The sequence below is a fragment of the Serratia sp. OLAL2 genome, assembly GCF_002752475.1.
Classification (GTDB): Bacteria; Pseudomonadota; Gammaproteobacteria; order Enterobacterales; family Enterobacteriaceae; genus Serratia; species Serratia bockelmannii.
On record NZ_MSTL01000016.1, the window covers coordinates 516,053 to 573,723 of the forward strand.

The 57,671-nt window shown below is 59.7% G+C and carries 50 protein-coding genes and 1 tRNA gene (2 of these 51 running past the window's edge); 16 read left to right on the forward strand and 35 right to left on the reverse strand.

Translation table 11 applies throughout. The features are described from left to right. Positions 1 to 273, reverse strand: partial view of an elongation factor P--(R)-beta-lysine ligase gene (gene epmA, locus BVU99_RS11295; RefSeq protein WP_025305012.1) — the 5' portion only. 705 nt of this gene lie to the left of the window's left edge; only the first 273 of its 978 coding nucleotides appear in the window; its start codon is at positions 271 to 273; its stop codon lies off the left edge, out of view. A 385-nt stretch (positions 274 to 658) separates the two neighbouring features. Between epmA and frdA the strand changes: the two genes are divergently transcribed. The 5 genes from frdA (at position 659) to blc (ending at position 4,579) form a co-directional block, all read left to right on the forward strand. Then, positions 659 to 2,455 carry a fumarate reductase (quinol) flavoprotein subunit gene (frdA, locus tag BVU99_RS11300; RefSeq protein ID WP_049209616.1) on the forward strand — a complete coding sequence of 599 codons (1,797 nt, stop codon included), beginning with the start codon at positions 659 to 661 and terminating at the stop codon, positions 2,453 to 2,455. After that, positions 2,448 to 3,182 (forward strand): succinate dehydrogenase/fumarate reductase iron-sulfur subunit, encoded by a 735-nt coding sequence (locus tag BVU99_RS11305; RefSeq protein WP_004929676.1) that lies wholly within the window; start codon positions 2,448 to 2,450, stop codon positions 3,180 to 3,182. Before frdA ends, BVU99_RS11305 begins: the two co-directional genes overlap by 8 nt. A gap of 14 nt (positions 3,183 to 3,196) precedes the next feature. Then, positions 3,197 to 3,589 (forward strand): fumarate reductase subunit FrdC, encoded by a 393-nt coding sequence (gene frdC / locus BVU99_RS11310; RefSeq protein ID WP_025305010.1) that lies wholly within the window; start codon positions 3,197 to 3,199, stop codon positions 3,587 to 3,589. A gap of 12 nt (positions 3,590 to 3,601) precedes the next feature. Beyond that, positions 3,602 to 3,961, forward strand: a complete 360-nt coding sequence (frdD, locus tag BVU99_RS11315; RefSeq protein ID WP_004929672.1) for a fumarate reductase subunit FrdD — start codon at positions 3,602 to 3,604, stop codon at positions 3,959 to 3,961. 84 nt (positions 3,962 to 4,045) lie between these two features. Continuing rightward, positions 4,046 to 4,579 carry an outer membrane lipoprotein Blc gene (gene blc / locus BVU99_RS11320; protein ID WP_099817068.1) on the forward strand — a complete coding sequence of 178 codons (534 nt, stop codon included), beginning with the start codon at positions 4,046 to 4,048 and terminating at the stop codon, positions 4,577 to 4,579. On the opposite strand, the gene sugE is transcribed toward blc, so the two are convergent. From sugE to efp, 4 genes are all read right to left on the reverse strand, one after another. Continuing rightward, a complete protein-coding gene (gene sugE / locus BVU99_RS11325) occupies positions 4,573 to 4,890 on the reverse strand; it encodes a quaternary ammonium compound efflux SMR transporter SugE (protein WP_004929669.1) in 318 nt (105 codons plus the stop codon). The two genes, blc and sugE, sit on opposite strands and share 7 nt — an antisense overlap. Before the next feature lie 192 nt (positions 4,891 to 5,082). Then, positions 5,083 to 5,214, reverse strand: a complete 132-nt coding sequence (locus tag BVU99_RS11330; RefSeq protein WP_004929668.1) for an entericidin A/B family lipoprotein — start codon at positions 5,212 to 5,214, stop codon at positions 5,083 to 5,085. Positions 5,215 to 5,335: 121 nt separating this feature from the next. Further along, positions 5,336 to 5,467 (reverse strand): entericidin A/B family lipoprotein, encoded by a 132-nt coding sequence (locus tag BVU99_RS11335; RefSeq protein WP_004929667.1) that lies wholly within the window; start codon positions 5,465 to 5,467, stop codon positions 5,336 to 5,338. A 70-nt stretch (positions 5,468 to 5,537) separates the two neighbouring features. Then, complete coding sequence (gene efp / locus BVU99_RS11340) at positions 5,538 to 6,104, reverse strand: elongation factor P (protein WP_004929666.1); 567 nt, start codon at positions 6,102 to 6,104, stop codon at positions 5,538 to 5,540. A 42-nt stretch (positions 6,105 to 6,146) separates the two neighbouring features. Here efp and epmB point away from each other — a divergent pair, with 42 nt between their 5' ends. Beyond that, positions 6,147 to 7,175, forward strand: coding sequence for an EF-P beta-lysylation protein EpmB (epmB, locus tag BVU99_RS11345; protein WP_049295092.1), 1,029 nt, complete (start codon positions 6,147 to 6,149; stop codon positions 7,173 to 7,175). Positions 7,176 to 7,262: 87 nt separating this feature from the next. On the opposite strand, the gene BVU99_RS11350 is transcribed toward epmB, so the two are convergent. The 5 genes from BVU99_RS11350 to BVU99_RS11375 all read right to left on the reverse strand — a co-directional run bounded on the left by BVU99_RS11350 (position 7,263) and on the right by BVU99_RS11375 (position 12,423). Then, positions 7,263 to 7,607, reverse strand: coding sequence for a DUF4156 domain-containing protein (locus BVU99_RS11350; RefSeq protein ID WP_025305007.1), 345 nt, complete (start codon positions 7,605 to 7,607; stop codon positions 7,263 to 7,265). Positions 7,608 to 7,910: 303 nt separating this feature from the next. Beyond that, positions 7,911 to 9,536 carry a methyl-accepting chemotaxis protein gene (locus tag BVU99_RS11360; RefSeq protein ID WP_049295091.1) on the reverse strand — a complete coding sequence of 542 codons (1,626 nt, stop codon included), beginning with the start codon at positions 9,534 to 9,536 and terminating at the stop codon, positions 7,911 to 7,913. Between the two features lie 224 nt (positions 9,537 to 9,760). Beyond that, positions 9,761 to 11,407: a chaperonin GroEL gene (groL, locus tag BVU99_RS11365; protein ID WP_004929662.1), complete on the reverse strand. Its 1,647-nt coding sequence runs from the start codon at positions 11,405 to 11,407 to the stop codon at positions 9,761 to 9,763. Between the two features lie 44 nt (positions 11,408 to 11,451). Continuing rightward, positions 11,452 to 11,745 (reverse strand): co-chaperone GroES, encoded by a 294-nt coding sequence (locus BVU99_RS11370; RefSeq protein ID WP_004929661.1) that lies wholly within the window; start codon positions 11,743 to 11,745, stop codon positions 11,452 to 11,454. Between the two features lie 189 nt (positions 11,746 to 11,934). After that, positions 11,935 to 12,423: an FxsA family protein gene (locus BVU99_RS11375; RefSeq protein WP_004929660.1), complete on the reverse strand. Its 489-nt coding sequence runs from the start codon at positions 12,421 to 12,423 to the stop codon at positions 11,935 to 11,937. A gap of 369 nt (positions 12,424 to 12,792) precedes the next feature. Here BVU99_RS11375 and aspA point away from each other — a divergent pair, with 369 nt between their 5' ends. The 6 genes from aspA (at position 12,793) to BVU99_RS11405 (ending at position 18,634) form a co-directional block, all read left to right on the forward strand. Further along, the gene (gene aspA, locus BVU99_RS11380) at positions 12,793 to 14,229 is read left to right on the forward strand and encodes an aspartate ammonia-lyase (RefSeq protein ID WP_004929659.1); all 1,437 of its coding nucleotides are present in this window, start codon (positions 12,793 to 12,795) and stop codon (positions 14,227 to 14,229) included. Between the two features lie 125 nt (positions 14,230 to 14,354). After that, a complete protein-coding gene (locus BVU99_RS11385; protein WP_016929379.1) occupies positions 14,355 to 15,656 on the forward strand; it encodes an anaerobic C4-dicarboxylate transporter in 1,302 nt (433 codons plus the stop codon). Positions 15,657 to 15,765: 109 nt separating this feature from the next. Next, entirely contained in the window at positions 15,766 to 16,089 is a 324-nt protein-coding gene (gene cutA / locus BVU99_RS11390; RefSeq protein ID WP_004929657.1) for a divalent cation tolerance protein CutA, read from the forward strand. Beyond that, a complete protein-coding gene (locus BVU99_RS11395; protein ID WP_099817069.1) occupies positions 16,065 to 17,780 on the forward strand; it encodes a protein-disulfide reductase DsbD in 1,716 nt (571 codons plus the stop codon). The genes cutA and BVU99_RS11395 overlap by 25 nt, the downstream gene beginning before the upstream one ends. A 42-nt stretch (positions 17,781 to 17,822) precedes the next feature. Further along, positions 17,823 to 18,398 (forward strand): transcriptional regulator, encoded by a 576-nt coding sequence (locus tag BVU99_RS11400; RefSeq protein WP_004929655.1) that lies wholly within the window; start codon positions 17,823 to 17,825, stop codon positions 18,396 to 18,398. Between the two features lie 160 nt (positions 18,399 to 18,558). After that, positions 18,559 to 18,634 (forward strand) — tRNA-Phe (locus tag BVU99_RS11405). Positions 18,635 to 19,659: 1,025 nt separating this feature from the next. On the opposite strand, the gene BVU99_RS11410 is transcribed toward BVU99_RS11405, so the two are convergent. The 11 genes from BVU99_RS11410 to BVU99_RS11460 all read right to left on the reverse strand — a co-directional run bounded on the left by BVU99_RS11410 (position 19,660) and on the right by BVU99_RS11460 (position 29,252). Then, the gene (locus BVU99_RS11410) at positions 19,660 to 19,944 is read right to left on the reverse strand and encodes a hypothetical protein (RefSeq protein WP_043143788.1); all 285 of its coding nucleotides are present in this window, start codon (positions 19,942 to 19,944) and stop codon (positions 19,660 to 19,662) included. A 136-nt stretch (positions 19,945 to 20,080) separates the two neighbouring features. Beyond that, a complete protein-coding gene (locus BVU99_RS11415) occupies positions 20,081 to 20,617 on the reverse strand; it encodes a LuxR family transcriptional regulator (protein WP_060448260.1) in 537 nt (178 codons plus the stop codon). A gap of 227 nt (positions 20,618 to 20,844) precedes the next feature. Next, entirely contained in the window at positions 20,845 to 21,753 is a 909-nt protein-coding gene (locus BVU99_RS11420) for a hypothetical protein (protein ID WP_099817071.1), read from the reverse strand. Positions 21,754 to 21,951: 198 nt separating this feature from the next. Then, on the reverse strand, positions 21,952 to 22,761 hold the full coding sequence (locus BVU99_RS11425) for a hypothetical protein (RefSeq protein WP_043143783.1): 810 nt from the start codon (positions 22,759 to 22,761) through the stop codon (positions 21,952 to 21,954). Positions 22,762 to 22,931: 170 nt separating this feature from the next. After that, positions 22,932 to 23,444 (reverse strand): fimbrial protein, encoded by a 513-nt coding sequence (locus tag BVU99_RS11430; RefSeq protein ID WP_168186794.1) that lies wholly within the window; start codon positions 23,442 to 23,444, stop codon positions 22,932 to 22,934. A 10-nt stretch (positions 23,445 to 23,454) separates the two neighbouring features. After that, positions 23,455 to 24,024 (reverse strand): fimbrial protein, encoded by a 570-nt coding sequence (locus BVU99_RS11435; protein ID WP_168189563.1) that lies wholly within the window; start codon positions 24,022 to 24,024, stop codon positions 23,455 to 23,457. Positions 24,025 to 24,034: 10 nt separating this feature from the next. Further along, complete coding sequence (locus BVU99_RS11440; RefSeq protein ID WP_099817074.1) at positions 24,035 to 24,649, reverse strand: fimbrial protein; 615 nt, start codon at positions 24,647 to 24,649, stop codon at positions 24,035 to 24,037. 47 nt (positions 24,650 to 24,696) lie between these two features. Next, positions 24,697 to 25,446 (reverse strand): fimbria/pilus periplasmic chaperone, encoded by a 750-nt coding sequence (locus BVU99_RS11445; protein ID WP_049204145.1) that lies wholly within the window; start codon positions 25,444 to 25,446, stop codon positions 24,697 to 24,699. 30 nt (positions 25,447 to 25,476) lie between these two features. Further along, the gene (locus tag BVU99_RS11450) at positions 25,477 to 28,032 is read right to left on the reverse strand and encodes an outer membrane usher protein (protein ID WP_060448265.1); all 2,556 of its coding nucleotides are present in this window, start codon (positions 28,030 to 28,032) and stop codon (positions 25,477 to 25,479) included. A 29-nt stretch (positions 28,033 to 28,061) separates the two neighbouring features. Next, the gene (locus BVU99_RS11455) at positions 28,062 to 28,607 is read right to left on the reverse strand and encodes a fimbrial protein (protein WP_043143789.1); all 546 of its coding nucleotides are present in this window, start codon (positions 28,605 to 28,607) and stop codon (positions 28,062 to 28,064) included. Positions 28,608 to 28,691: 84 nt separating this feature from the next. Next, positions 28,692 to 29,252 (reverse strand): fimbrial protein, encoded by a 561-nt coding sequence (locus BVU99_RS11460; RefSeq protein ID WP_043143780.1) that lies wholly within the window; start codon positions 29,250 to 29,252, stop codon positions 28,692 to 28,694. Between the two features lie 424 nt (positions 29,253 to 29,676). On the opposite strand from BVU99_RS11460, the gene BVU99_RS11465 reads away from it, so the two are divergent. Beyond that, complete coding sequence (locus tag BVU99_RS11465) at positions 29,677 to 30,435, forward strand: winged helix-turn-helix domain-containing protein (protein ID WP_099817075.1); 759 nt, start codon at positions 29,677 to 29,679, stop codon at positions 30,433 to 30,435. Between the two features lie 66 nt (positions 30,436 to 30,501). Here the strand turns inward: BVU99_RS11465 and BVU99_RS11470 are convergent, their stop codons facing one another. From BVU99_RS11470 to fes, 11 genes are all read right to left on the reverse strand, one after another. Next, positions 30,502 to 30,993: a hypothetical protein gene (locus BVU99_RS11470; RefSeq protein WP_049209697.1), complete on the reverse strand. Its 492-nt coding sequence runs from the start codon at positions 30,991 to 30,993 to the stop codon at positions 30,502 to 30,504. Then, positions 30,974 to 31,708, reverse strand: coding sequence for a winged helix-turn-helix domain-containing protein (locus BVU99_RS11475; RefSeq protein ID WP_244590500.1), 735 nt, complete (start codon positions 31,706 to 31,708; stop codon positions 30,974 to 30,976). The genes BVU99_RS11470 and BVU99_RS11475 overlap by 20 nt, the downstream gene beginning before the upstream one ends. 325 nt (positions 31,709 to 32,033) lie before the next feature. Continuing rightward, positions 32,034 to 32,654 (reverse strand): DUF2238 domain-containing protein, encoded by a 621-nt coding sequence (locus tag BVU99_RS11480; RefSeq protein WP_049204134.1) that lies wholly within the window; start codon positions 32,652 to 32,654, stop codon positions 32,034 to 32,036. Between the two features lie 120 nt (positions 32,655 to 32,774). Then, positions 32,775 to 33,839 carry a YncE family protein gene (locus BVU99_RS11485; RefSeq protein WP_025304971.1) on the reverse strand — a complete coding sequence of 355 codons (1,065 nt, stop codon included), beginning with the start codon at positions 33,837 to 33,839 and terminating at the stop codon, positions 32,775 to 32,777. Positions 33,840 to 33,900: 61 nt separating this feature from the next. After that, positions 33,901 to 34,761, reverse strand: coding sequence for an isochorismatase (locus BVU99_RS11490; RefSeq protein WP_049204133.1), 861 nt, complete (start codon positions 34,759 to 34,761; stop codon positions 33,901 to 33,903). Between the two features lie 3 nt (positions 34,762 to 34,764). Then, on the reverse strand, positions 34,765 to 36,393 hold the full coding sequence (locus BVU99_RS11495; RefSeq protein WP_099817641.1) for a (2,3-dihydroxybenzoyl)adenylate synthase: 1,629 nt from the start codon (positions 36,391 to 36,393) through the stop codon (positions 34,765 to 34,767). A 7-nt stretch (positions 36,394 to 36,400) separates the two neighbouring features. Further along, complete coding sequence (locus BVU99_RS11500) at positions 36,401 to 37,606, reverse strand: isochorismate synthase (RefSeq protein ID WP_099817640.1); 1,206 nt, start codon at positions 37,604 to 37,606, stop codon at positions 36,401 to 36,403. A gap of 212 nt (positions 37,607 to 37,818) precedes the next feature. Beyond that, positions 37,819 to 39,075, reverse strand: coding sequence for an enterobactin transporter EntS (entS, locus tag BVU99_RS11505; protein ID WP_033649954.1), 1,257 nt, complete (start codon positions 39,073 to 39,075; stop codon positions 37,819 to 37,821). Positions 39,076 to 39,251: 176 nt separating this feature from the next. Beyond that, the gene (locus tag BVU99_RS11510; protein ID WP_099817639.1) at positions 39,252 to 43,196 is read right to left on the reverse strand and encodes an enterobactin synthase subunit F; all 3,945 of its coding nucleotides are present in this window, start codon (positions 43,194 to 43,196) and stop codon (positions 39,252 to 39,254) included. 32 nt (positions 43,197 to 43,228) lie between these two features. Then, entirely contained in the window at positions 43,229 to 43,435 is a 207-nt protein-coding gene (locus BVU99_RS11515; protein WP_099817638.1) for an MbtH family protein, read from the reverse strand. Next, positions 43,410 to 44,783: an enterochelin esterase gene (gene fes, locus BVU99_RS11520; RefSeq protein WP_099817637.1), complete on the reverse strand. Its 1,374-nt coding sequence runs from the start codon at positions 44,781 to 44,783 to the stop codon at positions 43,410 to 43,412. Before fes ends, BVU99_RS11515 begins: the two co-directional genes overlap by 26 nt. Positions 44,784 to 45,067: 284 nt before the next feature. Here fes and BVU99_RS11525 point away from each other — a divergent pair, with 284 nt between their 5' ends. After that, entirely contained in the window at positions 45,068 to 47,350 is a 2,283-nt protein-coding gene (locus BVU99_RS11525) for a TonB-dependent siderophore receptor (RefSeq protein WP_099817636.1), read from the forward strand. A 220-nt stretch (positions 47,351 to 47,570) separates the two neighbouring features. On the opposite strand, the gene BVU99_RS11530 is transcribed toward BVU99_RS11525, so the two are convergent. The 3 genes from BVU99_RS11530 to BVU99_RS11540 form a co-directional block, all read right to left on the reverse strand. Next, complete coding sequence (locus tag BVU99_RS11530; protein WP_025304962.1) at positions 47,571 to 48,803, reverse strand: hypothetical protein; 1,233 nt, start codon at positions 48,801 to 48,803, stop codon at positions 47,571 to 47,573. A 47-nt stretch (positions 48,804 to 48,850) separates the two neighbouring features. Beyond that, a complete protein-coding gene (locus BVU99_RS11535; RefSeq protein WP_099817635.1) occupies positions 48,851 to 51,760 on the reverse strand; it encodes a condensation domain-containing protein in 2,910 nt (969 codons plus the stop codon). A gap of 78 nt (positions 51,761 to 51,838) precedes the next feature. Beyond that, positions 51,839 to 53,932: a TonB-dependent receptor gene (locus tag BVU99_RS11540; RefSeq protein WP_025304960.1), complete on the reverse strand. Its 2,094-nt coding sequence runs from the start codon at positions 53,930 to 53,932 to the stop codon at positions 51,839 to 51,841. Positions 53,933 to 54,467: 535 nt separating this feature from the next. Between BVU99_RS11540 and BVU99_RS11545 the strand changes: the two genes are divergently transcribed. Then, positions 54,468 to 56,078: a condensation domain-containing protein gene (locus tag BVU99_RS11545; protein WP_099817634.1), complete on the forward strand. Its 1,611-nt coding sequence runs from the start codon at positions 54,468 to 54,470 to the stop codon at positions 56,076 to 56,078. Between the two features lie 33 nt (positions 56,079 to 56,111). Continuing rightward, positions 56,112 to 57,671, forward strand: the 5' portion of a protein-coding gene (locus tag BVU99_RS11550) for an amino acid adenylation domain-containing protein (RefSeq protein WP_099817633.1). The gene runs 1,536 nt beyond the window's last position; the window shows 1,560 of its 3,096 coding nt (coding positions 1–1,560); its start codon is at positions 56,112 to 56,114; its stop codon lies beyond the right edge, outside the window.

Sequence of the window (57,671 nt, forward strand, 5' to 3'; positions counted from 1 at the left end):
CGGGCCGCTGCCCGCCGCCAACAGGCGCTTCATGTGATATTCCGGGCTGGTCATCATGTATAGCGTCAGGCCCTCTGCCGCCCCCGGCCCGACGAAACGCGTCTCGAACGGGAACAGGTGAACGTCGGTGACCGTCGCCTGGCTCATGGTGGGCGTCTCAACTTCCAGCACGCCACGATCGGCGAAGAAACGCCGGATCTCAGCCAGAATCGCTGCGCGTTTCAACAAATTGGCGATGGGTGCACTAGGCTGCCAGCTTGCCGTTTCGCTCATGGTAATTAACTCCGAAATCAAACAGGGGATGCAGTCTACTCGCATCCTTGCAGCCAAACAAATTCTTCACGATGCACAACCGTCCATAACGCCAATTTCCGATAAATGGGCGGCAAAAGCGCGTTAAAAAGGGTAAAGCAGGCCAAACGCGCAAAAAAACAGGCAAGCCTGTTGGTCGAGCGTTAATCGACAAAACAATCGATCACATCAAATTTCGACTACTTAACTTTAGGTATAGTTAATTCCCCATTATTGGTGGGAGATATCTATCCTTAACCTTTAAGCAACATTAATCGGTTCAATTAGTTAGCACCCGAAGAGTTCGCTAAATTTTAAGCATAGATATTTAACTTGCCGTTCTTAACAAGAACATTGGAGGAATGCAGTGCAAACCTTTAACGCCGATCTTGCCATTATTGGGGCCGGGGGCGCTGGTTTACGTGCAGCAATAGCCGCAGCGGAAGCCAATCCCCAACTGAAAATCGCGCTGATCTCTAAGGTCTATCCGATGCGCAGCCACACGGTCGCCGCCGAGGGGGGCTCCGCCGCCGTCACCCAGGATCACGATACCTTCGACTACCACTTCAACGACACCGTCGCCGGCGGCGACTGGTTGTGCGAGCAGGACGTGGTCGATCACTTCGTGCATCAGTGCCCGCGCGAGATGACCCAGCTTGAGCAATGGGGCTGCCCGTGGAGCCGCAAACCGGACGGGTCGGTCAACGTGCGGCGCTTCGGCGGCATGAAGATCGAACGCACCTGGTTCGCCGCCGACAAGACCGGCTTCCACATGCTGCACACCCTGTTCCAAACCTCGCTGAAATACCCGCAGATCCAACGCTTCGACGAGCACTTCGTGCTGGATATCCTGGTGGATGACGGCCAGGCGCGCGGCCTGGTGGCGCTCAACATGATGGAAGGCACCCGCGTGCAGATCCGCGCCAACGCGGTGGTGATGGCCACCGGCGGCGCCGGGCGCGTTTATCGCTACAACACCAACGGGGGCATCGTTACCGGCGACGGCATGGGCATGGCGTTCCACCACGGCGTACCGCTGCGCGACATGGAGTTCGTGCAGTATCATCCGACCGGCCTGCCCGGTTCCGGCATCCTGATGACCGAGGGCTGTCGCGGCGAAGGTGGCATCCTGGTGAACAAAGACGGCTACCGTTACCTGCAAGACTACGGCATGGGTCCGGAAACCCCGCTGGGCGAGCCGAAGAACAAATACATGGAGCTGGGCCCGCGCGATAAAGTGTCCCAGGCCTTCTGGCATGAATGGCGCGCCGGCCGCACCATCGCCACCCCACGCGGCGACGTGGTCTACCTCGATCTGCGCCACCTGGGCGAGAAAAAGCTGCTGGAGCGGCTGCCGTTCATCTGCGAACTGGCCAAGGCCTACGTCGGCGTCGATCCGGTGAAAGATCCGATCCCGGTGCGCCCTACCGCGCACTACACCATGGGCGGCATTGAAACCGACCAGAACTGTGAAACCCGCATCAAGGGGCTGTTCGCGGTCGGCGAGTGCTCCTCCGTCGGCCTGCACGGCGCCAACCGCCTCGGCTCCAACTCGCTGGCGGAACTGGTGGTGTTCGGCCGCGTCGCCGGTGAACACGCCGCGCGCCGCGCGCTCGAGACCGCGCCGGCCAACGGCAGCGCGCTGGATGCACAAACCCGCGACGTCGAAACCCGCCTGAGCAACCTGATGAAGCAGGAAGGCAACGAAAACTGGGCGAAGATCCGCGACGAAATGGGGCTGTCGATGGAAGAAGGCTGCGGCATCTACCGCACGCCGGAGCTGATGCAAAAAACCATCGATAAGCTGGCCGAGCTGAAAGAGCGTTTCAAGCGCGTCAACATCACCGACAACACCAGCGTCTTCAATACCGATCTGCTGTACACCATCGAGCTGGGCTATGGCCTGGACGTCGCCGAATGCATGGCGCACTCCGCGTTTAACCGCAAAGAGTCGCGCGGCGCCCACCAGCGCCTGGACGAAGGCTGCACCGAGCGTGACGACGTCAACTTCCTCAAGCATACGCTGGCGTTCCATAACCCGCAGGGCGCGCCGCGTCTCGAATACAGCGACGTGAAAATTACCAAGCTGCCGCCGGCCAAACGCGTCTACGGCGCAGAAGCCGAAGCGCAGGAGAAAAAGAATAAGGAGCAGGCAAATGGCTGAGATGCAAACCCTGAAGATCGACGTCATGCGCTATAACCCGGAAAGCGACGCCGAGCCGCATTTCGTCACTTACGCCGTGCCTTACGACGAACAGACCTCGTTGCTCGATGCGCTGGGCTACATCAAGGATAACCTGGCGCCGGACCTCTCCTACCGCTGGTCTTGCCGCATGGCGATCTGCGGCTCCTGCGGCATGATGGTCAACCGCGTGCCGAAGTTGGCGTGCAAAACCTTCCTGCGCGACTACGTCGGCGGCATGAAGGTTGAAGCGCTGGGCAACTTCCCGATCGAGCGCGATCTGGTGGTCGACATGACCCACTTCATCGAAAGCCTGGAGGCGATCAAACCGTACATCATCGGCAACGATCGCAAACCGGAAGATGGCCCGAACGTGCAGACTCCGGCGCAGATGGCCAAATACCACCAGTTCTCCGGCTGCATCAACTGCGGCCTGTGCTACGCGGCGTGCCCGCAGTTCGGCCTCAACCCCGAGTTTATCGGCCCGGCGGCGATCACGCTGGCGCACCGCTATAACCTGGACAACCGCGACCACGGCAAGAAACAGCGCATGCCGCAGCTCAACGGCCAAAACGGCGTCTGGAGCTGCACCTTCGTCGGCTATTGCTCCGAAGTCTGTCCGAAACACGTCGATCCCGCCGCCGCTATCCAGCAAGGCAAGGTGGAGAGCGCCAAGGACTTCATGATCGCCATGCTGAAGCCGCAATAAGGGAGAAAATTGCCATGACAACTCAACGTAAGCCCTATGTGCGCACCATGACGCCCACCTGGTGGCAAAAGCTCGGCTTCTACCGTTTCTACATGCTGCGCGAAGGCACCTCGGTGCTGGCGGTCTGGTTCAGCATCGTGCTGCTCTACGGCGTGTTCGCGCTGAAGGGCGGCGCCGAGAGCTGGGCCGGCTTCGTCGGTTTCTTGCAGAATCCGCTGGTGCTGTTAATCAACGTCGTCGCATTGCTGGCGGCGGCGCTGCACACCAAAACCTGGTTCGATCTGGCGCCGAAGGCCGCCAATATCGTGGTCAACAGCGAGAAAATGGGACCGGGCCCCATCGTGAAAGGGCTGTGGGCCGTCACGATCGTCGTCAGCGTGGTCATCCTGGCCGTGGCCCTGTTCTAATCCGGAGGAAACATGATAAATCAAGCACCTAAACGCTCCGATGAGCCGGTTTTCTGGGGATTGTTCGGCGCCGGCGGCATGTGGGGCGCGATCGTCGCGCCGGCTATCGTGCTGCTGGTCGGCATTCTGCTGCCGCTGGGGCTGTTCCCCGGTGAAGCGCTGGGTTACGAACGCGTGCTGGCGTTCTGCCAGAGCCTGATCGGCCGCCTGTTCCTACTGCTGATGATCATTCTGCCGCTGTGGTGCGGCCTGCACCGCATCCACCATGCGATGCACGATCTGAAGATCCACGTGCCGGCCGGCAAGTGGGTGTTCTACGGTCTGGCGGCAATCCTCAGCGTCGTCACCGTCATCGGCGTCGTCACTCTGTAAACCGCTCGGGTGGCCAACGCCCGTTGGCCGCCCTTTTCTCATCGGCTACACTGTTTACTCGCCCCCGGTAAACAGGAGTCACCGATGCGTTTATGGTCAAAGCTTAGCGTCATGCTTTCCGCCCTGCTCTCCGTCGCCTGCAGCGTCTCCCCGCCTAAAGACATCAAGGTCGTGACCCCCTTTGACAGCCAGCGCTATCTCGGTACCTGGTATGAGATCGCTCGTCTGGATCATCGTTTTGAACGCGGTTTGCAGCAGGTGACCGCCCATTACAGCCCGCGCGCCGACGGCGGACTGAACGTCATCAATCGCGGCTTCAATCCGCAAAAACAGCAATGGCAAGAAAGCGAAGGCAAAGCCTACTTTATCGGTTCACCGCAGGTCGCGGCGCTGAAAGTGTCGTTCTTCGGCCCTTTCTATGGCGGCTACAACGTGATTGCCCTGGATCCGGCGTATCGCTACGCGCTGGTTTGCGGCCCTAACCGCGACTATCTGTGGATCCTGTCGCGCACGCCGACGCTTGACGCCAGCGTACGCGACAGCTTATTGCAGACGGCCAAAGGCTATGGTTTCGCCACCGACAAGCTGATCTGGGTGCAACAGTCCGCCGATCAGTGACTGCTGAACTTCAGCCCGAGTATGCCGACCACGATCAGGCACAGGCTGATGATGCGCGCAATATTGGTCGACTCACCCAACAGCACCATGCCCATGATGGCTGCACCCACCGCGCCGATGCCGGTCCACACCGCATAGGCGGTGCCGGCGGGCAGCGTTTTCATGGCGTTGGCCAACAGCAACATGCTGACCACCATCGCAGCGATGGTGATGATGCTCGGCGTCAGCCGGGTAAAACCGTGGGTGTATTTCAGACCGATAGCCCAAACCACTTCGAGCAAACCGGCGATAAGCAGAATAATCCAGGCCATGAGACGGCCTCCCTACCACTGGGGTCGTCCCCGATAAAATGACGCGTAAACGGGTCGTCCCGTTTAGCGAGGTGACGCATGACGGGTAACCTCACCCGCACTGCGGCAGGATAGCAGCAGCGTTAACGCTCAGGCAAGGGATAGAAATGTGGCGGCTCTCCGCAGCCGGAACGCCGCCAGGTAGAGAACGGATTATTCCGCGCTGCGCTGAATAGCCTTGCCGCCGGCCTGAATGTCTTCACCCACACCGCGGGTGGTATTGCAGGCGGTCAGCGAGCTCAAAATCATCAAAGAGAAGATCGCGATAATACTTTTCTTCAGCATAAGAAAGTCCTTATTTGTCGTTGATGAAAAAGTACGGCTTTCTAAGCGTAGTCAAAATTGACGGAGGGTGTGGGATCGTGACCGGCTTTGTGGCGCAAATACATCGGGTTAAAGACGGGGATCAGCTGGCCGTGCGGGAGATGGCGCCGCCGAGATGCTGAACGTCTTCGCCGAAACCGCGAAACGTATTGCAACTGCTGAGGGAGAAAAGGAACAACAGGGAGAGCACGGCCAACAACGTTTTCTTGAACATGCGGATTTTCTGCCAACGAACGGAGATAGGATAAAACAGAGGAACCGCGTGGGTTCCTCTGTTTTGAAACTTATTTAACGCGAGAGACGTATTCGCCAGAGCGAGTGTCAACCTTGATCACTTCGCCGATCTGGACGAACAACGGCACTTTCACCACGGCGCCGGTGCTCAGGGTTGCCGGCTTGCCGCCAGTCCCTGCGGTATCGCCTTTCAGGCCAGGATCGGTATCGGTGATTTCCGCTTCGATGAAGTTCGGCGGCTGAACGGCGATTGGACGGCCATCCCACAGGGTGATGATGCACTCTGCGTTATCCTGCAGCCATTTGGCCGCGTCGCCGACGGTTTTGCCGTCAACCTGATGCTGTTCGAAAGACTCAGGGTGCATGAAGTGGTAGAACTCACCGTCGCTGTACAGGTAGTTCATGTTGGTGTCCATCACGTCTGCGCCTTCGCAAGAATCGGTAGACTTGAAGGTTTTTTCCACGCGGGTGCCGGTCAGCAGACGACGCATTTTCACGCGCGCGAACGCCTGGCCTTTGCCCGGCTTAACGAACTCACTGGCTTCGACGGCGTAAGGTTCGCCCTCGAACATGATTTTAAGACCCGGACGGAAATCGTTGCTAGAATAAGTCGCCATGATGGCCCTCTGAATATTTGAACTGGTAGCTTAGCCAAAAAAATGGCACACATTATAACCCAAAGTACGGCACATAGAGAAGATTGGTTGCATCAACTCGCCGATGTTATTACCGATCCCGATGAATTACTGCAGCTTTTGTCACTGAATACGCACCCGGAACTGCCGCAGGGGCGCGATGCCCGTCGGCTGTTTGCCCTGCGCGTGCCGCGCGCCTTCGCTGCGCGCATGCGCCCCGGCGATGCCAACGACCCGCTGCTGCGCCAGGTGCTGACCGCCAGAGAGGAGTTCATCAACGCCCCAGGGTTCACCACCGATCCGCTCGATGAGCAGCGCAGCGTGGTGCCGGGCCTGCTGCACAAATACCGCAATCGCGCACTGCTGCTGGTCAAGGGCGGCTGTGCGGTCAACTGCCGTTACTGCTTCCGTCGCCACTTCCCCTATCAGGATAATCAGGGCAATAAGAACAACTGGCGGCAGGCACTGGATTATATCCGCCAACACCCGGAACTGGACGAGATCATTTTTTCCGGCGGCGATCCGCTGATGGCCAAAGACAGCGAGCTGGAATGGCTGGTTGGCGAACTGGAGACCATCCCGCACCTGAAACGCCTGCGCATTCACACCCGTTTGCCGGTGGTGATCCCGGCGCGCATCACGCCGGCGCTGTGCCGCCTGCTGTCGGCCTCGCGCCTGCAGGTGCTGATGGTCACGCACATCAACCACGCCAACGAAATTGACCGCGACCTGCAAAGCGCCATGGCGCAGCTGCGCCTCGCCGGCGTCACGCTGCTCAACCAGAGCGTGCTGCTGCGCGACGTCAACGACGATGCCGACACGCTGGCGGCGCTCAGCAACGCGCTGTTCGACGCCGGTATCCTGCCTTACTACATCCACGTGCTGGACAAGGTGCAGGGCGCAGCGCACTTCATGGTCAGCGACGATGAAGCGCGCGCCATCATGCAGGCGCTGCTGAGCAAGGTGTCCGGTTACCTGGTACCGCGCCTGACGCGTGAAGTGGGCGGCGAACCGAGCAAAACGCCGATCGACCTGCGCCTGATGCCGGAGTGACGCGCGCCACATGGCCCGATGGAACGAAAAGAGGAATGCCGTGGCATTCCTCTTTTTTTATCTCTTTGCGACTGCGGTCTCAGCGCCTTACGGGCACTTGTAAACCTGGCCGACCATTTTGCTGTCCAGCGGTGCGAAGCTGGAGAGCAGATTCTGGCTCGGGCTGTTGGCGCCGTAGATCACGTTGCCGCCCATGGCCGCCGCCTTGTTGCGCAGATCGTTGGCCGCACCGCGCATGGAGCTGCCTTCACCGCCGTTGCCGGACAGCCAGTTGCTCTGGGTGCCGGTCACTTCCCCCAGCAGCTGGCATTCCGCCGCCGGCTTGCTGTCGGTGAACTTGATCTGCTGACCCGCAGCGGTCAGTTCATGAGTGGTGCTGCAACCCGCCAGCAGCATCGCTGCCGAAAGACCCAGTAAGGCTTTAATCCGCATCTTGTTCCCCATTCGATGTTGAGAATTACGCAAAATCTTCTACCCGTCGCCTTTCAAGCTGTAGCGTTGTTGACTGCGCTCGCTCACCCCAGTTACTTACTCAAGTAAGCGCCTGGGGACTCACGAGCTGGCCGCCTAGCTACAACTTGAAATTCATAGGGTATATCAGAAAGCGATGCCATCTCTTAAGCATCCGTTGCCGCGCGAGCGGGCCAACGTCTTGAGCGACAGCTGATGACTTACCAGTTTACCAGCTAAATCGCCCCGGGCGGCAAAAATATCATCAAATACAGTGCGGCGGCGTTATACCCAACCGGCAACGGCCGCCGATGCCTGCGCCTCCACGTCGCCCTGGCGCGGTTCCCCCTCCGCCAGTTTGAATACCGCCACCGCCTGCGCCAGCAGGGCCGCCTGTTCCTCCACGCCGACGGCGGTGGTCGCCACCTCCTCCACCAGCGCGGCGTTCTGCTGGGTCACCTGATCCATCTGGGTCACCGCCACCCCGACCTGCTCGACGCCTTTGCTTTGCTCTTCCGACGCATAGGAGATGTTATCCATCAGCGACGTCACCTGGTTCACCGAGCCGACGATGGCATTCATCGTCTCGCCCGCCTGTTCCACCAGCCGCACGCCGGCGGCGATATCGCCGGTTACGCCGTCGACCAGACCGCTGATCTCCTTGGCCGAAGTCGCGCAGCGCTGCGCCAGATTGCGCACTTCGCCGGCTACCACCGCAAAACCCCGCCCCTGCTCCCCGGCACGTGCGGCCTCGACGGCGGCGTTCAGCGCCAGAATGTTGGTCTGGAAGGCGATGCCGTCGATCACGCTGGTAATATCCCCCACCTGACGCGCGCTGTCGTTGATCGCCCGCATCTTGTCGATCGCGCTGGCCATCAGCGTTTCGCCGTTGCGGGCAATGCCGGCGGTCTGATTGACCATGCCGGCGGCCTGAGTGGCGTTATCGGCGTTTTGCCGCACCGTGGCGGTAATCTGCTCCATGCTGGCGGCGGTTTCCGTCAGCGCGCTGGCTTGTTCTTCGGTGCGGCTGGAGAGATCGGCGTTGCCGACGGCGATCTCGTGCGTACCGTGGTTGATCGACTCCACACCGTCACGCACCTGCTGCACGGTCGCACTCAGCTCCTGCTGCATCGTCCGTAGGCTGGCGAACAGCATGCCGATCTCATTGTTGTTGCGTACCGCGATCTCGCTGCGTAGATCGCCGCGCCCAACCTTTTGCAAGTGTTCGGCGATCTGGCGCAGCGGCAGAATCAAGCGCCGGCGGAAATCACGCTGCACGGCGACCAGCAGCAACAGGATCGCTGCCAGGGTGCCGCTCAGCAGGCGGGCGAAGACTTTTTGGGTCTGCTCCGCCTCTTCCACTGCCAGACGGTGGGCGGCCACCGTGGCCCGCATGTAGTCGGCAAACTGGTTATCCAGCCGCTGGCGCACCTGGCGCTTCTCTGCCGCCATGGCGTGCAGCCGCTCGATCAGCGCCGTCTGTGGCGTGTCGGCCAACAGCGTCAGTTCTTGCTTCAGCACCGCCTGCTGCGCCAGGTAAACCTTTTTCATCGCCTCGCCCAGATCCGGGCGCGATACCGTCAGGCCCGGCGTCTCCCAAAACAGGTTGAACGCGACGTCGGCGCTGCGCAGCTCACCTCGCGCCTCATCGATACCCTGCTGAATATCGGCTCTGCTGGTCTGCGCCCAGCGCTCGAACGCCATGTTGTCGATCAGCGTCTGCGTTTGCAGCAAAGCACGCCAACTGCGGTTCAGCGCCGCTTCCTCGTCGGAGAAGGTGCTCATCCTGTCGATACTGTGGCCGTTTTGCTGCATGAAATAGAAGGCAATGGCGCCAGTTCCCATGGGCATCAAGCCCAGCAGCAACAGCATCATCATCAGCCAGGTGGCTATTTTCATATTTTTCAGCATAAGTCGTCTCCGTTGACAGTCACACCGGCGAGGGGAAATTCCCCGCCTGGTAGGGGCTATATCGGTACGAAACGACAACGGTTTAGGGTAAAAACAAAATAATGCAATTATTCATTCACCAAACTAATAACAAGCTAACAAAACATCCTTTTAATTGATTTTTAAGCTAAAAAAAACCCCGGTCAGTTGACCGGGGTTCTCAGCACACAAGCGTGTGGGGATGATTACATCATGCCGCCCATGCCGCCCATGCCACCCATGCCGCCTGCTGCGCCCAGATCCGGTGCGTCAGCCTTCGGCAGGTCGGTGACCATGCATTCGGTGGTGATCATCAGGCCAGCCACGGAAGCCGCGTACTGCAGAGCAGAACGGGTCACTTTGGTTGGATCCAGGATACCCATCGCGATCATGTCGCCGTATTCTTCAGAGTAAGCGTTGTAGCCGTAGCTGCCTTCGCCCGCTTTCACCTGGTTGGCGATAACGGAAGCTTCTTCACCGGCGTTGACCACGATCTGACGCAGAGGGGCTTCCATTGCGCGCAGCGCAACTTTGATACCCACGTTCTGGTCTTCGTTGTCGCCTTTCAGCGCGGCGATTTTGCCTGCAACGCGGATCAGCGCGACGCCGCCGCCGGCAACCACGCCTTCTTCCACTGCGGCGCGGGTTGCGTGCAGGGCGTCTTCAACGCGGGCTTTCTTCTCTTTCATTTCAACTTCAGTGGCTGCGCCAACCTTGATAACGGCAACGCCGCCGGCCAGTTTCGCTACGCGCTCCTGCAGTTTTTCACGATCGTAGTCAGAGGTCGCTTCTTCGATCTGCTGACGAATTTGAGCAACGCGGCCCTGGATGGTCGCTTCGTCGCCCACGCCATCGATGATGATGGTGGTGTCTTTGTTGATGACAACGCGTTTCGCCTGACCCAGATCTTCCAGGGTGGCTTTTTCCAGTTCCAGACCGATCTCTTCAGAGATAACGGTACCGGCAGTCAGGGTAGCGATGTCCTGCAGCATGGCTTTACGACGGTCGCCGAAGCCAGGCGCCTTAACGGCAGCCACTTTCACGATGCCGCGCATGGTGTTGACCACCAGGGTCGCCAGCGCTTCGCCTTCTACGTCTTCAGCGATGATCAGCAGCGGTTTGCCTGCTTTGGCAACGGCTTCCAGCACCGGCAGCATTTCGCGGATGTTGGAGATCTTCTTGTCGGCCAGCAGGATGAACGGGCTTTCCAGCTCAACAGAACCGGTTTCCGGCTTGTTGATGAAGTATGGAGACAGGTAACCGCGGTCGAACTGCATACCTTCAACCACGTCCAGCTCGTCTTGCAGGCCGGTGCCTTCTTCAACGGTGATAACGCCTTCTTTGCCCACTTTCTCCATCGCTTCCGCGATCAGTTTACCCACGGTTTCGTCGGAGTTGGCGGAGATGGTGCCGACCTGAGCGATAGCTTTGGAATCGGAGCAAGGTACGGACAGTTTTTTCAGTTCTTCAACCGCAGCGACAACCGCTTTGTCGATGCCGCGCTTCAGATCCATCGGGTTCATGCCTGCAGCAACCGCTTTCAGGCCTTCGGTGATGATGGATTGAGCCAGTACGGTTGCAGTGGTGGTGCCGTCGCCCGCCGCGTCGTTCGCTTTGGAGGCCACTTCTTTCACCATCTGTGCGCCCATGTTCTCGAACTTGTCTTCCAGTTCGATTTCACGCGCAACGGAAACGCCGTCTTTGGTGATGGTCGGTGCGCCGAAAGATTTATCCAGCACTACGTTGCGGCCTTTCGGGCCCAGGGTCACTTTTACTGCATCAGCGAGAACATTCACGCCGCGGAGCATTTTCACGCGAGCGTCATTGCCGAATTTTACGTCTTTAGCTGCCATTGGTATTTCCCTTCAACTCGTTCAGTTCAGAAGATAAAGCGCAATTACGCTTCAACAATTGCCAGAATGTCGCTTTCGGACATGATCAACACTTCTTCATTGTCGATCTTCTCTGCTTTCACGCCGTAGCCGTCGTTGAAAATCACGATATCGCCAACTTTCACATCCAGCGGTTGGATGTTGCCGTTTTCCAGCACACGCCCTTTACCCACTGCAACCACTTCACCGCGAGTGGATTTACCCGCAGCAGAGCCAGTCAGGACGATGCCGCCAGCAGATTTTGATTCAACTTCTTTGCGCTTGACGATAACGCGGTCATGCAATGGACGAATACTCATTGAACGCTCTCCTGTAAGAAGGTCTCTATCAGATTTAGGGTTGTACACCGGATGGTTGTTATTACCGGCCTCGTGGCATTTGAGATGGGGGCGTTCCAGCCCCCTTCAAGGGGGCGAACAAAAAAAATTTCGCATTTTCGGTTCGGCGAGTGCCGCAGAGATGAAAAACGCGGCCTGAGCCGCGTTTGCTTAACGATCGTGAGGTTTGCGATCCTCGTCCGGGCGGTGTTCCAGCACCGGGCGTTCGTCGTCCTTGCGCTGGAATTCGCCGTCGAAGGTATTGCCGTTGGCGGCGTCGCCGCCCGTCCAACCGCCGGGGCGATACACCGACAGGTGCGGCATCAGCTTCAGCGTCAGCGATTTTTGCACCGGTGGCAGCAGCAGCAACAGGCCGAGGAAGTCGGTGAAGAAGCCCGGTATCAGCAGCAGGAAGCCCGCCAGCACCAGCGAAACGCTTTTCACCATTTCCGCCGCCGGGCTTTCGCCGGCCGCCAGTTTTTGCTGCATCTGCACGAAGGTTTTCATGCCCTGATTGCGCACCAGCGAAATGCCGACGCAGGAGCTGAACACCACCAGCAGCAGGGTGACAGCCACGCCGAGCACGGCGGCGACTTTGATAAAGATGGATATTTCTATGTAAGCCAGCAGAAATATCAGCAGTAGCGGTAACCAGCGCACCTGGTTCTCCTATCGGTAGGTAAGGCACGGCCGCCACGGGGCGACGGCGCGAAAAAAGAGGCCGTAAACGGCCGACACCATTACAATGAGGGCATCCCCCCACCATTTCAACCGAGAGCCGGTTTTTATTGCTAAAGTTCACAAACGTGAAAGAAGTCACAGAACCGGAAAAGGGCATATCCTTAAACACCATAAGGTGATCTGGATTCAGTCATTTCTTATCAACCAGCATATGATCTGGGCAGCAACGGGCGATTTGGTTAATCGTTTCACGCCCCAAGCCTTCGGCAACATTAATTTAGGCTGTGCCCTTACTAGCCTTGACCTGACAAATTATTAATTCGGCAGCAACACATAGAGAAGGTTCTCATGTCAAACAACATTCGTATCGAAGAAGACCTGTTAGGAACACGTGAAGTCCCCGCAGACGCTTACTACGGAGTTCACACTCTGCGTGCGATTGAAAACTTCTACATCAGCAACAGCAAAATCAGCGATGTCCCCGAGTTCGTTCGCGGCATGGTGATGGTGAAAAAGGCCGCGGCGATGGCCAACAAAGAACTCAAAACCATCCCACGCAAAATCGCCGACGTGATCATCCAGGCCTGCGACGAGGTGCTGGATAAAGGCAAGTGCATGGATCAGTTCCCGGTGGACGTGTTCCAGGGCGGCGCAGGCACCTCGCTGAACATGAACACCAACGAAGTGCTGGCGAACATCGGCCTGGAGCTGATGGGCCATCAAAAAGGCGAATACCAGTACCTGAACCCGAACGATCACCTCAATAAGTGCCAGTCCACCAACGACGCCTACCCGACCGGGTTCCGCATCGCGGTGTACGCCTCCAACCAGAAACTGATCGACGCCATCAACCAGCTGCGTGAAGGCTTCGATCGCAAGGCGAAAGAGTTCGAAACCATCCTGAAAATGGGCCGCACCCAGCTGCAGGACGCAGTGCCGATGACCCTCGGCCAGGAATTCCACGCCTTCAGCGTGCTGCTGAACGAAGAGACCCGCAACCTGCACCGCACCGCGGAGCTGCTGCTGGAAGTTAACCTGGGCGCCACCGCCATCGGCACCGCGCTCAACACCCCGGAAGGCTATCAGCCGCTGGCGGTGCAAAAACTGGCGGAAGTCAGCGGCCTGCCGGTGGTACCGGCGGAAGACCTGATCGAAGCCACCTCCGACTGCGGCGCCTACGTGATGGTGCACAGCGCACTCAAACGCCTGGCGGTGAAACTGTCCAAAATCTGTAACGACCTGCGCCTGCTCTCCTCCGGCCCGCGCGCCGGCCTGAACGAAATCAACCTGCCGGAGCTGCAGGCGGGGTCGTCCATCATGCCGGCCAAAGTGAACCCGGTGGTGCCGGAAGTGGTCAATCAGGTGTGTTTCAAGGTGATTGGCAACGACACTTGCGTTACCATGGCGGCCGAAGCGGGCCAGCTGCAGCTGAACGTGATGGAGCCGGTGATCGGCCAGGCGATGTTCGAGTCGATCCACATCCTGACCAACGCCTGCTACAACCTGCTGGAAAAATGCATTAACGGCATCACCGCGAATAAAGAAGTCTGCGAACACTACGTCTTCAACTCGATCGGTATCGTCACCTATCTGAACCCGTTCATTGGCCACCACAACGGTGACATCGTCGGGAAGATCTGCGCCGAAACCGGCAAGAGCGTGCGCGAAGTGGTGCTGGAACGCGGCCTGCTGACCGAAGCCGAGCTGGATGACATCTTCTCCGTGGAGAACCTGATGCACCCGGCTTATAAAGCTAAACGCTATACGGATGAAAATGAACAATAACAGACCTACCCGGTAGCCCTGAAAGGCACGCTAAATCCTCTGGATAGCGTGCCTTTTTACTTTCCGGCGCCCACAAAATTTTAACGTTTGATTTTCAATTTCTCTCATTTTAAGGAGTAAACACTATGCTAGCCGTAGAATTGGTTATCGTTCTGCTGGCCATCTTTTTAGGGGCCAGGTTGGGCGGTATCGGTATCGGGTTCGCGGGGGGGTTGGGCGTTCTGGTCCTGGCGCTGATCGGCGTCAAGCCAGGCAGCATTCCCTTCGACGTGATTTCCATCATCATGGCGGTGATCGCGGCGATCTCCGCGATGCAGGTCGCCGGGGGGATGGACTATCTGGTGCAGCAGACCGAAAAACTGCTGCGTAAGAACCCCAAACACATCACCATTCTCGCCCCTATCGTCACTTACTTCCTGACCATCTTCGCCGGCACCGGCAACATCTCGCTCTCGGCGCTGCCGGTGATCGCCGAGGTGGCGAAAGAGCAGGGCATCAAGCCTTGCCGCCCGCTGTCGACCGCCGTCGTCTCCGCCCAGATCGCCATCACCGCCTCGCCGATCTCCGCCGCGGTGGTGTACATGTCTTCGGTGATGGAAGGCCACGGCGTCAGCTACCTGCACCTGTTGATGGTGGTGATCCCATCCACCTTCTGCGCCGTGCTGGTGATGTCGCTGCTGGTGACCTGGCTGTTCGACTCCAAGCTGTCTAACGATCCGGTGTACCTGAAACGCCTGGAAGAAGGCCTGATCACCCTGCGCGGCAACAACGCGCTGGCGATCAAACCACGCGCCAAAACCTCGGTGCTGCTGTTCCTGCTGGGCGTGCTGTGCGTGGTCGCCTACGCCATCATCAACAGCCCGGGCCTGGGCCTGGTGGCCAAGCCGCTGATGAACACCACCAACGCCATCCTGATCATCATGCTGAGCGTCGCCACGCTGACCACCCTGCTGTGCCGCGTCGACACCGACATGGTGCTGAACTCCAGCACCTTCAAGGCCGGCATGAGCGCCTGTATCTGTATCCTCGGCGTCGCCTGGCTGGGCGACACCTTCGTGCAGGCCAACATCGACTGGATCAAAGAGACGGCCGGCAGCGTCATTCAGGCGCACCCGTGGCTGCTGGCGGTGATCTTCTTCTTCTGCTCGGCGCTGCTGTACTCGCAGGCCGCCACCGCCAAGGCGCTGATGCCAATGGCGCTGGCGCTGAACGTGTCGCCGCTGACCGCCGTCGCCTCCTTCGCGGCCGTTTCCGGCCTGTTCATCCTGCCGACCTACCCGACGCTGGTCGCCGCGGTGCAGATGGACGATACCGGCACCACGCGCATCGGCCGCTTCGTGTTCAACCATCCGTTCTTCATTCCCGGCACCATGGGCGTGATTTTCGCGGTGGTATTCGGCTTCCTGCTCGGCAGCGTCATGCTGTAAGGCTTAGACCGGGGCTGCGGCCCCGGTTTTCCTTCTGGCGATAAACTCGCCTTCTAGCCAATCCGCCTTCAGGGTATAGTGCCCATTCAAACCGATGAGAGGGCTGAAGATGTCTGATTGCGAAGCTGTCGTCATACTCTGTACCGCACCCGATGAAGCCAGCGCCCAGGAACTGGCGGCGCGGGTCTTGGGCGATAAGCTGGCGGCCTGCGCCACGCTGCTGCCCGGCGCCACCTCGCTGTATTACTGGGAAGGGAAACTGGAACAGGAATACGAAGTGCAGATGCTGTTCAAAAGCGATCGCCGCCGTCAGCAAGCCCTGCTCGACACCCTGAAACAACATCACCCTTACCAGACGCCCGAGCTGCTGGTCTTGCCGGTGATGGCCGGAGATAAAGACTACCTGTTATGGATCAACGCTTCCTTAAACTGATTTTGCTGCTGTGCAGCCTGTGCTTCCTGCCGCAGGCGGCACAGGCTTCGCTGTTCGCGCCGAAGGGCGGCAGCCAGTTCGTGCCTGTCGATCAGGCCTTCGCTTTCGATTTCAAACAGCAAGGCAACCAGGTAACGCTGAACTGGCAGATCCGCCCCGGCTACTACCTGTATCGTCAGCAGATCAAACTGGTGCCGCAGCAGGCGACGCTCGGCGCGTTTACCCTGCCGGACGGGCTGAGCCACAAGGATGAATTCTTCGGCGAAGTGGCGATTTTCAAACAGCAGCTGAATCTGCAGGTGCCGCTGCAACAGGCGGCGGCCAACGCCAGCCTCAGCGTCACCTATCAGGGCTGCGCCGAGGCCGGCTTCTGCTATCCGCCGGAAACCCGAACCATCCCGCTGGACGCGGTCAGCGCCACCGCCGCCGCGCCGCTCTCGGCCTCTGCGCCGGCTGAAGCCCCTGCCGCACCGGCCAGCCTGCCGTTCTCGCCGCTGTGGGCATTGCTGATCGGCATCGGTATCGCCTTCACCCCGTGCGTACTGCCGATGTACCCGCTGATCTCCGGCATCATCCTCGGCCGCGACCGGCCGCAAAGCAGCGGCCGCATTCTGGCGCTGGCGGTGGTTTACGTGCAGGGCATGGCGCTCACCTACACCCTGCTGGGCTTGGTGGTGGCCGCCGCCGGATTGCAGTTCCAGGCGGCGCTGCAGCATCCTTACGTCCTGATTGGCCTGTCGGTGCTGTTCATCGCGCTGGCGCTTTCGATGTTCGGCCTCTATTCCCTGCAGTTGCCCTCAGCGCTGCAAACCCGGCTGGCAAACTGGAGCAACACCCAGCGCGGCGGCTCACTGACCGGCGTGTTCCTGATGGGCGCCCTAGCCGGGCTGATTTGTTCCCCCTGCACCACCGCGCCGCTCAGCGCCATCCTGCTGTATATCGCCCAGAGCGGTAATCTGTGGGCCGGCGGCGGTACGCTGTACCTGTACGCGCTGGGAATGGGTATTCCGCTGGTGATCGTCACCCTGTTCGGCAACCGCCTGCTGCCGCGCAGCGGCCCGTGGATGCAGTACGTGAAAGAGGCCTTCGGCTTCGTCATTCTGGCGCTCCCGGTGTTCCTGCTGGAGCGAGTGATCGGCGACCTGTGGGGCATGCGCTTGTGGAGCCTGCTCGGCCTGGCGTTCTTCGGCTGGGCCTTCGCCCTGAGCCTGAGAAGCACACGCGGCTGGACGCGCGCTCTGCAACTGCTGCTGCTGGCGGCGGCGGTGATCGCCGCGCGGCCGCTGCAAGACTGGGCTTTCGGCACCGACCAGGCGCAGCAGGCGGCTCAACCGCATCTGGCCTTTACCCGCATCAACAACGTCGAACAGCTCGATCTCGCGCTGCAACAGGCGCGGGGCAAACCGGTGATGCTGGACCTGTACGCCGACTGGTGTGTAGCTTGCAAAGAGTTCGAGAAATACACCTTCAGCGACGCCGCGGTACAGGCGAGCCTGGCCAACGCGGTGCTGCTGCAGGCGGATGTGACCGCTAACAGCGTGGAACAGGCGGCGCTGCTGAAGCACCTGCAGGTGCTGGGGCTGCCGACGATCCTGTTCTTCGATCCGGCGGGCCAGGAACTGACAGCACAGCGGGTCACCGGTTTTATGAAGGCGGAAGCCTTCAACGCGCATTTGCAGAAAGTGATGTGATAAATAACACTGAGGTTCTGAACCGAAGAGGAGGAAGCACAAGTGCAACGTGAACACGTCCTTGATACCGCGCTGGGCCTGTTGGAACAACAGGGCCTGGCGACCGCCACATTAGAGATGCTGGCGGAAAAACTCGACGTTCAGCCCGGCGATCTCAAGCGGTTCTGGCCAGATCGCGAAGCGCTGCTGTACGACTGCCTGCGCTACCACGGCCAACAGATCGACACCTGGCGCCGCCAGCTGCTGCTGGACGAGAGCCTGAGCCCGCAGCAAAAGCTGCTGGCGCGCTATGACGTGCTGGCGGAATACGTGCAGCAAGACCGCTACCCCGGCTGCCTGTTTATCGCCGCCTGCAGCTTCTTCCCGGAAACGGATCATCCGATCCACCAACTGGCGGAGCAGCAAAAGCTGACCTCGCTGGAGCTGACCCGCGAACTGCTGCGCGACATGGACGCCGACGACGCCGACATGGTGGCGCAGCAAATGGAATTGATTCAGGAAGGCTGCCTGAGCAAACTGCTGGTAAAACGCCAGCTCCAGGACGTATCGGTCGCCAAACGGCTGGCGGAAGACATCTTGCAGGTGGCGCAGTGCCGCCGCAACGGGGCGTTAAGCTGAATCGGCAGGGTTGGCGGCACAGCCAACCCAAGGTGATAGCCAGAACAGGCGCATTTTTTGCGCCCTTTGCCTGAAAAGCCAGCAACCGGAGGTATTTTAACGTCTTTAACGCATAAAGCCGTTGACGGCTTTCGGCCAATACGGTTTAATGCTGCGCGTTGCCCGGATAGCTCAGTCGGTAGAGCAGGGGATTGAAAATCCCCGTGTCCTTGGTTCGATTCCGAGTCCGGGCACCATATTCAGAAGAACCCGCCTATGGCGGGTTTTTCGCTTTCTGGGGTACGGACTCTCCATCGAACTGCGTTCGATTATTCGGTCTAAAGACCTCACCCTGCGGGCCAGCGCTGAAGCGCTGTTCAACGCGGCGCCAGCGCCGGTTGTCCGAGTCCGGTCGCCCTATTCAGAAGAATCCGCCTATGGCGGGTTTTTCGCTTTCTGGGGTACGGACTCTCCATCGAACTGCGTTCGATTATTCGGTCTAAAGACCTCACCCTGCGGGCCAGCGCTAAAGCGCTATTCAACACGGCGCCAGCGCCGGTTGTCCGAGTCCGGTCGCCCTATTTAGAAGAACCCGCCTATGGCGGGTTTTTCGCTTTCTGGGGTACGGACTCTCCATCGAACTACGTTCGATTATTCGGCCAAAGGCCTCACCCTGCGGGCCAGCGCTGAAGCGCTGTTCAACACGGCGCCAGCGCCGGTTGTCCGAGTCCGGTCGCCCTATTCAGAAGAACCCGCCTATGGCGGGTTTTTGCTTTTCAGGGACTGGACTCGTCATCGAACTGCGTTCGATTATTCAGCCAAAGGCCTCCCCCTGCGGGCCAGCGCTGAAGCGCTGTTCAACGCGGCGCCAGCGCCGGTTGTCCGAGTCCGGGCACCCTCTTTCGTTGAGGCGGATACTACTCTCTGGTAAAAAACGCTACGTCATACAATGCGTAGCAGCGTCAATGATGACGTCGCAATGCCAACCAACGGGAAGAATGGCCGAGTTCTTGAATAGATAGCTGCCTTTTCTTCATCCGCTGCGCATGTTTGTAGAATGAATAGATGCTTAAACACAACAAGAATATCGCGAAATAAAACAAATCCACTTAACCTTTCCCTTGGTGTAGATAATACCCCACGTAAATTACGTACAGCTACCATCACTGCCAACGATAATAATTCACCGAACTTATATTTTTAGTCGGAACAACAGGATATTTAATCAACAGTCACAAAAAAAGCAGGGAGGATAACCCTGCTTGTCATTTAAAAATCAATATTACTGGCATAGCGGCGAGTATTTTTTCATAAACGGCGATTCACAGATCGCATTCATGACTTCGCCTTTATCTTTTTCTTTAGGCTTGACGCCTGTGTTGGTGTTGCCCGCACATTGCCCACCATTTTTCCCTTGACCATTGATGCATTGACCAAAATCGCTATTGCCGGCGCCGCTGGCGTTGCCATTATTGCCCTGCACGTTATGATTGCCGTTAAAACCGGCATGTGCATAAGATGCCATCATGATGCAAGCGCCAATAAGTAAAGCCGCTGTCTTTTTCATAACTTTCCCTTTTGCTATCTAACAAATGAATAAAACAAGAATTAACATTCTCCCGGTAAATGTTAATCAAAATAAACTATCCTTTAGCGATATAAAGATAACAGATGGGAATAATTAAAATCATTCCCCATCACGGTTAGGAATACTCTGCCTCTGGTGATAGTAACCAATACATAAAATCATGGCTGCGATTTAACATCAGCTTACCCATTACCGAACGTTTATGGCTGTGCACCGTTTTAACGCTCACCCCCATTATTCTGGCGGTTTGCGATTGATCCAACCCACGCCGCATATAGCCGATAACCTGCCGCTCACGAGGGGTCAGCACTAGACCGGAAAAATGGCATACCGGGCCGGGATTGGCCAGGGCATCGGTCAACAGCGTAAACAGCCGTTGTTGATCGTCGGTTCGGTAAAGCACTCGCTTCGCTCGCCTGGCTGCAACGGTCTGCCTTTCTTTAATGGTGACGACGTGTGCCCTTGAATAGGCAGTCCAACGCCGGGCACGCCGGATCTGTGAGGTCAACACGATGTCAGGCCGCTCATCGCTGCCTGGCAGCAGGAAATGCGCGACTTTATTATACTGCTGCGCATATTTCGCAATACTTAACCGCAAGCCGGTAGCGAAATAGCGATTTTCGTCATCAATCACAATATTGATCGATTTCATTCCCTGAGTCTCCTGTAGGCATAGTATTAATTCGCGCCAGCGATAACCGTTCGATGGATTTTTACTCCAGCTCTCACGATATATGTTTAAACAATAGCGAATCTTTCAGACCCAACCCGTTACATCGCCAGGAAAACATCACATGCGTTCTTCCTAAAAAATAAGCGGTTATGCTGCGATAAACTTACTGATAACGACTTAGTTAATACGCTCGATAGCAGATTATTTTATGCAACCTCCACAATGGCCACTACCGAAGTAGAAAAGGGTCCCGTGTGTGAGGTGTTCGCATTTTTGAGATCGCCGTCGATAAATATCTCTTGCGTACCAGCAACCACCGTAACAAAGCTCTCCAGAGCGTTAACGCCGGGCTTCGCGTTTCGCACTTTCAAGCTGACACTAAGCCTGCCATCTTGACTTAACTTCATATCCGTTACACTGGAGGCAAACTTAACTCGTATATCCGTATCATTCGAGCAATTAACTTTAAATGAACCGCTGGCCTGCCGGCTGGCAACATCGCTTCTGATTGGACCAAAATCGACTACGGCATCGGTGTCAAGAATATCGCAGCTTGCCGTCAGAGGAATAAGCTCGCTGCAGTCAAACAGGCCACCATCGACATTCCCAATAGCTGAAGCTCGCCAACTATAGATACAGGTTTTAAACCCCGGCCTTTTCCCCTCGGCCCCTGGACGGTACAGTGCCGACTTGGTTACTCCGAATCCGCCACGGAGCTTCATCAGCGGCACCAATTCCCCAATGGTTTGGGCAGTCGCTAAACTGGTATTACAGTTACTCGTATTACACTGGTTAGGGGGGGTTCGATCAACCAAAGGTATAGAGATCATGGCTCCACCGGGGTAGACATTACCATCCCAATGAGCAGAGTAGAGCCCAAAGACGTAGCCACATGAATATCCGGTATTAGATGTGGTGTAGTGGCATGCATTCCAACTGGGTATCGGTGCTATATCGTTCAGCGTAGTGGTGATCAGATAAGTTCCCGGTTCCTCTCCTTTTCTGACGCTGGTGGGCGCATCGTGGTATGCCGCATTAGCCCAGCTGGCCCATCCCAGCAATATGCCCAGAAATAATAAAAACCCTTTCATCGTGTGCCCTTGACGTAGAAACATTATCCCTCCTTAGACATCGTAAAAATTTCATACCGATTGCCACAATAAAAAAACAATCTGCATGCCAGCCCCTAGTTAAATAGGTAAAACCGCCCTCAATCTTCTTCTGCCTTATAAAAATGACGCAATCGCATGCACTATAACCCATAGCGTATTAAGCTAGATTCACCCTTCATATCACTTCTAACACGCGATCTTTTACATTAATTCAATAATGGCCACCACAGGAACAGAAAACGGGCCGGTGTGTGAGGTGTTATTATTCCTAAGCTCACCGTCTATAAATATTTCTCTGTTGCCACCAGGTACTTTTACATAATTATCGCCCACGCCGGCGATCAGATCCCTAAACTTCAGGCTGGCGGTAAGCCGCCCATCCTGGCTTAACGGCATATTGGTGACATTGGAATTAAACTTAACGCGCAAGTAAGCCTCGCTGGAACAATTTACCTTGATGGTCCCCGTAGCCTGCCGGGCCGTCACGTCGTTGCTGAATGAACCGAAATCGACGACTGCGTTAGTATCGAGGATATCGCAAGTGAGCGTCTTGGGTATCGAGGGAGTACAACCGAACTTAGCAAAATTAGGATTTGAGAAACTTAAGCAGAGTTGAATATCCCAACCGCCAACCTGCCTCAGCTCTCTTGGCGAGCTTTGCCCATTGCGCCCTAAGTACCTGATTAACGGCGCCAGCTCCCCCATGGTCCGGGCCGTGCGCGTGCTGGTATTGCAATCCGCCGTGTTACATGAACTGTTAGCATCGACCAACGGCACGCTTAAAACTGGGTTCCCCCCCACGGTCATCACCAGAGCCATCATGCAGGGGTTTTTAGATTGAAAACAATAGTTAGGTAATGTCGAATCCGATGAAACATTGAGGAACGTAAAAGAGAGATGAGCATAGTATGCATCTTTATTCTCGATACGAGGAATGGCCTCGAAGTCAGCAGAGCGGGCCACATTCATGCCGCCAAAAAATACGATCAGCAATAAAAAAATCTTTTTCATCTGGTTTTCCTCCGGCAAAATAAATTATCCGACCATCGCCAATGGCGAAAATATTCCGCCGGTTAAGTGCCGTCGGTGCGCCTCTTTCCACCGCATTTATAATGTGGTGGCTTTAATTGATGCCGCAGCCCGGCACCGGAGCAGTGCAGCTTCGGTGCTGGGATAATGCTTTACTCATACATAGCGGTCATGGTAGCCGACGCGGTGAAATCCCCCACAGGTAAACCCGCGTTCTCTTTGCCGATCGGTACGGCGTAGAACTTAGGCGGATTATTCTGATCGGCAACCACCACCTTGGTGTTAGGCACATAGGTTTTATCCGCGTCCCCTTCGATGATACGCAACCCGAAATTAGCAAATTTCAGGATAGGTTGGGCCTGGATCGAGCTGTAATCGCCCCATGGGACGGTCGTATAGCCCAGCATCACCTTAAGCTGGCCGCTGCCTGGTGAACCGCCGCTACAGCTGACGGTGTAGGGGATCGGCATTTTCTTGTAGGCTTTACCATCAACCTTGGTGCCCACCACTTCCGCAAAATCAACGCTGATATCTTTATCCGTGTTGAGGACGCAGTCGGGCGCCGCCACCAGATTACCGGTAAAATTCACCTTTATCGCCTGCGCCGCGCCGCTGGCCAGCAATCCCATGCAGGCCAAGGCAGCCAACCCTGGAATATATTTCATCTTCATCTCCTTATTGAACCTCGACTAATAATGTGGCGGAACTGGAAAAGTCCCCGCCACTCAACTTGGCGCCGCGCTTGACCGGTACGGCATAGAGCGGTGGATAATTGGGATAAAAAAAGTTATGCCACTCATTCAGCTTCAGCTGCTGGCCATTTTCGAACAGCAGCTTGATCGCCAAATCTTCCTTCTCGCGGGTGCGCAGCAAACCGACGCCAAAACTCGCGATATTGCCCTGCAATGACACTTTCATGTATCCGTTCGAGCCGGAGGTATCGCCACTGCAGCTCACGCTATAGGGGATCTTTTTCTTGCCGTAGTTAACGCCGTCAATGTCTGCGATATTCAGTTCGCCGAAGGGCACATCGATATCATTGCCGTCGTTGATTTCACACTTTGGCTTGCCGAAAACTTCACCTTTCACCGTGACATTCACCGTGGCGGCCTGCGCCAGCTGGCCAAAACTCAGCACCGCCAGCAGGGTGAGCGCCGAAGCGGCAGCAGTGCTGGCCGCCAGCGCGCAGCCCAGAAGGAGATATTCGCCGCCGATGGCCAGCGTGCGTCGCCCTGTATCGCCCATACCGTCCACCTCAGTCATAGTTCAGCCGGAAATCGATCGCCGCGCGGTAGGCGCCTGCCAACAGCGGCGCACGCGTGCGCTCCGCCATCACATAAAACTGCAGCCCGTTATCGCCCAATGCCAGCAGCTGCGGCCGGCTGCGGCTGCCCAGCCGCACATCGCGGTTATCCGCATCCAACAGCCGCAGCCCCAGGCCTGCGGCACCCTGCACCTGCACCAGCTGCGGGTTATCCGCATCGGCCGGGGCGGTGAAGCTCACCGTGACCGCCGGCTGGTAGGCATCCCACAGCCGGTAACCGAGGCGAGTGTCTCTGATGGCCGCCCCCATGCGCGTGCAGTCACGCAAGCGCAGTTGGAAGGCCACCGGCTGCGTGCGGTTGCCGGGCGCCGCCAGGCTGCTCGTGGTGGTTTCACCTAGCCATATATCCTGGTAGGCCGAAGACATCTCCAGCCGGCAGGCGCCTTCGATCAGCGCGCCATGCACAAACAACATGCCGTGGTTACCAGGCTCTGCCCGGCTCCCCTGGCTCGTCAGCAAAACCAGCGCCAATAACGCCGCCTGGCCTGCCCGTCGCGTTAAAGCGTCTCTTCCCTGGCTATTGCAGCCGTTATCGATTCTTTGCATGAGTTTCCCTGCCGCTTCAACTGATGGAGCGCCGCTGCCGGCGCCGATTATCCTTGCTTCTCAGGCACCACCTGGCAATCGCCGGCGCCACACTTGAAGGTCAGATCCGGGCGCCCGCCGTAGTCATTGATATAAGTCAGCACCGGTGCATTGCCCAGGCCAGCGGCGCCTAACGCCACGCTGCCTTTCGGCGGCACCATCAGCGGTTCAAAACCGGCGGCGGTTTTGCCGCTCTTGCTGCTGCGGGCATCGACCAGCGTGATGTAATACGGGGTCGGGTTATTGGCCTTAAAGCCCGCCCCCTGGCGGGTCAGCGTCAGCTGCTCTTGCCACGGGCTGTACGCGGCGTTTTTGTTCGGCACGATCGCCGCCGGGCGGTAAAACAGCTTGATGCGGGTCTGCAGCGCGATCTGCAGCGTGTTTGCCTTGGTGCTCTTCGGCGGGATCTCGCGCAGATTGAAGTAGAACAGGCTCTCGCGATCCTGCGGCAGTGCCTTGGCGGCCGGCAGCGCCTGCACCTTGACCTGGCTTTGTGCGCCCGGCTCCACCCGCTGCACCGGCGGCAACACGATCAGCGGGCTGTTGATTTTTTCACCCTGCTCATTCTCCAGCCAGCCCTGGGCCAAATAAGGCAGCTGGGTGTTTTTATTGGTGATATTCATACTGACCGAGCTATCGCCGCCGTTTAAAATCACGCGGGTACGATCCAGCGCGATGGCGGCCTGCGCCTGGCCGCTCAGCAAGGTGGTGGTCAGCAGGCCGGCTACCGACAGCGTTTTTACAGTGTTGTTTCGCATAATAAGCTTCCATTTGGTCAAAAATTGCATTTACGGGTTTTCCGGGGCATCTGCCTGGCCTTCACTGCCTGCGGCCACACGCCGGCACGGCAGCAGCAGATCGCTCAGAGCGACATCCGTGCGCAACGCCGGCAGATCGATTTCGCATTGCGCCTTCCCTTCCCAATGCACCGTCATTTGTTCACCGGCGCGGATACCGCTGAGGTAAACGCTGCCGCCGTCATTCAAAATCCCGGTTTGCTGCCTGCGGCGGTTGAACACCTCGGCGCCAAACGGCGGCGTGCTGCCGTCCGCCAGGCGGATCACCGCCATCGCTTTCTGGCCGGAAATCACGTTGAAGCGCCGGTAGCCAATCGCCCCTTCGGTGAGCGTCGCCTGCACCACCGACTGCGTCGCTTCAGCCTCGTCCGATAAGTTGGTCAGATCGATGCTCGCCCGGCTGCGGTAAAAGTTGCCGACGTCCGTCACCACCGCTTTGCCAAACATGTTGGTGCGGCTCGTGGCGCCATAGCCACGTACCGGCACCCCGGCTACGCCATCGGTGTCCAGCATCAGGCGGGTACCGCCAAAGTTCCCGCTGCGGTGCAGCGCCGCCCCCTGGCCGGTTAACGTTGCCCCGCCCTGTAGGCTCATGCCGAGCGAGGAGTATTGGCCGCTCTGATAACTCACGTTGGCGTCAATACGTGCCGCGTCACCGTCGTGGCTGTAAAACGCACTGGCGGATTCACCGCTGCGCGAGGTGCCGGCGGTCAACTGGTAGTTGTTGTGTTCATCCAACCGTTGGTAGTAACCCACCCGCTGGTTGTTATTGTTACGGTTCCACGAGCTGCTGTAGCTGAGGTTGGCATCCCCCCCCCACGGCACCGTCAGGCTCAGATACATACCGTCGTCGTTGGTCCCTCTGGACTTATTGCGATAGGCCGAGAGTGAGGCGCTCAGGTTTTTCCACGATCCCAGATTGAAATAGCGCGACAGCGCCAGGCTGTAGCGTTCGTCGGTCGGCTTATCCCAGTAAGTCTGGTGGTCGTAGTTGAGATAGGTACTGACCCCCAAATCGCGGAACTGCTTGTTAAAGGTGATGGTGTACATTTCTCGGCTTTTGCCATTCCGCAAGCCGTGATAACGCGCGTCCAGGTATTCGCTCATGGTCATAAAGTTCTGTTCCGAGAAGCGATAACCGGCGAAGGTGATCTGGCTGTCGTATTCATCAAAGCTTTTCGAATAGCTCAAGCGGTACGAGCCGCCTTTTTTGGTGCCGTCGTCGATCGGTAATCTGGCCCGCGAATACGTGGTGTCGAACGACAGCGCACCGAGCACCAGCAGATCGCGCCCCAGCCCCAGCGACAGCGCGTTATAATCGCCGCCGGCGATGGCCCCGCCGTACAGCGACCAACCATTGCTGACCCCCCAGGAGAATTCACCGGTGGCGAAGGTCGGCCCCTGCACCTGATGCTCCCAGTTCGACGGCCGGCCGCCGGCAAACTTGAAGCGCACCATGCCAGGGCGGGTCAGGTAAGGAATGCTGGCGGTGTCCACCTGAAACTGCTGCACGCTGCCGTCTTGTTCCTCAACCTTTACGTCCAGCTTGCCCATCACCGAGTCGCTCAGATCCTGGATGCGGAACGGCCCGGCGGCGACCTGTGCCTCATACAGCACGCGGCCCTGCTGGCTGATGGTGACTTTGGCGTTGGTTTTGGCGATGCCGGTCACCTCCGGCGCATAGCCGCGCAGGTTAGGCGGCAACATGTTGTCGTCCGACATCAGGCTGAAGCCGGTAAAGCGGAAGCTGTCGAAGAGGTTGCTCTGCAGCGAATCCTCTCCCAACGCCAGGCGCGCGCCCCACTGCGGCAACGCGCGGAAGGCGTAATAGCGGCTCCAGTCAAACGTTCTCTGGCTCGATTCCCCCGAGCCGGTCTGGTGATTGAGGCTGGTCTGCCAATCGGCCCGCAGCCGCCAGGCGCCCAGGTTGGCGCCCACCGCACCATTGCCGCCCAGACGCTGCGTCTGGCCGCCGCCGTTGCGGTTCTGCTGCACCTGGCCGTTCAGGTTGTAGTCCAGCAGCAGGCCGGGAATGCCATTATCCCAGCGCGCCGGCGGATCCCAATCCGGCGAGGAGTACTCTAAATAGGCCTGGGGAATGTTCAGATACAGCGCCGACACCGCCAGATCGCCCCTGGCCTCAATGCCCTTGAGGCTGCTCAGATCCAGGCACTGCTCGTTATGCCACCAGCGCAGCTGCTTGAGAAACTCGGTTTTAAGGCCCAGTTTTTCAACCAGCTCCGGCGAAACGCAGGCCGCACTGCCATCGGGATCGTTTTCCGGCGGATAGAAAGCCACCGGCTGCTCATCCAATGACTGCTTGTTCACCACTACCGTCATGCTGTACTTACCCGGCATAATGTAGGCGCCTTTGGAAAAGCGGCCGAGATCGATATTTTTACGATCGTTGATATCCAGGATGTCGGTGTTGAACTGAATCGCATCATCCGCCCGCCCCGGCAACGCCAGGCCGCAGAGAGCCAGAGAAATACATATCCCTAATAAACTTAACGGGAGCGCCCCCGATTTAAATTTTCTCGCATCCATGATCCCGCCAACCTTTAATTTATTTATAATCAGTAGTAATCCAATTTAAAACGAATGGCGGAGCGGTAATCCCCTGCGCGTAATACCTGGCTGTTAGCCACCAGCTGCATTGAATAATTCAAGCGATAATCTTTTGTCAGGGTATTTTCTATTGACATCGGCACCCCAGGGTAAATATCTGTGCCCATGTTATCGACAATGCGTAACGCCACCCCACGGGCATCGCCGATGACGCCGAAATTTTTTCCTTCTGCATTACCGTCAAATATCATGCGGAAATGCTGGCGCCCAGAATTAGCGGAATTATCACCCGACAACCCACAGTTCACTAATTTCAGCGTAAAGGGACGTGTTAGCCCGTGCCCATCGCGGGAAATTTGTTCCACCGGCAAGATTTTCATGTCGATGGTTTGATCACGGCTGGCCGACTCAATGGCGCAGGCCGCATTAACAATAGCGCCTTCCATATTGACTCTTCCCCAGCCAATAACCGAGGCCGTTGCCGGCATCGCCTGGGCCGTAAAAATTGCGACCAATAGGGAAGGCGCCACTATATTTTTGCCAATCAGGGCCATAGAGATTATCCCTTGCAAACAGGAATTCATTCAGGGAAAAGCATGCGGGCTACCCCGCATGCTGGCATTATTCAGATAAAGCGCTTATTGATAGTTCAGCGCGAAGTTAACCACGCTGGTGAATGCACCCGGAACGATAGTATCCAAAGCACCACCATTACCTTTCAGGAAGGCGGTGAAGTTCAGCTCTGCTGTTTCCGCGCCTGCTTTAATACCCTGACCTGCAGTCGCCTTGCCCAACTCAATCACGGCATTACCGTTTTCGTCATCGGTCATAACGATGCTCGCCCCTTTGGCAGTGCTGCCGCTGCCAAACGCGATCATTTTATTATCGTTACCGGCCGCGCCACCAGGCTGACCGGTGAAGGTGGTCTGCACTGTCTTCTGTGTGGCGTTGGTGCAGTCTTGCAGCGTAATGGTAACCGGCTGTTTTAATTGAGACTCACGGCCGTCTTTCAGGCTCAGGTTGGAGATCTGCCCCATTTTAATGGTTTGATCGATATCGCCCGGAGCGATAGAGCATGGCGCATCGATGATTTCACCGGTGAAAGTGACGGTACCGCTACCCTGATTCGCTGCCTGGGCCATCATAGAAGAAGCGCCGAAGGCCAATACCGCTGCAATCATAATTTTGTTCAGTTTCATAGAAATTCCTTACATTCCTTAGTAAGTAGTGGAGTAAATTAAATCCTTAAGTCACGCATGCAATGCGGCAGCTTTATTCCTGAGATTCCTGCGCATTGTCTCCGTGGCTAATACGCTGCGTTTCCGCGCCCCGTATCAGTGGAAACAAATTTACACTTAGCGCCTTCCATTTGAAACGTTATGTCGCAAAAATACAAAAACACAGGATTATTATCGATAAAATAATAATTAAATAGATTAAAATCACGATAAATAGGATTTAATTATCAGTATTTATATTAAAAAACTTGTAAGCAGATAAACATTTCATTTCAATTACACGAATAAAGAGAAAAATCCTATTGCCCTGCAACTCAAGGGATTGAAAAAAGTACACAGAGGTCTCAGAATAATCTCTCGACAGGAAAGTTGACGGGTAAATAAAATGATTTTCATTATAAATGAGAGCATCCTCTATAACGAGGAGGAAGGCACATTGATGCATGTCGATAATGCCAGCAATAAAATAGCTTTACTGAAGCCGACCAGCAGACTGCTTTCGTTGTTCATCAAGAATAATAACAAGCTGTTGTTGCGAGAGAGGTTGCTTAATGATGTTTGGGTCGATCATGGGCTGAAAGCCTCCAACAATAACTTAAACAATTACGTTTCCGGGTTACGTAAATCACTGGCGCAGTTTGGCGCCGAGGAGATTATCGTCACCTATCCACGTCAGGGGTTTAAATTTATTGCTCGAAACATTCATGAAGCGAATGAAAATAAGGTGGAAATATATAGAGAAGAAAAGCACCGTGAAACGGAAATAGCGTCTACGCCGCCCCCCGGGACTTCTCCCCCCGGCATCCGACGAGCATTACAACGCTTAATAATGATTGCCGCTGCCTGTCTGGTGCCTTTTGCCATCATTGTGCTGTATCAAAACAGCACGCGTATCAGCGTTTATCCACTTGGGAATTACCAAAGCTGCCAGGTGTACAGTATGACTTTAGGTGGAGGAAGCCTGGAGAACATCAAGCAGGTGATACAACAGGCGGGCTTCAATTGCCGTACGCGGGCCGACGTCTATTATTACGCTAACATTCTTAATGAGAGCACTAACCAGGATGAACAGCAGGTCACCTACTGCCCGCGTACCGGTAACAGCCCTTGCATCAATAATTATATAGCCGGCAATCAACCTTAATCTTTTCGCTCTTGATACCCAGGGTCAGAGACAACATCGGCCCCCCGGTAATTCTGGGGGGGACCGTTATGCGCCAGTCACGCAGACAAAAAGCGGCGAATGGTTATCAGTAAACAGATAGTGATGCCGATCGATACGCTCGATGCGCAAATGCAGCTGCTGCCCGGCGATAGGTAACCGGCGATTCATATCCTCGCGAATAACAGAGTCCTGCGGCTTGCGGGTATTTTTCGTTACCCACATGGTGTAGTTGCTGCCGCGACGCTGGTAACTCATTTCCACGGAGCGATCGACCACATAACGTGTATCACCATCAAAAAAACTGCCGCTCATCAACATAGTGAGCTGTCGCGCGCCCTCAGGCACGATGCTCACCAGCAGCACACGCTCCATCGCCGCATCTTTATCCTGATTATACACCCGCATCGACGCCCGGCATTCCGGCACCTGCGGCATAGCGAACAGCACATAAGCGGCGGCGCAACAGCAGGCCAGCGCCGCAAAGACTAACAGCGCGTAACGGTAATGCCATATCCGGTTATTTTTCCAGACTTTCATAGTAGTTCTCGCATTGCGCTTTGCCCGCCGCCATCGCCGTCTGCGGACAATAAAAGAAGTAAGAAGATCGCACGCGTTCTGCGCTGCCTGGTACCACCGACTGGCTGTCGTAATAAAGCAGCGTCGCCGGTTCACTACAGTGAATATGATTTCGTTTATCCAGCAACGTTTGCAAGTGCGCCAAATCCGCCTTGCCGGAACCGGTCTTATGATAAGAAGCGATGAACTTCACCTCACAGCTGCCGATGTTGCCTACGCTTACCGTGCTGATCGGCGCATAGCCGGCGTCCTGCCAGGCCCACAGACCGCTCCCCGCCGCCAATAGCAGCAACGCGGCCAACCCGAGGCGCTTAAATCGCTGCGCTCGCAGCGGCTTGGTCGGCAAGGCGCTTTCTGCAGCCGCCGGGATCGGCGGCTCCGACGAACTCTCCGCCAGGCTGTCCGTCGTCTTCAACGAAGTGGCGGTAAACATAAATCCCTGGCGCGGCAGCGTGATGATAATCTCGTCCTCGCCCAGGGCGGCGAACATCTTGCGCAGGATGGAAATGGTGTTATTGAGGTTATTGCCGGAGGCCACCTGGCCGTGCGCTTCCCATACCTGCGTCAGCAGGGTATCGCGGGAGAGCACCAGGTTATTGTTTCTGACCAATGTGGACAGCAGGCGGTTCAGGGTGGCGGTGAGCGGTTGAGGCGGTAGCTCAGCATTGATATCCACCAACTCTGATCTATCTTCATGATATTTAATCTTATTATTAATTATGTATCTCATTATTCCCCGCTCAAAAAACTAATTAATAATAATTAGCCCTTGTTAAACATGAGAATAGTAGCACACGGCGTGAGTTAAGAAAATTCCTAGAAAAACGCATAAAAAGCTAAATAATCATAAATATAAGAAATAACATTGTGCTGTATCACAGGGTGCCAAACATTTAACTGATGATTATCTATTTCTTATCATGTCGACATTAAAATGCCGCCCGGAAAATACTGGGCGGCACGAGAAGTCGCTATTTTCACTAGGCTTAACGCAACAAGGCTTACTCTTTTAAACGCCGCAGTTGCCTACCCTGCCAGCCACCGAACAGCCACTGGCCGGCTATCGCGCCGAGCAACGCGCAGAACATATCGGACTGCGTGTCCCACGGGTCGCCCTGGGTGCCGAGAAACTCGTCGGCGCCCTGGCCCAGCGCCAGTGCCGCCCACCACTCGATCAACTCATACACCGCGCTGATCGCCAGCGCGATGCAGCACACCACGAAGCCCAGCATCTTGCGGCCCTGCACATAACCGCCGCGCAGCAGGATCTCGCGCGCCGCCAGCGCCGGCACCAATCCCTGGAAGAAATGCCCCAGTTTGTCGTACGGGTTGCGGCCAAGATCCAGCCACTGCTGCACCTCAAAGCCCAGCGGCACGCGAGCATAGCTGTACATGCCGCCGAAAATCAGGATCAGCGCATGGAAGAAAATCAGCGTGTAGAGCAGCGGCGTCAGCGGATAACGGCGATGGGTCAGCCACAGCAACGGCAAAACAATCAATACCGGCGCCACCTCCATCAACCAGGTGGTGCGATCGTAGGGGCTGATGCCGCTGTGGATCAGCGCGGCCAGCAGCAGCAGGGTGATAACGGACAACAACAGCGGTGTGCGTGAAGCAGGCATAACCCACGTTCCTTCGGATCAATAAGGCAATCCACACTTTATACCGCAGATCGCACGGCGAAAAAAAACAGGCTGAGCGTCGCCGCTTCGCCTGTTCGAGGGGGTTTACCCTGCGCGGGATTATTTCAGCGCTACGCGGATCACGTCGTCCGGCGCGGTCGCTTCTTTCTCGCGGCTGGAAGCCTGCTTGACGCTAACGTACAGCGTCTGGCCGTCCGGCGACAGCGCCAGGCTGTTCGGGTGGGTCGGCGTCTTGATGGTGTTCAGCACCTTGTAGCTCTTGGCGTCGATCACGCTCACTTCACCCGCCTGGCGATGGGTCACGTAAACTTCATTGCGCGCCGGGTTGAACAGCACCGCCAGCGATTCCGGCACGTCGATCTTGCTCAGGATGTTGCCGCTGCGGGTATCCACCACCAGCACCTGTGGCTGCTTGGAATCGGTGATGAACGCGCGATGGGTGGCGGTATCCAGGCTGATGTTCAGGAAGAAGTGCTCTTTAGCCTCATCCAGCTTCTTGCGCGACAGCACCTTGTTGCTCTGGGTATCGATGGTCACCAGCTCGCCGTCGGCGTTGGTGACGTACAGGCGCTTGGCGGCGGCGTCCAGCGCCAGGCCGGTGCCGTATTTGCCGGTGTCGGTCACGGTGGCACGCAGGGTCAGATCCTTGCCATCCACCACCCACACCACGCTGGATTCACCCAGCCCGGTAATGTACAGGGTATCGCTGTCGGCATCCGCCACCAGCTCGCGCGGCGCCAGCGGCTTGACGGTCTCAGAGCGCTGGCGCGCGTCCAGCACCAGGCGGCCTTTCACGTCGCCGGTCTTGGCGTCGATGGCGGTCACCGAGTTATTGACGGTGTTACCGAAGAACAGCGTGCCGGTTTTAGCGTTGACGGCGGCGCCAAACGGCTTGATGTCGTTATGAATAATCTGGGTCACGTCCAGCGTGGTCGGATCCAGACGGTATACGATACCGCCCTTGTCCAGCTTGCGGCTCTGCGACGTCGCCAGGTAGAGCGCGTTCTCGCTCGGGCTGTAGGCCATTTCATAGGCGCCCTTGCCAACCGGCTTGCGCAGCACTTCCGGCGCAGTCTGCGCCAGCAACGAGTTGGAGAACAGCAGCGTGGACAGCAGCATCAGCGGGAATGCCGCGCGTTTTCCCTTGGTGATCAAAGCATTCATCGAAATCTCCTTATAGAGCCAACGGGGCAGCCGAGCGGCCGCCCTCTCATCGTTATTAAAATCAGGCTTTCTCTTCGGAAAGCAGCGCCCACCAGCTGTCGATGGTCGGGTTGCGCGCCAGCGCGATAAAGTCGATGTCGCCGCGGATCTTGCGCCAGCGGGTCGCCAGCTCCATGATGCGCACCGAATCCAGGCCATAATCGATCAGGTTTTCATCGTTGCCCATGTCTTCGCTGTCTTCGTCCAGCAGCGGCAGGATCTGCTGACGCAGCGCATCGATGCTGGCAATGCCTGCCGCCGGCAACAGCGACGCGGTGGTCACCACCCGGCCGCAGCGGCCGGCGGTATAGCGCAGCGCCATCAGGTGTTCGTCGCGCGAGAAGTCCGCCAGGCCGTCGGCCACCATGAACGGCTGGATGTTGCGCATGAAGGCGTCAATGGCGGTGGTCAGGCAGCCGATGTGCGCATACACGCCGCAGATGATCAGCTGATCGCGGCCGGACTCCTGCAGGATCTCCTGCAGCGGCGAGCGGTGGAAGGCGCTGTAGCGCCATTTCACCAGCACCGTGTCGTCTTCGTCCGGCGCCAGCGCGGCGGTCACCGCCTGCTGCTCAGGGTGCTTGTTCAGGCCCGGCCCCCACATGTCGTTCAACAGCGCGCGGTCTTCATCGCTCTGCTGGTTCGGCTGTGCGGTATAGAACACCGGAATGCCCTGCTGTTTGCAGTAGCGGCGCAGGTTGGCGATGTTCTCCACCACCTGTTTGATCAGCGCGCTGTCTTCGCCCCAGAAATTGAGGAAATACTGCTGCATATCGTGGATCAGCAGCGCGGCGCGCGGCGGTTCTACCTGCCAGGTGACTTTATTTTGCGGCAGTTCGTCCGCCGTCGGCAGCGCGTAGTCATTAAGTTTTGGAATGGCCATCGATTAATCTCCCTGAGCCTGAGTCTGTAGTTGCGCGTCGAGCTGCTGGCGCAGCCGTTTTTTGTCCACTTTGCCGACCGGGGTCAGCGGCAGGCTGTCCACCTGAATAAAGCGATCCGGCAGTTTGAAGTCCGCCACGCCCTGTTCGCGCAGGTGGCGGCGCAGCACCACCGGCTTCAGCGGCGCGTTGGCGATGATATAGGCACAGCTCTTCTCCCCCATCAGCGCGTCCGGCATCGACACTAACGCGGCGTTGATCACGTCCGGATGACGCAGCAGCAGGTTCTCGATCTCCTCGGCGGCGATCTTCTCCCCGCCTCGGTTGATCTGGTCTTTCTGCCGCCCCTGCACGGTGATGTAACCGTCTTCGCTGATGCTGATCAGATCGCCGGAGCAGTAGAAACCGTCAGCGTCGAAGGCGTCGGCGTTGTGCGCCGGGCTCTGGTAGTAACCGCGGAAGGTATAAGGCCCGCGCGTCATCAACCGGCCGACCTCGCCCGCCGGCAACGGATTGCCGTCGTCATCCGCCACCCATACTTCGTCGTCCGGCGACATCGGCCGCCCTTGCGTCGTCAGAATGTGGCGTTCGTCGTCGTCCAGCCGGGTGTAGTTCACCAGCCCTTCCGCCATGCCGAACACCTGCTGCAGTTGGCAGCCGATTTCGTTCTGAATGCGCGCCGCCAGCGTTTCGCCTAGCTTGGCGCCCCCCACCTGCAGCAGTTTCAGGCTGGCGAGCTGGGCATTGCCGCCCCACTCTTCGATCGCCTGCAGCCACAGCGTGACCGCCGGCGGCACCAGCGCCGTCACGTTGATTTGGTGCTGTTCGATCAGGCGGAAGCACTGCGCGGCGTCCGGATCGGCGGCGAACACCACCAGCCCAGCGCCATAAAACACGCCCAGCACACCCGGCGAACTCATCGGGTAGTTGTGCGCCACCGGCAGCGCGCACAGATAGCGGGTCTGCGCGTCGAAACGGCAGATCTCCACGCTGCGGCGAATGCTGTAGTAGTAGTCATTGTGGGTACGCGGGATCAGCTTCGGCGTACCGGTGCTGCCGCCGGATAGTTGGAAGAACGCCACCTGATCGGCCGCGGAAGGCTGCGCGACAAAACCGTCGCTGGCTTCGTCCAGCCAGGCGGCCAGCGCCAGCTCGCCCTCGGGCTGGCTGCGCAGCGCCACGACGCGCAGCGAAGGATGCGCATCGCGGAAGGCATTCAGGAATTGATCGTCGGCAAACAGCCCGTGCTGGCGGTCGGCGATCAGCAGCGCCGGTTTGATCTGCTCGGCATAGGCATTCAGTTCGCTGCGCTGATGGCTGAACAGCGCGTTGACCGGCGCCACGCCAATCTTCAGCAGCGCGAAGAACACGATATAGAACTCCGCCACGTTGCCCAGTTGGACCAACGCGGTGTCGCCGGATTTCACGCCGCGGCGCAGTAAACCAGCCGCCAGGCGATCGGAACGCTGCTGCAGCTCGCGGTAGGTCAGGCTGCCCTGGGCATCGATAATCGCCGGGGCGTCGTTGTTGGCCTGGCGGTCGAGGATTTCGGTCAGCGGCTTGTCAGTCCAGTAGCCGCGCTCGCGATAGCGGCTGGCGAACTCCGCCGGCCAGGGGGTAAAGGCAATGCTCATCTTGTCGTTATCCTTGATTCATACCAAAGGCACGCAGAATGGTGCTGAGTTTGGTGCCTGTTTCATGCCATTCAGATTCGGGTGAAGAGTCTTCCACGATGCCGGCGCCGGCGAACAGCCGTACCCGATTGCCGTCAACGGTGCCGCAGCGGATAGTCACAACCCACTCGCCGTTGCCTTCGTCGTCGCACCAACCGACGATGCCGCCGAACAGGCCGCGATCGAACGGCTCCAGCTTGCCGATCAGGGCGTGCGCCTCGGCCGTCGGCATGCCGCACAGCGCCGGCGTCGGGTGCAGCAGGCAGGCCAGCGACAGGGCATTTTCGTCTGGAGACGCCGCCTCGCCGTCGATCGGCGTGGAGAGATGCCACAGCGTAGTGGTAGTCAACAATTCAGGGGTGTGCGGCACGTTCAGGTAGCGGCAGCGGCCGGCCAGCACGTCACGCATGCTTTCGGTGACGATGCGATGCTCGTGGCGATCTTTCGCCGAGGCCATCAGCCGCTCCCCCACTTCGCGATCGCGCTGCGGGTCGGCCTCGCGCCGGGCGGAACCGGCCAGCGGGTTAGAATAGAAACGGCCGCTGTCCTGGCGCAGCAGCAGCTCTGGGCTGGCGCCCAACAGCGCGCCCTGCTCCAGCGGCACATGGAAATGGAAACCGTGCGGATTCTGGGCAATCACGCGCGCCATCAGCGCATGGCGATCCACCGGCTGGCGCGTTTCGATCTCCAGCAGGCGCGACAAGACCACTTTATCCAGCTCACCGGCCTTCATCGCGTCGACGGCGTCGCTGACCATCTTCATAAACGGCTGCTGCGGCGGCAGCTCCGCCACGCCGGCCAGTTCAGGGCCGTTCGCCGGCGGCCGAACGCCGGCCATAAAGGCAGCGCGATCGAACCAGCGGCTCTGCTGCGGAATAAACAGCGCCGAAGGCTGCCGGGTATCGAACGGGATGGCACCGCACAGCAGCGGTTTTTTGATACCGGCCTGGCGGGCCTCGGCAAACGCCTGCCGCACGCTGCGCTGGAACTCGCCGTTCAGGTCGGCGCCGTCTGCGGCCGGCAGGCGAATGCGGCTGAAACAACCGGTAGTGGTCAAGCTGCGGAAAGGAGAGGTAAAGAAGAAGCCCGACGCCGGAGAAAAATCAGCGGCGAACCGGTGTTCTTCGCGCTCCTGTATTTCCTTTCGATTGATGTCGTTCACGGCAGTATCCATCGCTTCGCCCTCAAGGATTTGAAGTGATAACCAATATAATAATGATTATCATTTGAGTTAATTCCGCGCTAAATTACTCGCCGATATTTGCTATGTCAATAAACGTAAGCACTTCTTTCATTTCGAAATCATGACATAAACGCTGTGGGTTTTACGCATGCCGATGATAAGCATTGCTATTTGATCCCACAGCGTTGTCTTAACGCGTTCGACTACTTTTCTGTAGCGGGCTGCGGCTCCGGTTTGTGCAACGTCACCTGGCGCAAACCGGTCATGGCGAACAGCAACAGGATGCCGAGCAGCGCGGCGCCGAAGCCGAAACCGCTGGCGCTCATCGCCGGCAGCATGAAGGCGCCCATCGCCCCCAGCAGCAGTGCGCCCAGCGCATCGCCCACCACGTTCTGCGCCGTCCACAGGCCGTTGATGCGGCCGAGGAAGTTGTCCGGCGTCAGGCTCTGGATCAGGCCGTATTGCAGCAGCGAGTTCAGCGCGCTCAGGTAGCCGAACGCCACCAGGCACAGCAACGCCAGGCTGTACCACGGCATCAGGCCGAACAGGCCAATGGCGGCGAACGCCGCGATCGCCGTCAGCAGCATCACCCAGCCGGGGCGCGCCACGTGCGCCACGCGCCCGCTGGTGAACGCGCCGATGGCCGCGCCGAGCGGCACGGCGGCGTACATATAACCGAGGTGGGCAGCGTCGATGTGCCAGCTTTCCGCCATCGCCGGGTACAGCACGCGCACCGCGCTGGCCATGGTCAGCAGCGCGCCGATCAGCGCCACCATGCCGATCACCTTGTTCTGGAACAGGAAGGCGAAGCCGCCCGCCAGCGCGCGCAGCGGGTGTTCACGCGGCTGCGGTGGCGGCATTAGCTGCGGCAGGCTCAGCAGCGGCAGCAGCGTCAGCAGGGTGCCGAACGCCGCCAGGCCGTAGTTCCAGGCAATGCCCATATGGGCGATCACCAGGCCGCCAATCGCCGGGGAAAGAATCGAGCCGAAGCGCACCGTCAGCATGCTGATGGCGCCCGCCTGCACGATGTTTTCGCGGCCCACCAGCGCCGGCGTGGCCGCCAGCAGCGCCGTCACCCCCACCGCGCCGAAGAAACCGTCCCACACCGCCAACAGATAAATGGCCGCCAGCGAAGGCGACGGCAACAGGGCATTGAGGCACAGGCCGACGAAGCCGATGCCGCAGGTGGATCGCGCGAACAGGATCAACCGGCGCCGCTCATAGCGATCGGCCAATACGCCCCCCATCAGCAGCCCGGCGAACATGCCGCCGCCGGCCAGCGTCACCGCCAACCCGACCTGCAGGGTGGAACCGGTCAGCGCCTGGATCTGCACCGGGATGGCGATCGCCATCAACCCCAGCGCCACAATGGAGATAAAGCGCGCGCAGAACACCGCGCGGAAAGCCCGGTTAGTTTTCAACAGGCTGAAATCAAGCAGGATGGAGGGTTTGCTACTCATCGGTTGTTCACCACATCTTTAAACGGGGATTCTGCAATTGCGGAGCGCTATGCTAGCACAGATGACGAAATCAATAATGATAATAAAAATCATTGATATTCAATTGTGAGCAACCGCAAGAAACGCCGCCACACGCGGGGTAATCCCCGTGCCTGGCGGCGAGATGACGGGCGCGATCACAGCGTGCGCAAGATCCGGTTCAGCAGCGGCCCCAGCACTTTGAACGACGCCGGCGAAACGATATCGACATGCGCGCAGTCCAGCTCGTGCGCCTGCAGCGCATCGACGTATTGCGACCAGGTCTGCTGCACGTCCATCCCTTCCTGCAGCGTGCGTTTAGCGACGAACAGCGTCGCCTGGCCGTGGAAGCGAGCGGTACGCGTGTGCGACAGCAACCGCACCGAATCGGCGTAGTTGGCTTCGATGTTGTCGAACATCGCCGTGCGCGTCTCGCCCAGCGCCGGATCGAGCGTATCCTGCGACACCGCCAGAAACTGCTCGCGCTCGCGCTGCACTTCCTTCAACACGTTGTCGTCCAGCATCACGTCCCAGTTTTGGGTCTCCGGCGGATAAGTATCCAGCAGGCCGAGGAACGCCACCTCTTCGCCGCGCGCCTGCAGCCGGGCGGCGATGCCCTGGGCCAGCGTGCCGCCCAGCGAGTAGCCGATGAAGTGGTACGGCCCGTGCGGCTGGACCTGCAACACCGTCTGCAGGTGGGCATCCACCACCTGATCCATATCTTCGCTCAGCGCCAGCGGGCCATCCGGCCGCGGTGACTGGATACCGACCAGCGACCAGTGCTGATCGAGATAGCGCGGCAATACGCTGAACTGCCAGGAGAAGCCGGACGCCGGGTGCAGACAGAACAGCGTCGGCCCCTCGGTGACGCGCAGCGGCAATACGCTGTCGAAGCCGCTGCGATCGGCCTCTTCCTGCGTGCGATCTTCCGCCAGCAAGACAGCCAGTTGCTCGACGCGCGACGCCACCATCACCTGGCCGACAGACACCGCCTTGCCCAGATCGCGGCGCAGCTCCGCCGCCAGCCGCATCGCCAGCAGCGAATGGCCGCCGAGCGCGAAGAAATCGTCGTCGGCGAACACCTGCTCGCGCTGCAGCAAACGGGCGAACACCGCCGCGATCTCGCTTTCCAGCCCGGCCTGCGGCGGCCGTCCTGCCTTGCGCTCACCGCCCTGCGGCTGCGGCAAGGCCTTGCGATCCAGCTTGCCGTTGGCACTCAGCGGCAAATCACTCATTTCCACCAGCGCCACCGGTACCATGTGCGGCGGCAGACGGTCGGCCAGGGCCGCGCGCAGGGCTTGCGCATCCCAGCTCGCGCCAGGCTGCATCACCAGATAGCCCACCAGCTGGCGCGCATCGCCGCCGGCATCCACCGGCGTGCCCTGCAGCACCAGCGCGTGCGTCACCGCCTGGCGCACGCCCGGCAGCGACAGCAAGGCGTGGTCGATTTCACTCAGCTCGATACGCTGCCCGCGGATCTTCAGCTGATCGTCACTGCGGCCCAAATATTCCACCGTGCCGTCCGGCAGCCAGCGCGCCACGTCGCCGGTGCGGTACATGCGCCCGCCCTCGCCGAACGGATCGGCGACAAAGCGGCTGGCGGTCAGATCCGGCCGGCCCAGGTAGCCGTGCGCCAGCTGCACGCCGGTCAGATACAGATCGCCCGCCACGCCCGGCGGCACCGGCCGCAGGCGCGCGTCCAGAATGCGCAGCCCGGTGTTCCATACCGGCAGGCCGATCGGCACGTTGGCGCCGGTCACTTTCGCCAGTGCGTCGCCGTAAGCCGGATGCCAGGTCACGTCCACCGCCGCTTCGGTCGGGCCGTAGAGGTTGTGCAACGGCACCGCTGTGCGGCTTTGCCACAGGCGGCACAGCTCCGCCGGCAGCGCTTCGCCGCTGCAGAACACCTGGCGCAGCGCGGCGCAGTTCGCCACCGCCGCGTCGTCGTCCAGTGCGGCCACGAAAGCCGCCAGCATCGACGGCACGAAGTGCATCGTGGTAATGCGGTGTTGTGCGATCAGCTGTTGCAGCTGCTGCGGATCGCGATGCGCCTCCGGCGGCGCCATCACCAGCCGGGCGCCGACCATCAGCGGCCAGAAGAATTCCCACACCGAGACGTCGAAACTGCACGGCGTTTTCTGCAGCACCGCGTCGTCCGCCCCCAGCGGATACTGGTGTTGCATCCACAGTAGGCGGTTGACGATCGCCTGATGGCCGACCAGCACGCCTTTCGGGCGCCCGGTGGAGCCGGAGGTAAAGATGATATAGGCCGCATGGTCCGGCGTCGGGCCCGCGATCGCCACCCCGGCGGCGTGATCGGCCGCCAGCGGCGCGTCATACAGCAAGATTTCGCCCTTGTCGGCGAAACGCGCCTGCTGCGCCGGGTTAGTGATGACCAGCCGGGGCGCGGCGTCTTCCAGCATCATCGCCAGCCGCTCGTCCGGATAACCGGTGTCCAGCGGCAGATAGGCGGCGCCCGCTTCCACGATCGCCATCAACGCCAGCGACAGGAACACCGAACGCGGCAGCGCCACCGCCACGATGTCGCCCGGCCGCACGCCCTGCGCCACCAGCTCGCGCGCCAGCGCCGTAACCTGCTCGCGCGTTTCGCGGTAGGTGAAATTGAAATGCGCATCCGCCAGCGCCGGTGCGTCCGGCGTGGTTTGCGCCTGCTGCGCCAGCAACTGGCTCAGCGTGGTCGCCGGCACCGGGTGCGCCGTGTCGTTGACCCGCGCCAGCAGCGCGTGATCGTCGGCGGTCAGCATATCGGCTTCGCCGATCGGCAACGTTGCCTGCGCGGCGAACTGCGCCAGCAGCAGCGGCAACCGCTGCAGGTGCGCCTGCAGTTCCTGGCGGCTGTAACGCTCGGCGTTGGCCAGCAGCTCCACCTTCAGCTGATGGTGTTCGTCGATAAACAGCGCAATCTCCAGATCGCGCACCGGCCCGGAGGCCAGATCGTGGGTAATGCCTTCGATACCGGCGAAATCCAGCTGGTAATCGAACATTTTGAAGTTGAAGACCGTGCCGTACAGCGGTTCGCCGTCGCCGATGCGGCCCAGATCGCGCTGCACCTGTTCGGCGTCGTAGCGCTGATGGCGGCGCACCGTTTTCAGCTCGCGGCTGATGCGGGTGGCAGCCTCATACAGCGTGGCCTGCGGCTCGAGGTGCATCTCCATCGGCAACACGTTGATCACCGGGCCGGCAGCGCACAGGGCGGCCGATCCGGTGCGGCGCATAAAGATAAAACCGGCGCTGAAGCTCGGTTGGCCGCTCAGGCGCGATACCCACAGCGCCACCAGCGCCACCGCCATATCGGCGGCGTTCAGCTTCTGCTGTGCGCCACACTGCACCAGTTCGGCGAAGGCCTGCGGATCGCAGCGCTGTTCCAATCGATGGATGCGCGGCGTGGGCGTTTGCCCAGCCAGCGGCTGCGGGCAGAGCGTGGCCGGCGGCGGCAACTGCCGCGCTTTTTCGCGCCAGAAATCGGCGTCGCGTTGCCAGGCCGGCGCCTGCCGGTAAGCCTGGTATTCCGCCACTACGTCGCTGAACGCCGTGAAAGGCGTCGGCTCCAGCGCGTCACCGCGGCAAAGGTGGGTATAAATCGCCGCCACGCGGCGCGCGATGGCGGTGAAGCTGAAACCGTCCACCAGCAAATGGTGATAGCGCTGATACCAGAACCAACGGTCATCCGCCAAACGCATCACCACATGGCGATACAGCGGTGCGCCGCTGCCGGCGCGCAGATCGCTCGCCAGATCGATGTCCATCAGGGCACGCGCGGCGGCTTCAGGGTCCGGCGACGTCGTCAGATCGACAAGTTCCGGCTCGTACACCGCCAGCGCGTCGTCCAGCCATTGCACCGGCACGCCGTCGCGTTCCGCAAAACGCAGGCGCAGCATGTCCACCTCGCTCAGGCCCTGGATGATGGCCTGCAGCAGAGGCTCTACGGTGACAGGGCCGTTGAGTTCGATGGCATGTGCGACCGCGTAGGCGTTGCGATGCGGGGAGATTTGATCGGCGACCCAGATGCCGGGTTGCGCCGCGACCAACGGCCATTCGCCCGCAAGCGCCGGGCCGCTGAGAGAGTTAGGGGTGTGTGACACTGCTTATTGCTCCCGTGATTACCTGGCGCCGGTCACGCCTCGCGTGCTGCGACCGGCAGAATGTCTTGCCAATGCTGTTCCAGCCATTCGGCGCACGCGGTGTGCGCCGCCGGGCCAAAGACGATCGTCCAATCGGACGGAATGGCGCGGAAATCCGGCCACAAACTGTATTGTTGTTGTACGTTGCGCAGCACCAGGCTGCGCTGCTGTTGATCATCGAACGGATTCAGGCTTTCCATCATGTGTTCCTCGTGCCGCCGCCGATGCCGGGTAAGCGGTGGCGAAAGCGGAAGCCCAGACCGCCTGCAGCCCATCGGTCAGGCCGCTGCGCCAACACAACGCGTCGTGCCCGCCTTCCACCACCCGGTAGTGCACCCGATGGCCGGCGTCACTCAGGCGTGCCGCCATTTCGCCGCTGACCCGATGCACCAGCTTTTCCTGCGTACCGGCTTCCATAAATACCTTCAGCGCGCCGTGGTTGCCCAAACCGTGCCGTTCCACCTGCTGCATCAGCCAGCAGGCATCGTCGGGAATGCTCGGCAGCTGCAGCATGTCGCGCCGCGGCCACCAGTAGGAACCGGACTGGGTGATCACCGCGCCGAAGCGCTGCGGCCAGCGCAGCCCGGCATACAGGGAAGCCAGGCCGCCAAAGCTTTGCCCCGCCACCACCGTGTCGGCCGGTTTGTCGCTGTGCGGCGCCCAGTCGGCCAGCTGCGGCATCAATTCTTCCTGCACCGCCAGCCAGAAATCGTCCTTGCAGGTTAATTCTCGCGCCCGGTGCGGCAGATCAATGATGTCGATCAGCACATACACCGCTTCCGGCAACGCCCCCTCGCGGGTCAGCTGCATCAGCGGCTCCCAAACCGGCATCTGCTTCGCCCAGAACTGGCCGTCGAGCAGGATCGCGAGCGGGCGCTCGGTCGGCTTACTGTCGCCGGTCGTGTAGATCCAGACGTCGCGGCTGTTGCCCAGGCGCTCACTGCGCCAGGTATGGCGCTGCAAACGCGCCGGCAGCGGCGGCGTGCAGCGCCCGCTGGCGATCTCATACTCGTCGAACGAGCGCCATACCGGCTGCGGCGGCGCATCCGGCATGTGCAGGCCGGAGACGCTGTGGCCGCTGGCGCTTTGCCAGGAGCGATAAGGGTTGAGCAGATCGGGGGTGGCGCTGGCGAACACCTGATGCCACCAGTGGCGCAGGTTGTGCATGTTGGCGTGCGCATCGTCGCCGCTGAACGCCGGCGGCCGCTCGTCAAAACAGGGGATAAAGCAGTAGCTGCCGCGCCAGGCGCCGCTCAGCTCGGTCTGCCAGTACCACACGTCGGTACCGGCCAAACGTTGCAGGCTTTGCGGCGGATTCGGCTGGTGATGGTCGGTCAAGCAGTTAATGTTAATCCACACGCGACGGTAGGCGGAGGTCAATTCGCATCCCTGAGGATCGCGCCAGAAAAAGGTGGTTCGCCAACGGCCGTTACCCGCCGATTCTACCCATGGCGTACCGCGCCGTGCCACCGTCAACCACCACCCTGGACTGCCCGCATTGCTGCTGGCCAATAATCTGCTGCTTTCTGACTGTAGTTCTGTATTCACAACGCCTACCCATTTTGTAGTTGGCGGCACCGGGAACGTCGACTTTTCCCTATCGCCGGCCACCGCCCGAACGCACTGTACGCCAAATACTATTGATAATAATTTGCATTTGCAATAGTGTGTAAGGCTTGGAGATCGTGCTGGTATTGCGCGCAACGGACAGGGATCGGGGATACATCAATGGCATCCCTTGCCGCAGCCGATTTTCTATTTCCGACTACACAAAAACTACAACCGCCCTTCCCCCCGTTCGGCGAGGGATGGCAGCAAGGTAGGACACTCAAATGAAAAGCAAGCTATCACGTTATTCTTTAGCCACTCTTATCGGCTTGGGATTGGGCGCGTCCGCGTTCGCCAACGCCGCGCAGCAGACCGACACCCCCACCACGGAAGAAAACAGCGGCACAGCGGATAAAAAGCCGCGCGGCGAAGACACCATCGTCGTGACCGCCGCCCGGCAGAACCTGCAGGCGCCGGGGGTGTCCACCATCACCGCCGAAGAGATCAAAAAACGCCCGCCGGCGCGCGACATCAGCGAACTGATCCGCACCATGCCCGGGGTTAACCTGACCGGCAACTCCACCAGCGGCCAGCGCGGCAACAACCGCCAGATCGATATCCGCGGTATGGGCCCGGAAAATACCCTGATTCTGATCGACGGCAAACCGGCCTCCAGCCGCAACTCGGTGCGTCAGGGCTGGCGCGGCGAGCGCGACTCGCGCGGCGATACCGCCTGGGTGCCGCCAGAAATGATCGAGCGCATCGAAGTGCTGCGCGGCCCTGCCGCAGCGCGCTACGGCAACGGCGCCGCGGGCGGCGTGGTCAACATCATCACCAAGAAGGCCGGCGATGCGCTGCACGGCTCGCTGAATGGCTACTTCAACGCGCCGCAGCACAAGCAGGAAGGCGCCACCAAGCGCACCGACTTCAGCCTGTCCGGCCCGCTGAGCGACTCCCTGAGCTTCCGCCTGTTCGGCGGCTACAGCAAAACGCAGGCCGACGCCTGGGACATTAACGAATCACACAAGTCCGAACGCGTAGGCGCCTACGCCAACAGCCTGCCCGCCGGGCGTGAAGGGGTGGTCGATAAAAACATCGACGCCTTGCTGCACTGGGACTTCGCCCATCTGCAGTCATTGGAGTTCGAGTACGCCTATGGCCGCCAGGGCAACCTGTATTCTGGCGATACCCAGAACACCAACACCAATGCCCTGGTGCAGAGCAACTACGGCAAAGAGACCAACCGCATCTACCGTGAAACCTTCGGCCTGACCCACCGCGGCGCCTGGGACAACGGCGTGAGCACCAACAACTACGTGCAGTTCGAGCGCACCCGCAATACCCGCCTGAACGAAGGGCTGGCCGGCGGCACCGAAGGCATCTTCGACACCAAAAATACCGGTTTCGGCACCACCAAGCTGGACGACTTCCTGGCGCACAGCGAAGTCAGCGTGCCGTTTGAGCTGGGCGTTTCACAGACCGCCACGCTGGGTACCGAGTGGACCCAACAGCGGATGAAAGACGGCACGTCCACCAGCCAAACGCTGATGGGCGGCACTATTCCCGGCATGGGCAACGGCACGCGCAGCCCTTACGCTTCCGCGCATATCTTCTCGCTGTTCGCCGAAGACAACATCGAGCTGACCGACACCACCATGCTGACGCCGGGTCTGCGTTACGATCTGCATTCAGAATCCGGCAACAACTGGAGCCCGGCGCTGAACCTGTCGCAGGAACTGGGCGACTACTTCACGCTGAAAATGGGCATCGCCCGTTCTTACAAGGCGCCGACCCTGTACCAGACCAACGGCAACTACCTGCTGTACAGCAAAGGCCAAGGGTGTGCGGGCAGCGATGTCAGAAACGGCTGCTACCTGCTCGGTAACGACGATCTGAAGGCGGAAACCAGCGTCAACAAAGAGATCGGGCTGGAGTTCCATAACGAAGGCTGGCTGGCCGGCGTCACCTACTTCCGCAACGATTACCACAACAAGATTGAAGCGGGTAACTCGCGCATCGCCACCAGCAGCACCGGTACGGCGGTCTATCAGTGGGAGAACGTACCGAAAGCGGTCGTACAAGGGCTGGAAGGCTCGTTGAACGTGCCGGTCAGTGAGACCGTCACCTGGAGCAATAACGCCACCTACATGATCGAGAACAAGAACAAGACCACCGGCGATTACCTGTCGGTGATCCCGAAGTTCACCGTCAACTCGACCCTCAGCTGGCAGGCTACGCAGGATCTGTCGATGCAGTCCACCCTGACCTGGTACGGCCGTCAGAAGCCGAAGAAGTACAACTACCAGGGTAAACCGGCCACCGGCGGCGAAACCCGCGAGGTTAGCCCTTACGCCGTCGTCGGCGCCAGTGCGACCTATGACCTGACCAAAAACGTCAGCGTCACTGCCGGCATCGACAACCTGTTCGACAAACGCCAGTTCCGCGCCGGTAACGCGCAGAACGTGGGCGACCCGATTACCGGCGCTATCAACATCGCCGGCGCGGGCGCGGCCACCTACAACGAACCGGGCCGTACCTACTACATGAGCATCAACACCCACTTCTGATGACATGACCCAACGACAAAGGGGGGCTCAGCCCCCCTTGAGGTAAATGACAAAGCGGATGACGTTGCCGGGCTTTCATTAGGCGACAGATAGAAAACAAGGAAAATCAATTCATTGATTTTCGGCTGATAACCACAAAGGAGGAAAATCCACGCTTTTTCCTCCTTTGTCAGCCACTAGAAAGGGCGCCGCGGCGCCCTTTTTTTATATTTATATTCAGTTACCTGGTGTGCAGTTGAATGCGCACCACGCTTTCCGGCTTGCCGGCCTTGGTGGAGGCACCGTCGTTTTTCACCGTCACAAACAGCGCGTCGCCTTTCGGATCCAACGCCAGACTGTTAGGGTGCGGCGGCAGGTCTACGGTTTGCAGGCGTTTAAGCGTTTTGGCGTCGAACACCGTCAGCGTGCCGGCGCCGTGATCCACGCGCACGCCTTTGCGGTTGGCGACATACAGCCGCTGGCTGCGCTCGTCGAGCAGCAGGCCGATCGGCACCTCATCCGTCAGCTCGCTGGCCAGCACTTTGCCGCTGTCCGCATCCAGCGCAAACACCCGGTGGCCACTGCTGCGCTTCACGTAGTCGTGCCCCAGATGATGGTTACGGTAGTCGTCGCGATCGATACCCTGATCGACGCCCAACAGGCGATTGCTCGCCGGGTCATACACCAGGTTCAGCAGCTGATCGGCCTGTACTTCGTGGGTGGCGGTGATCGCCAGCGTGTCGGCGTTAAGGGTGATCACCTGCCCCTGCATGTTGGAAACGAATACCCGACGGCCCTTCTCATCCAGCGTGATGCCCACCGCGTTGTAGCCGAAGCCCGGGATCACTTTCTCCAGCTTGCCGGCTTTGGTATCGACCACGTACAGCACGCTGTCGACGCCGAAACCCAGACCCGGCAGGAACAGACGGCCGCTTTGCGCGTCATACTTGAGCTCTCGGAGGCGGTACAGGTAGTCCTCGGTGATTTTGAATTTCTTCAGCTCCGCCAACAGGAAATCCAGACGCTTGCCGCTGATGCCCGCCTGCTTGTAAGCCTGCTCCAGCACCGCTTTGTCCAGCAGCTTGATGCTGCCCAGCGCGTGGTTGGTAGTGGTGTCCACCACCCCGACTTCGCCGTTGAAGGCCTGCGTCAGGTACAGGCGATTGCCCGCGTCGTTCAGCGCCACGCCGAAGCCTTTCACCTGCAGTGGGATCTCTGCCTTGATCGCCAGGGTGTTGGGATCCAGCCGCAGCACGCGGGAGCGCGCCTCTTCCTTCCAGTCCGGCGCGCTGACGAACAGCGCCTGTTGCGAGGTGCTGTAGGCCATCTCCACCACCGTCGACGATAGCGCCTCGCGCTTGATGTCCTGCGGTTTGATGCCGACATCGTCCGCCTGCGCGGCGCCGGCGACCACCAGAGAGGCCGCCACCAGTAGCGACAGTAGCGCGCGCGGGGTTGCTAGGGTTCCAGACATCCTTTTATCTCCTTGAAAATCATGCTTTCGGTTAGAGTGAAACAACGTCATGCCTGCGGCCCGGGCGGCAGCGCCGCCAGAGCGATATCGCCAGCGATGTGCTGCTCAAACTGGGTAAAGACGTGCTGAACGCCATCGGCGATCAGATTGGCCTGCTCCCGGCTGTAGTGGTCCTGACGGTAGGTCATCATCACCCGCAGGGATTTCTTCCCGGCCAGATCGTCTTCCATCACCTCAAACTGCAGGCCGAGCAACGATTCGGCTTTCTCCGGCTCCACCTGACGGTAGGCGATCGTGCTGCCGTCCTGCAGCCGGAACTCGCCGTTCAGCTTGATGCGGCTGTGGATCTGGATGAACACTTCGAACATGTGGTTCTTGCGGTCGGCGTCCACGCCGAACAGCCCTTCTTCCACCAGATCGATCGGAATGTCGGTGTACGGCAGCGAGCCATTGATGGTGTTTTTCACCTGGCTGACCAACCCGGCCACCGTCAGCCCCTCGTCGAAGCGCACGCGGTGCACCACCACGGTGGTGAAATAGCCGACGGTATCGAAGAACTCGGCGTCGTTACGGCCGGAAGTCGAGGTGCCCACCAGCAGATCCGCCGGGCCGCCCAGCAGACGCAGCGCCGAGGTAATCCCGGCATACACCACGTTGAACAGCGACGCGTTGTTGCGGCGGGCAAGCTGATACAGGCCTTCCGCCACGGCAGGATCGACCTCGAACTCCAGCCAGCCGCCGTTGACGTCCGCCGGTGCCGGCACCGCCGGATGGGTGGATGCTTCTTGCCGGAAGATCGGCTGGCCGACCGGCGCGCCGCGCAGCGCATCAAGCCAGTAGTCCAGATGTTGCTGCTGCACCCCGGAGGCCCGCTGCTGCCGGGCGAAAGTGTGGAACTGCGGCGGCTGCCCGCTCCACTGCGGCGCCTGGCCGACGACGCGATGGCGATAGGCGATGCCCAATTCGTCCATCATCAGGTTGAGCGACCATTCATCCAGCACCACATGGTGGAACAGCAGCGACAGCAGCTGTTGGCCGTTGTCCGCATCGCGCAGCAGCGTGGCGCGCAGCGGCAGCTCGGCGGCCAGATCGAACCGGTGCTGGCCGGCGTCGGCCAACAGGGCGGCGGCATTACCCGCCGGCGTCTCGTGAGAGAAGCGGAACCACTGATAATCCGGCAGTTCTGCGGCCGGCACCACCACCTGCACCACCTCCCCCTGCTGCTCGACGAAGCGTGAACGCAGCACGGTATGGCGAGTCATGACGTCGATAAACGCCTGGTGCAGCGCCGTTTCGTCTACCGCATCGAAGAAGCGAAGAGAGAACGGCAGGTTGAAAATCTCGTCATGGCCGAAGGCTTCATACACCTTCCACAGCGATTCCTGCGCCAGCGACAGCGGCGCCTGCGCCCCCTCATGATCGTCGGCGATCGCTAGCGCGGCATTCGGCTGCGCAACGTTCAGGCGTTTGGCGTAGCCCGCCAACCCGCGCGCCGTCGGATGACTGAACAGATCGTTAATGTTGATTTCGATCTGATGCAGGCTCAGCAAGCGGCCGATCACCCGGGTAGCGACCAGCGAATGGCCGCCGCGATCGAAGAAGTCTTCATCCAGGGTCATTTCCGGCGCCACCAGCGCCTCACGGAACTCCTGCAAAATCAGCGGCGCAACGCTTTCGTCGGCGTCGCCGTTCGCCGCCGGCGCGGCCATTACAGGGGAAACGGCCTCAGCCACCGGCAATGCGACGGCAATTCGCTGCCCGGCCAGGAACGCGCTGAACTGCTCCAGCAGGAAAGGCGCCGCGTGCGGAGACAGGCGCGGGTCGGTGACCAGCTCCAGCGTTAACGCTTCCGCTTCGGGCAAGCCCAATAGCAGCGCCAGTTCAAACGGCGTATGCAGCGGCGGCAGCAACAGGCGTTCGGCGTGAACGCCTTCCAGCCGCCACTCTGCGGCCAGATCGTCACGCCAGGCCACCAGCAACTGCGCCCGCTGCGGATCCGGCTGTTCAGCCACGGCCTGCGCCAGCAGCCGCTGCCCGACGTCGCCCTCGCCATGCTGCACGGTCAGGCGCATCAGCGGCGCCGCCGTCAGGCCCAGATCCAGGCCGACGAACTCTGCCGTTTCTGCGGCCGGCACGCACAGCTGCACCGCTTGGCCGCCGGCCTGCGCGGCGACGAACTCGGCAAACCGTGCCGCCACAGCCGCCAGCAAGGCCCGCGGCGTGTCGTTGGCGGGCAACAGCGAGCGATCAATGCGTGTGACCACGCGCGCGCCCACCGGCGGCAACGCTTCAGTACGCTGCGCCGGGCTGCGGTAATCCTGCAGCGAGACCGCCTGGCGCGCCCAGGGCAGCTGTGGCGCCGGGATTTCCGGCAGCTCGACCGGCGCCGCCGCGAAAGGCAGAGGCATCGCATCTCCGTTATAGCGGGCGGACAGCATCGCCGGCAGATGGCGCCACGGCAGCGCTTCCGCCAGGATGTCATGCAATACCACGCCCAAAATCACGTCATCGGCAGGCGTGAGCAACAGCAGGCAGCGCAGCGGCGCTTCGCTTTCCAGTTCAAATGGCGCCGCCTGCACTTGCAGCAGACGACAAATGGCGTGTTGTTCATCCGCCACCTGACGCAGGCTCACCGGCAACGGCGCCGAATCGGCAGCGCGTTTAACCAAACCGTTTTCGTCATCAAAAACGTAACGCACGTTCACGCCCGGCGTTTCCCGCACCAGCGCTTGCAGCGCCGCCGTCAGTTGGGCGATATCCACCTCTCCCGTCAGGCGCCAGGCCAGCGCCCGCTGCCCGCGTGCGTCACCCTGCTGCAGATGGGCAAACCATGCCCGTTCTTCGGCTTCGCTTACCGGCCGCTCGCCGTTCGCCGACGGCGCGCCCAGCGCCTGAAACGCGCTCTCCAGCCGCTGGGCCTCTTCATCGCTCAGAATGCTGTCAAAATCACCGATCACTGCGTTATCTCCTTTGCCCGGCCGTGCCGGGATAGCGCATAAAACGGGGGACATTCGTCCCCCATCATCGCGATAGCGTTAGAAATTCAGCTCAACCGCTGCGCCGACCAGGCGGCCTCGCTGGAGAGTCGCCGTGTAAATGTCATTGCTTCTGACCATCTCACGACGGTCGGAATCAAACAGGTTTTTCGCATACAGCGTGGCGCGACCGTAGTCGAAGGTGTAAGCCAGCTGGGCGTTAGCCGTCCAATAGGAGCCGATGCGCCCGCGCGAGTCGTTGTCGTATTGCGAATAGTAGGAGTCGGTAAACGCCACGTTGCTACTCAGCTCCCATCCTTTCAGGAACTGATATTTGGCCCCCATGTTGGCGGTGTAAGCCGGTGCGCGCGCCAGCTCATGCCCTTCCACGCCGCTGCCCGAGAACTTCTTGATGTCGGTTTTCAGCAGGCCGAGGTTGCCGAACAGCTCGAAATCCCAGCGCGGCTGCCAGGTGGCGCCGATTTCCGCACCGTAGGTTTCCACCTTGTCGGCGTTGCGGATCACGCTGGAGTTCTCACCCAGCGAGTACGGCAGCTGCATGTCTTTGTAATCGTTGTAGAAGATGTTACCTGTCAGCACCACGTTGGCGTCTTTCAGGTGATGGCGGGTGTACAACTCGTAGTTCCAGACATACTCGGAACCGTAGGTGTAGCTGACCACCGGCGTGCCGATCGTGATGCCGCCGCCGCCGGCGTTATAGCCGCGGGCGATCTTGGCACCGTAGGTTTGGGTATCCGTCGGTTTCCAGGCCACGTCCAGCTTCGGCAGGAACACGGTGTAGGTTTCGTCGAAATCGATGCGCACCGCCTGGCTGCCGCCGTCGCGGCGACGGTGTTCGCGTTCCAGGCGGCTGGCGGCAGTCACGTCCACCTGCGGCGTCAGCGCATAGGTCAGCTCGGCGAACGCCGAATGGGTATCGGTTTTATCTTTGAAGGTCGATCCGCCGAAGATGTTGACGAACTCATCCTGCGTGCCGTGGAAGTAACGCAGCCCCGCTAGCCCGTGCAGGCGGCTGTCCGCACCGCCGAAGCGCACCACCGGCTCCACGTGAACTTCCTGGCCGTCGATCTCGGCGTATTGGATGTTGTAAGCGGTCGGACGGTTGATGTTGAAATCGGTATAGATAACGCGGTTTTCAAACGTCAGCGCATCAGAGGCCTCCCAGGCCAGATCCCAGATGGTGCTGTTCATGTTGCTTTTGAACACGGCGCGGCGCGGATCGTGGCGCGGGTTGGTCGGATGCGGCTGCGGGTTGAGGCTTTCGTTCTGTGGCGCGGTGCTGCCGAAGTGGTTAAAGGTCAGCTTGGTGGTCAGATCGCGCAGGCCGGCCGGATTGAACAACAGCTTGGCACGGGCGGTGGTGGCTTCCACTTCGCGTGGATCGCCCACCGGCGCATAGGCCGGCAGATCGGCTTCGCTGCGGCGGCGCTGGCGATCGACGCTGACGCGGAACGCCAGCTGATCTTCCACCAGCGGGCCGGACGCCATGGCGGCCAGCTGTGAAGAGTGCTGGTTGCCGGCCCCGCCCTTGAAGGCGCTTTCCCATTCGAAGGTCGGATCTTTACTGGCCATGACGATGGCGCCGGCGATGGCGTTGCGCCCCTGAATGTAGCTTTGCGGGCCGAGGAACACTTCGACGCGATCCAGATCCCACAGCGACTGTGGGCCGAAAGCCTGTTCGTTATAGGTCAGCGAACGGCCATCCAACGACAGATTGAGGCGCGGACGGGTGCCGCTGAGGAAGGCATTGGCGCCAACGTTCGGGCCGGAACCGTCGATGCCGCGCACGGTCGGTAGTTCGTTGCCGATGCCTAGATCCACCACGTTGGGGGTCATGCGCAGCAGATCGGGGATCTGCACTGCGTCAGGCATCGAGGCGATGCGGTTGCTGTCGAACACCTGCACGCTGGAGCCGGTGTCGAAAATGGAACGTTTGATCTTCTCACCGGTGACCAGCAGCGTTTCCGCGTCCTGGTAGGTTTCGTTGCTCTTGGTTTCCGCCGCGTTGACGTTACCGATCGCCAGTGAACAAACCCCTAAAAATACGGAGGAAAACGCCCCAATGGCTTTCAACCCCGCCTTTTCCCCGTTTCCTACGCTTTCATGCCGTTGAGCCGCAAAATGCTTGCCCATAGATGTCTTCTCCTTTCATCCCAGAGGTGCACAAAATTTGATTTTTTTTTACACAACCTACATCGACACTCACACAGACCATGACGCTGCGGCCTTCCCGGCCTTGCTGTTGCTTATCCCTGCGGCAAACCCATGCCTTTCGCGGCCGGACGGGCGCGGCCCCGTCCACGGCTAAGCCGCCGGCGGAGCGGCCGGCAGCTTGTATAAAAACGTAAAATAATGTTAAGAATGATAATATTTTGCATTTTCTAATGCAAATCATTATCAACAAAGGTGTGAGGCCTGACAAGATAACTGCCAGAAACCCTTATACTTTCGCAGGAAAAACGAGCGCTGCAATAACAAGCAATCATTTCAATGCTAAGAATAATATAGATAAATTATTCACACCCAATGCCCTCACTGCCCGGCGTCGCTAAAACACCTTATAGATAGCACCCGATCGCCAAATGGATCAAATAATAATAATTTTCATTCCTATTAACATTTGGATATATTCTTGCAGTCTCGTTGGCTGAATCAAAATGGATACCCGATGAAAGCTTTGACCACGATGCAGGCCGCCTATTGGGTAGGCCGACAGTCCGCTCCTCCCCTCGGCGGCATGGCCGCCCACCTGTATGCGGAATTCGACGGCGGCGAGCTGGATACCGCTCGGCTGCGCCAGGCCGTCGAGGCGCTGTACCTGCACCATCCGCTGTTACGCCTGCGCATTACCGACGATGGCCGGCAGACGATCGCGCCTCCCGGCCCTCGGCACGCCTTGCATCTCGACGATTGGCAGCACGCCGATGAAGCAACGCTGGCAGCCGCGCTCGCCGCCAAACGCCAGGCAAAAAGCACCCAGCTGCTGCCGCTGGAACAGGGCGTGCCCTGCGATATCAGCCTGAGCCTGTTGCCGGAAGGGCGCAGCCGCCTGCATGTCGATCTCGACATGATCGCCGGCGATGCCATGAGCTTTCGCCTGTTGATGGAGGATCTGACGGCGTTTTATCACCAGTGTCCGCTGCCCCCCTCCGATGACGCACCAGCGGCCTACTTTGATCACCTCGAACGACGCGACGCCGACGAGGCGCTACGCCAGCGGCGCGAACGCGGCCAGCGTTGGTGGCGTGAACGCCTGGCGCAGGTGCCCCCGGCGCCGCGCCTGCTGCGCACGCCGGACCGCTGCCGCAGCGATCGCCTGGCCGTACAGCTGAATGCAGAAGAAAGCCGCGCGCTGGAGAATGTCGCCAAGCGGCACCACACCTCCCTCTCTACGCTGTTTTTAACGCTGTTCGCACTGGCCGTCGGCCAGGGTTGGAATATGACGCGCTTCCGGCTCAACGTGCCGCTGTTCCACCGCGAAAGCGAACGGGAGGACGCGCATCGTCTTATCGGCGATTTCTCTAACCTGGTGCTGCTCGGCGTGGAGCTGAACCCGACGGAAAACCTGAGCGCTTTCTGCCGGCGCCTGATGGCACAGCTGGCAGAGCTTATCGAACATGCGGATTACCCCGGCGTGAGCGTGATGCGCGATCTGTCGCGCCTGCACGGCAGCCTGCAGCCTTCTCCGGTGGTGTTTACCGCCGGTTTCGGCATCCGCGGCAAGACGCTGTTTTCCGAACGGGTCACCGACACCTTCGGCCGTCTCGGCTGGGTCATCTCTCAAGGACCGCAGGTTGCGCTGGATGCGCAGGTCGCCCACGTCGACGACGGCATTCTGATTAACTGGGACGTGCGGCTGGACGCATTCCCCGAGCACGCGCTGCCGCGCCTGCTGGCCTGTTATCGTGCGCTGCTGCACCTGGCCGCACGGCAAGCGGAGGCTTTCGATCGCCCGCTGTCACAGCTGTTGGCGCAATGCACACCCGACGCGCTGGCGCAGCAGGCACCGGTGCGCCAGGTGCTGCACCGGCTGCTGGCGCGGGTGGCTCCCGAGGCCAGCTTGCACGACCACGACGATATCCACCACTTGGCCCTGCCGGATGCTGGGGTGAACGCGCTGCTGACGGTGCTCAACAAATATCTGGCGGCGGCGCTGACGGCGCAGGATCTGGCGGCGCATCCCTCTCCGGCGGCGCTGGCGGCATTGATCTGCCAACGCTCGCCCGAGGCAGGACGGAATGCGAAAACGCTGCTCGCCGCGCTGGCGCCGCAGCACTGAGATTTAATCGGTTAGCGACTATAGGGAAGTACCATGGAGACACCATTAACCGCACTGCAGCAGGCCTATCTTCTGGGCCGCAGCGATCGATGGCCGCTGGGCGGCGTGGCGATGCACGACTTTCGCGAATACCGTGCCCGGCAGCTGGACGTACCGCGCCTTGAAGCGCGCCTGACCGAGCTGGTTCAACACTACCCGGCACTGCGCACCTGCATCGATGTGCCGCGCGGCACGCAGCACGTACGCCCGGAGGTGACGCTGCATCTGGATAGACACGATCTGCGTGCCCTTGATGGTGAAGCGGCGCAGCGCCAGGTCGAACAACTGCGCGCGCGTTACTCCCACCAGCGCCACGATCCGAGCCAACCGCTGTGGCGCATCGCCGTGATCCAACTTGCCGAACAGCAGGATCCGACGGGATCGCCGTACGATACGCTGATCTTTACCAGCTTCGATGCCTTGATCTTAGACGGCCAGGGGATCTCCACCGTGATCGCGCGCCTGTTCGACGATCGCCCTCTGGCGCCGACCGCCGCCGCCTTGCCGCCCCCCGCCGCATCGGCGGCGCAACGCCAGGCCGATGCCGCCTACTGGCGCGAAAAGCTGCAGGATGTCACCACCCCGTCGGCGTTGCCGTGGCGCGCCCCGCTCGCCAATCTCACCTCATCACGCTATCGCCGCGCCAGCCTGACGTTGCCGCACGACACGGTTAAACAGCTTGGCCGTCTGGGATCGCCGCATGCGCTGCTGCGCAACAGCCTGCTGTCGGCGCTGATCCTCGATACGCTGGCCCACTGGACCACCGACGGCGAGCTGTGTGTCGGGGTGCCGGTGGCGTTCCCCGCAGCCGACGGCGCCCTGGGCAACGCCTCCAGCTTCGTGGCGGTGCGCTATTCCCGCCACGGCGAAGATTTTATCCAGCGCGCGCAAGCCTTGCAGGACGACGTGCTCGGCGCGCTCGATCACCTGGCGTTTTCCGGCGTCGATCTGGCGCGGCAGTTGCTCGGCCAGAGCCAGGGCGGCCCGGCGCTGCCGGTGATCCTGACCAATTGCCTGGGTTGGGAAACGCTGCCAGCCGAGGCGCCGGTGCGCTTTCACGACGGCCTGACCCAAACGCCGCAGGTCGCCATCGATATCCGCCTGACGTTGGACAGCGAAAAAAATCTGCAGCTGTGCGTGGACTACGCCGAGCAGGCGCTGCATGGCGAACAGGTAGAAGCGATGCTGGCGGCGTTGCAGCGACGCATCCTGCACAGTTGCCAACGGGCCGACCTGGCGATCGCGCCGCGCGACTTCATCGATCTGGCGCATTACCGCCACAACGACAGCGAAGCGAATTACGCGCCTTATCCTTATCTGGCGCAGCTGGCCGAGCGGTTGTTCGGCGCGCAAGACGGCGGCAATGCGCTGATCTGCGGCGAGCAGACGCTAACCTACCGCGAGCTGGGCCAGCGGATCGCCACGGCGATCGCCAACCTGCAGAGCCGCGGCGTGCAGCCGGGCAACGTGGTGGCACTGTATCTGCCGCGCAGCCCGGAACAGATCATCTTCAGCCTCGCCTGTGCCCTGCAGGGCGTGATCTGGGTGCCTATC

What these genes read in the sequence shown, in the direction of transcription:
- BVU99_RS11480 (WP_049204134.1), bottom strand. Translation starts at nt 32,654, where the DNA reads ATGCCTGCTTCACGCACACCGCTGTTGTTGTCCGTTATCACCCTGCTG.
- cutA (WP_004929657.1), top strand. Translation starts at nt 15,766, where the DNA reads ATGTCTGATTGCGAAGCTGTCGTCATACTCTGTACCGCACCCGATGAA.
- BVU99_RS11335 (WP_004929667.1), bottom strand. Translation starts at nt 5,467, where the DNA reads ATGTTCAAGAAAACGTTGTTGGCCGTGCTCTCCCTGTTGTTCCTTTTC.
- aspA (WP_004929659.1), top strand. Translation starts at nt 12,793, where the DNA reads ATGTCAAACAACATTCGTATCGAAGAAGACCTGTTAGGAACACGTGAA.
- BVU99_RS11540 (WP_025304960.1), bottom strand. Translation starts at nt 53,932, where the DNA reads ATGGGCAAGCATTTTGCGGCTCAACGGCATGAAAGCGTAGGAAACGGG.
- BVU99_RS11470 (WP_049209697.1), bottom strand. Translation starts at nt 30,993, where the DNA reads ATGAAAGTCTGGAAAAATAACCGGATATGGCATTACCGTTACGCGCTG.
- BVU99_RS11420 (WP_099817071.1), bottom strand. Translation starts at nt 21,753, where the DNA reads ATGTTTCTACGTCAAGGGCACACGATGAAAGGGTTTTTATTATTTCTG.
- BVU99_RS11305 (WP_004929676.1), top strand. Translation starts at nt 2,448, where the DNA reads ATGGCTGAGATGCAAACCCTGAAGATCGACGTCATGCGCTATAACCCG.
- BVU99_RS11530 (WP_025304962.1), bottom strand. Translation starts at nt 48,803, where the DNA reads ATGTCTGGAACCCTAGCAACCCCGCGCGCGCTACTGTCGCTACTGGTG.
- BVU99_RS11415 (WP_060448260.1), bottom strand. Translation starts at nt 20,617, where the DNA reads ATGAAATCGATCAATATTGTGATTGATGACGAAAATCGCTATTTCGCT.
- BVU99_RS11330 (WP_004929668.1), bottom strand. Translation starts at nt 5,214, where the DNA reads ATGCTGAAGAAAAGTATTATCGCGATCTTCTCTTTGATGATTTTGAGC.
- BVU99_RS11545 (WP_099817634.1), top strand. Translation starts at nt 54,468, where the DNA reads ATGAAAGCTTTGACCACGATGCAGGCCGCCTATTGGGTAGGCCGACAG.
- BVU99_RS11455 (WP_043143789.1), bottom strand. Translation starts at nt 28,607, where the DNA reads ATGGCCCTGATTGGCAAAAATATAGTGGCGCCTTCCCTATTGGTCGCA.
- efp (WP_004929666.1), bottom strand. Translation starts at nt 6,104, where the DNA reads ATGGCGACTTATTCTAGCAACGATTTCCGTCCGGGTCTTAAAATCATG.
- BVU99_RS11430 (WP_168186794.1), bottom strand. Translation starts at nt 23,444, where the DNA reads ATGAAATATATTCCAGGGTTGGCTGCCTTGGCCTGCATGGGATTGCTG.
- BVU99_RS11460 (WP_043143780.1), bottom strand. Translation starts at nt 29,252, where the DNA reads ATGAAACTGAACAAAATTATGATTGCAGCGGTATTGGCCTTCGGCGCT.
- epmB (WP_049295092.1), top strand. Translation starts at nt 6,147, where the DNA reads ATGGCACACATTATAACCCAAAGTACGGCACATAGAGAAGATTGGTTG.
- entS (WP_033649954.1), bottom strand. Translation starts at nt 39,075, where the DNA reads ATGAGTAGCAAACCCTCCATCCTGCTTGATTTCAGCCTGTTGAAAACT.
- BVU99_RS11385 (WP_016929379.1), top strand. Translation starts at nt 14,355, where the DNA reads ATGCTAGCCGTAGAATTGGTTATCGTTCTGCTGGCCATCTTTTTAGGG.
- sugE (WP_004929669.1), bottom strand. Translation starts at nt 4,890, where the DNA reads ATGGCCTGGATTATTCTGCTTATCGCCGGTTTGCTCGAAGTGGTTTGG.
- BVU99_RS11360 (WP_049295091.1), bottom strand. Translation starts at nt 9,536, where the DNA reads ATGCTGAAAAATATGAAAATAGCCACCTGGCTGATGATGATGCTGTTG.
- BVU99_RS11485 (WP_025304971.1), bottom strand. Translation starts at nt 33,839, where the DNA reads ATGAATGCTTTGATCACCAAGGGAAAACGCGCGGCATTCCCGCTGATG.
- BVU99_RS11445 (WP_049204145.1), bottom strand. Translation starts at nt 25,446, where the DNA reads ATGCGAAACAACACTGTAAAAACGCTGTCGGTAGCCGGCCTGCTGACC.
- BVU99_RS11465 (WP_099817075.1), top strand. Translation starts at nt 29,677, where the DNA reads ATGATTTTCATTATAAATGAGAGCATCCTCTATAACGAGGAGGAAGGC.
- BVU99_RS11450 (WP_060448265.1), bottom strand. Translation starts at nt 28,032, where the DNA reads ATGGATGCGAGAAAATTTAAATCGGGGGCGCTCCCGTTAAGTTTATTA.
- frdC (WP_025305010.1), top strand. Translation starts at nt 3,197, where the DNA reads ATGACAACTCAACGTAAGCCCTATGTGCGCACCATGACGCCCACCTGG.
- BVU99_RS11435 (WP_168189563.1), bottom strand. Translation starts at nt 24,024, where the DNA reads ATGGGCGATACAGGGCGACGCACGCTGGCCATCGGCGGCGAATATCTC.
- BVU99_RS11495 (WP_099817641.1), bottom strand. Translation starts at nt 36,393, where the DNA reads ATGAGCATTGCCTTTACCCCCTGGCCGGCGGAGTTCGCCAGCCGCTAT.
- BVU99_RS11490 (WP_049204133.1), bottom strand. Translation starts at nt 34,761, where the DNA reads ATGGCCATTCCAAAACTTAATGACTACGCGCTGCCGACGGCGGACGAA.
- BVU99_RS11350 (WP_025305007.1), bottom strand. Translation starts at nt 7,607, where the DNA reads ATGCGGATTAAAGCCTTACTGGGTCTTTCGGCAGCGATGCTGCTGGCG.
- BVU99_RS11425 (WP_043143783.1), bottom strand. Translation starts at nt 22,761, where the DNA reads ATGAAAAAGATTTTTTTATTGCTGATCGTATTTTTTGGCGGCATGAAT.
- BVU99_RS11395 (WP_099817069.1), top strand. Translation starts at nt 16,065, where the DNA reads ATGGATCAACGCTTCCTTAAACTGATTTTGCTGCTGTGCAGCCTGTGC.
- BVU99_RS11525 (WP_099817636.1), top strand. Translation starts at nt 45,068, where the DNA reads ATGAAAAGCAAGCTATCACGTTATTCTTTAGCCACTCTTATCGGCTTG.
- BVU99_RS11440 (WP_099817074.1), bottom strand. Translation starts at nt 24,649, where the DNA reads ATGCAAAGAATCGATAACGGCTGCAATAGCCAGGGAAGAGACGCTTTA.
- BVU99_RS11515 (WP_099817638.1), bottom strand. Translation starts at nt 43,435, where the DNA reads ATGGAAAGCCTGAATCCGTTCGATGATCAACAGCAGCGCAGCCTGGTG.
- blc (WP_099817068.1), top strand. Translation starts at nt 4,046, where the DNA reads ATGCGTTTATGGTCAAAGCTTAGCGTCATGCTTTCCGCCCTGCTCTCC.
- BVU99_RS11500 (WP_099817640.1), bottom strand. Translation starts at nt 37,606, where the DNA reads ATGGATACTGCCGTGAACGACATCAATCGAAAGGAAATACAGGAGCGC.
- BVU99_RS11370 (WP_004929661.1), bottom strand. Translation starts at nt 11,745, where the DNA reads ATGAGTATTCGTCCATTGCATGACCGCGTTATCGTCAAGCGCAAAGAA.
- groL (WP_004929662.1), bottom strand. Translation starts at nt 11,407, where the DNA reads ATGGCAGCTAAAGACGTAAAATTCGGCAATGACGCTCGCGTGAAAATG.
- frdD (WP_004929672.1), top strand. Translation starts at nt 3,602, where the DNA reads ATGATAAATCAAGCACCTAAACGCTCCGATGAGCCGGTTTTCTGGGGA.
- BVU99_RS11410 (WP_043143788.1), bottom strand. Translation starts at nt 19,944, where the DNA reads ATGAAAAAGACAGCGGCTTTACTTATTGGCGCTTGCATCATGATGGCA.